Source organism: Streptomyces sp. JLBG701, assembly GCF_058544905.1.
The window spans coordinates 3791536-3847447 of the sequence record NZ_CM178588.1 but is presented as its reverse complement, the minus strand read 5'-3'; the positions used below and the strand labels follow the sequence as shown (position 1 = coordinate 3847447).

Sequence of the window (55912 nt, the reverse complement as noted above, 5' to 3'; positions counted from 1 at the left end):
GGCATGGGCGGGTGCGGGCCGTGGCTCGGGGGGTCCGGCGGACCAAGTCGAAGTTCGGGGCGCGGCTCGAACCCTTCTCCCATGTCGACGTGCAGTTCTTCGCGCGGGGGAGCGAGCTGGTCGGACGGGGGCTGCCGTTGTGTACGCAGAGCGAGACGATCGCTCCGTACGGTGGCGGGATTGTGAGTGATTACGCCCGCTACACCGCCGGGACCGCCATGCTGGAGACCGCCGAGCGGTTCACCGATCATGAGGGCGAGCCCGCCGTGCAGCAGTATCTGCTGCTCGTCGGGGCCCTGCGGACGCTCGCCCGGGGCGAGCACGCGCCGCATCTCGTTCTCGACGCGTTCCTGCTGCGCTCCCTCGCCGTCAACGGCTACGCCCCCAGCTTCAGCGACTGTGCCAAGTGCGGGATGCCCGGACCGAATCGGTTCTTCTCGGTCGGCTCCGGAGGGTCCGTCTGCGTGGACTGCCGGGTGCCCGGGAGCGTCGTACCCTCACCGCAGACCCTGGAACTGCTCGGCGCGCTGCTCACGGGAGACTGGGAGACCGCGGACGCGTGCGAGCCGCGGCATGTGCGGGAGGGGAGCGGGCTGGTGTCCGCCTACCTGCACTGGCACATGGAACGCGGGCTTCGCTCGCTTCGTTACGTGGAGAAGGCCTGAAAAGTCCTGCAGGCCCTCTAAGCCTTGCAAGCCCTGCAAGAAACAAGGAGACGAGAAGCACATGGTCGTACGCGGGATCCTGGGGCGCCAGCGCCGCGAGTACAAGACGCCGGAGCCGCATCCGTCCGGCGCCCGCGCGCCGAAGCTCCCCGGCGAGCTCGTCCCGCGGCATGTGGCGATCGTCATGGACGGGAACGGGCGGTGGGCCAAGGAGCGGGGCCTGCCGCGCACCGAGGGCCACAAGATGGGCGCCGAGCGGGTGCTCGACGTGCTCCAGGGGTCCCTTGAGATCGGCGTGCGGAACATCTCGCTGTACGCGTTCTCCACCGAGAACTGGAAGCGGTCGCCCGACGAGGTGCGCTTCCTGATGAACTTCAACCGGGACTTCATCCGCAAGACCCGCGACCAGCTCGACGAGCTCGGCATCCGGGTGCGCTGGGTGGGCCGTATGCCCAAGCTGTGGAAGTCGGTGGCCAAGGAGCTCCAGGTCGCCCAGGAGCAGACCAAGGACAATGATCAGCTGACGCTGTATTTCTGCATGAACTACGGCGGTCAGGCGGAGATCGCCGACGCCGCGAAGGCGCTGGCCGAGGACGTGAAGGCGGGCCGGCTGGATCCGTCGAAGGTGACGGAGAAGACCCTCCAGAAGTACCTGTACTACCCGGACATGCCGGACGTGGACCTCTTCCTGCGCCCCAGCGGCGAGCAGCGCACCTCCAACTTCCTGCTCTGGCAGAGCGCGTACGCCGAGCTGGTCTTCCAGGACGTGCTGTGGCCGGACTTCGACCGGCGTGACCTGTGGCGCGCGTGCGTGGAGTTCGCGTCGCGGGACCGGCGATTCGGCGGGGCCATCCCGAACGAGGAGCTGCTCGCCATGGAGGGCAAGCAGGAGTAGTCACTTCCGAGCAGGAGTGGTTACGTCCAAGCAGGCGTGGTTACTTCGCTGCCCCCGCGCACTCCGCGCACGTACCGAAGATCTCCACCGTGTGCGCCACGTTGACATAGCCGTGCTCGGCCGCGATGGCGTCCGCCCACTTCTCCACGGCCGGGCCCTCCACCTCCACCGCCTTGCCGCAGACGCGGCAGACCAGGTGGTGGTGGTGTTCGCCGGTCGAGCAGCGGCGGTAGACGGACTCGCCGTCGGAGGTGCGCAGGACGTCGACCTCGCCGGCGTCCGCGAGGGACTGCAGGGTGCGGTACACCGTCGTGAGCCCGACGGAGTCGCCCTTGTGCTTGAGCATGTCGTGGAGATCCTGGGCGCTGCGGAACTCGTCCACCTCGTCGAGAGCCGCCGCCACAGCGGCACGCTGGCGGGTGGATCGTCCCTTAACGGGCTGGCCGGCCGTCGTCACCGTTGCCTCCTCAGCTGTGCGCTTGCCGGGCCATTGTGCCAGCCCGGACTGTGCGCGGTCAGACCTCCGCCTTGTCCGCCGACCCCCTGGTGGCCGGAATCGCGCACTCCATGGGATCCTCGGCGGGCTGCGCGGCGGCCAGTGCCCGGGCCCGGCGCCGGGCCAGCGGGGTGGCCAGCGCGGTGAGGGCGATGAACGCGGCGATGGTCAGCAGAACGATCGTCGCTCCGGGCGGCACATCCTGGTAGTACGACGTGACGGTCCCGCCGATCGTCACGCTCACCCCGATGGCGACGGCGATCGCGAAGGTCGCGGTGAAGCTGCGGGTCATCTGCTGGGCCGCCGCGACCGGGACCACCATCAGCGCGCTCACCAGCAGCAGGCCGACCACACGCATCGCGACCGTGACCGTGACGGCCGCCGTCACCGCCGTGAGCAGGTTCAGGGCGCGCACCGGCAGGCCCGTGACCCGCGCGAACTCCTCGTCCTGGCTCACCGCGAACAGTTGCCTGCGCAGGCCCAGGGTGACCAGGACCACGAAGGCCGCGAGCACGCAGATCGCCGTCACGTCGGACTCCGACACCGTGGACAGGGAGCCGAAGAGGTACGAGTTCAGGTTGGCGTTCGAGCCCGTCGGCGCGAGGTTGATGAACATCACGCCGCCGGCCATACCGCCGTAGAAGAGCATCGCGAGGGCGATGTCGCCGCGGGTCTTGCCGTACCAGCGGATCAGCTCCATCAGGACCGCGCCGAGGACCGAGACGGCCGTGGCCATCCATACCGGGTTTGTCGACAACAGGAAGCCGAGGCCGACTCCCGTCATCGCCACGTGGCCGATGCCGTCGCCCATCAACGCCTGGCGGCGCTGGACCAGGTAGATGCCGACCGCGGGGGCCGTGATGCCGACCAGGACGGCTGCGAGCAGGGCCCGCTGCATGAAGGCGTAGTCGAGGAAGTCCATCAGCTCAGCAGTCCCGTCCGGATCGGTTCGGCGTCGTGAGCCGCGTGCGGGTGTACGTGGTCGTGGCCGGGCAGCGCGTGCTGGCCGAGGGCCTGCGGGGGCGGGCCGTCGTGGGTGACGCAGCCGTCGCGGAGTACGACCGCGCGGTCGATCAGCGGCTCCAGGGCGCCCAGTTCGTGCAGGACGAGGAGGACGGTCGTACCGGCCGCGACCTCTTCGCGGAGGGTGCCCGCCAGCACCTCCTGGCTGACCAGGTCGACGCCCGCCATCGGCTCGTCCATGATCAGGAGTTCGGGTTCGGAGGCGAGCGCGCGGGCGATCAGGACGCGCTGGTGCTGGCCGCCGGAGAGGGCGTTCACCGAGTCCTTGGCGCGGTCGGCCATGCCTACGAGTTCCAGGGCCCGGCGTACGGCCGCGTGGTCGGCCTTGCGGAGCACGCCGAAGCGGGCCCGGGACAGCCGGCCCGAGGCGACGATCTCGGTGACCGTGGCGGGGACGCCGCCGGCGGCGGTGGTGCGCTGCGGGACGTATCCCACGCGCGCCCAGTCCCGGAACCGTGCGCGCGGGGTGCCGAACAGCTCGATCTCGCCGGCGCTCACCGGCACCTGGCCGATGATGCCGCGGATCGCGGTCGACTTGCCGGAGCCGTTGGCCCCGAGCAGCGCGACGACCTCACCGCGTCGGACGGTGAGGTCGATTCCGCGCAGGACGGGGCGCGAGCCCAGCTCCGCGCGGACTCCGCGCAGGGATATGACGGGCTCGCGCATGGCGTCCTCCGTATCGGTCACTTGGTGCCCAGGGCGGTCTGGAGCGCCTTGAGGTTGGCTTCCTGGACCGAGAAGTAGTCCTTGCCCCGGGACTTTTCCGTGATGCCCTCGATCGGGTCGAGGACGTCGGTCTTGAGGTTCGCGTCGGAGGCGATGGTCTTCGCGGTCTTGTCGCTGACGAGCGTCTCGTAGAAGACCGTCGAGACGCCGTCGGCCTTCGCCATCTTCTCAAGTTCTTTCACCCGCGCCGCACTGGGCTCCGACTCGGGGTCGAGGCCGCTGATGGCCTCCTCGGTGAGGCCGTAGCGCTCGGCGAGGTAGCCGAAGGCGGCGTGGGTGGTGATGAAGACCTTGGTCTTGGTGTTCTTCAGCCCGTCCTCGAACTGGGTGTTGAGGGCGTCGAGCTTCTTCACGAGGGCCGCGGTGTTGGTCTTGTAGTCGGCCGCGTTGTCCGGGTCGGCCTTCTCGAAGGCCTTGCCGACACCCTCGGCGACCTGGGCGTACTTCACCGGGTCGAGCCAGATGTGGGGGTCGAGGCCGGACTCTTCCTCGCTGTGCTCGTCGTCGTGCTCTTCGGCGTGGCCGCCGACCTCGCTGCCGTGCTCCTCCAGCTTGGTGAGCGTGGCGGCGTCGATCTTCGTCTTGATCTCGGACTGGGCCACCGCGTCGTCGACGGAGGGCTGGAGGTTCTTGAGGTAGAGCACCGCGTCGGACTCCTGGAGCTGTGCGGTCTGCTTGGCGCTGATCTCCAGGTCGTGCGGTTCCTGGCCGGGCTCGGTCAGGCTGGTGACGCTCACGTGGTCCCCGCCGATCTGCTCGGCGAGGAAGGCCATGGGGTAGAACGACGCGACGACGTCGAACTTGTCCGTGTTGCCCGCGGCAGCGCTGTCGCTGGAGCAGGCGGAGAGGGCAGTGAGACCGAGGGCAGTGGCCGCGGTCACAGCTGCCGTGGGTATGAGGCGACGCCGTACGTTCATGACAGTCATTTTCAACAAATCTGGAAACGATTGTCAACAAGGGTCCGGGAAAGTCCGGAGGCTGGGCCGATTTGGTTGAGGGGGAGCCTCCGCCGGTAACCTGAAGCATTCGCTGGAAGCAGTTCGCTTCGTCGCCCGTCGTCGTTATGAAGAGAGCACCGTGGCCGCCGACAAGATCGACACCATCGTCAGCCTGAGCAAGCGCCGTGGCTTCGTATTCCCCTGTAGTGAGATCTACGGCGGCCAGCGCGCCGCCTGGGACTACGGACCGCTGGGTGTCGAGCTCAAGGAGAACCTCAAGCGCCAGTGGTGGCGCTACATGGTGACGTCGCGCGAGGACGTGGTCGGTATCGACTCGTCCGTCATCCTTGCCCCAGAGGTCTGGGTCGCCTCCGGTCACGTCGCCACCTTCTCCGACCCGCTGACCGAGTGCACCTCCTGCCACAAGCGGTTCCGCGCGGACCACCTGGAGGAGGCCTACGAGGCCAAGCACAAGCGCGCCCCGGAGAACGGCCTGGCGGACGTCAACTGCCCCAACTGTGGCAACAAGGGCCAGTTCACCGAGCCCAAGCAGTTCTCGGGTCTGCTCTCCACCCACCTCGGCCCGACGCAGGACACCGGCTCCATCGCCTACCTGCGTCCCGAGACCGCGCAGGGCATCTTCACCAACTTCGGCCAGGTGCAGACCACTTCGCGCCGCAAGCCGCCGTTCGGCATCGCCCAGATGGGCAAGTCCTTCCGCAACGAGATCACGCCCGGCAACTTCATCTTCCGCACCCGCGAGTTCGAGCAGATGGAGATGGAGTTCTTCGTCAAGCCGGGCGAGGACGAGAAGTGGCAGGAGTACTGGATGGAGCAGCGCTGGAACTGGTACACCGGCCTGGGCCTGCGCGAGGAGAACATGCGGTGGTACGAGCACCCGCAGGAGAAGCTCTCCCACTACTCCAAGCGCACCGCCGACATCGAGTACCGCTTCCAGTTCGGCGGCAACGAGTGGGGTGAGCTGGAGGGCGTGGCCAACCGCACCGACTACGACCTGAAGGCGCACTCGAAGGCCTCGGGCCAGGACCTCTTCTACTTCGACCAGGAGGCGGGCGAGCGCTACACCCCGTACGTCATCGAGCCCGCCGCCGGCGTCGGCCGCGCGATGCTGGCGTTCCTGCTGGACGCGTACACCGAGGACGAGGCGCCCAACGCCAAGGGCAAGATGGAGAAGCGGACGGTGCTGCGCCTCGACCACCGGATCGCCCCGGTGAAGGTGGCGGTCCTTCCGCTGTCGCGCAACCCTGAGCTGTCCCCGAAGGCCAAGGGGCTCGCGGCGGCGCTGCGGCAGAACTGGAACATCGAGTTCGACGACGCGGGCGCCATCGGTCGCCGTTACCGGCGCCAGGACGAGATCGGTACGCCGTACTGCGTGACGGTCGACTTCGACACGCTGGACGACGACGCGGTCACCGTCCGCGAGCGCGACTCGATGAAGCAGGAGCGAGTGTCTCTCGACCAGATCGAGGGCTACCTGGCCGGGCGTCTCGTCGGTTGCTGATGAGCGGCTGCTGACGATCGGCCGCTGGTCACCAAGAGCACACAGAAGCCCCGGTTCCGTAACAGACGTAACGGAACCGGGGTTTCGCCCATCCCGTGCCCATACGGCTCCGAAGGGGAGGTCATGCGCGACCCGCACCGTGCGGGCCGCGGCTACCAACCTTCACGGGGGCACCATGCGCAAGCAAGCAGTCATCGGCGTGGCCACGCTGGCCCTGGCCATCGGCACGGTCGGGTATGTGGCGGCGAACGACGGGGGCGGGCAGAGCGGCTCGGCCATCTCCACCCAGGCCGGCAGCGCGGCCGGACTGCCGCAGGCCGTCGGGGGCGACCGGCTCAACGCCGTCGGGCTCACCACCGACCAGCGGCTCGTCAGCTTCCGCACCGACCGGCCCGACCGCACCCTCTCCCTCGGCAAGGTGAGGGGCCTCACGGGCGACACCAAGCTGGTCGGCATCGACTACCGCGTCCAGAACGGCAAGTTGTACGGCGTCGGCGACCGCGGCGGCGTCTACACGGTCCGCGAGGTCGGCGCCAAGGCGGTCAAGGTCTCGCAGCTGAGCGTCGCCCTTCAGGGCACCAACTTCGGCGTCGACTTCAACCCGGCCGCCAACCGGCTGCGCGTCATCAGTGACACCGGGCAGAACCTCCGCCACAACATCGACGACCCGGCCGGCGCGCCCGCCGCGGGGACGACCGCGGTCGACGGCACCCTGACCAACCCGCCGGTCCCGCCCGCGACGACCGGTACAACGGCTCAGGGCGTGACGGGAGCCGCGTACACGAACAACGACCTGGACGCGACGACGGCCACCACCCTGTTCGACCTCGACACCGCTCAGGACCGCGTCTCCGTCCAGTCCCCGGCCAACGCGGGCAACCTCGCGCCGACCGGCCAGCTGGGCGTCGACGCGCCCTCCAACTCCGGGTTCGACATCTACAGTTCGGCGAACAGCGGTACCAACACCGGGTATGCGGTGACGGGTTCCCGTGCTTTCCGGGTCAACCTGCTGACCGGCAAGGCGACTTCGACCGGTTCCTTCCCGGCTGGGCGGCAGGTGGTCGACCTGGCGATTCCGCTGAAGCAGGGCTGAGCGGGGTCGAGTAGGGCTGAGTGGTCCTCGTACGGGGCGGGTGATTGGCCCTGTATCCGGTACGGCGGCCGCGGCAGGGTGACGGCATGAGCATCGCGTTCCTGCTGACCACCCTTGTCGTGGTCGCCACCCCCGGCACCGGCGTCGTCTACACCCTCGCGGCCGGCCTCTCCCGGGGTCGGCGGGCGAGTGTCGTCGCCGCCCTCGGCTGCACGCTCGGGATCGTCCCGCACATGCTGGCCACGATCACCGGCCTCGCTGCCCTGCTCAACGCCAGTGCCACCGCCTTCCAGGTCCTGAAGTACGCGGGTGTCGCCTACCTCCTCTACATGGCGTTCGCCACGCTGCGGGACCGGGAGGCGATCACCGTGGACGAGGGGGCAGCGCCGCGTTCGGCGGGCGGGGTGATCGTCCGTGCCGTTCTGATCAACATCCTCAACCCGAAACTGACGATCTTCTTCTTCGCGTTCCTTCCCCAGTTCGTGAACCCGGCCGAGCCGCACGCGCTGCCACGGATGCTGGCGCTGAGCGGCGTTTTCATGCTGGTGACGTTTGTCGTCTTCGCTGTGTACGGGGTGCTTGCGGCGTCGGTTCGCAGTCACGTCATCTCGCGCCCGCTTGTCATGACGTGGCTGCGGCGGAGTTTCGCGGGGTCGTTCGTGCTGCTGGGGGCGAAGCTGGCCACGACTGACAGATGACAGCTGACAGATATTGAAATCTGTCAGCTGTCATGCCATGGTTGGTGTCATGACGATGCAAACCCGAACCCTCGGAACCACCGGCCCCCAGGTCTCCGCCCTGGGCCTGGGCTGCATGGGCATGTCCGCGTTGTACGGCGACGCCGACCGGACCGAGTCCATCGCCACCATCCACGCCGCCCTCGACGCGGGCGTGACCCTGCTCGACACCGGCGACTTCTACGCCATGGGCCACAACGAGATGCTGATCGGCGAGGCCCTGCGCGCCGCGCCCGCCGCCCGGCGCGAAAAGGCGCTGGTCAGCGTGAAGTTCGGCGCGCTGCGTGACCCGGAGGGCAGTTGGGTCGGCTACGACGGCCGCCCGGCGGCGGTGAAGAACTTCGCCGCGTACTCCCTCCAGCGCCTCGGCGTCGACCACATCGACGTCTACCGGATCGCCCGGGCCGACCCCGACGTACCGATCGAGGAGACGGTCGGCGCGATCGCCGAGCTCGTCGAGAAGGGGTACGTCCGTCACATCGGCCTGAGCGAGGTCGGCGCCGACACGATCCGCCGGGCCGCCGCCACCGCACCGATCTCCGACCTGCAGATCGAGTACTCCCTCATCTCGCGCGGCATCGAGGCCGAGATCCTGCCGACCACCCGTGAGCTGGGCATCTCCATCACCGCGTACGGGGTGCTGTCCCGGGGGCTGATCTCCGGCCACTTCACCGCCGACCGGCAGCTCGCCGCGAACGACTTCCGGGCGTTCTCGCCCCGCTTCCAAGGGGAGAACCTCCAGCACAACCTGACCCTGGTCGACGCGCTGCGGAAGATCGCCGAGCAGAAGGGCGTCTCCGTCGCGCAGATCGCGATCGCCTGGGTTCTCTCCCGCGGCGAGGACATCGTGCCGCTGGTCGGTGCGCGGACCCGGGAGCGGCTGTCGGAGTCGCTCGGTGCCCTCGACGTCACGCTCGACGAGGCGGACCTGGCCGCGATCGAGCGGGCCGTGCCGGCGGACGCGGCGGCGGGCGACCGTTACCCGGCCGCGCAGATGTCCCACCTGGGCAGCAAGTAGTGACCATCGTGCCGGGTACGGTCTAGGCCATGGCACCCCCGAACGAGACCCTGACCGCCGAGCGCATCCTCGAAGCGACCGAGGAGGTGCTGCGCCGCCACGGCCCGGCCAAGGCCACCGTGGTCGACGTGGCCCGCGCGCTCGGCGTCAGCCATGGCAGTGTCTACCGGCACTTCCGCACGAAGGCGGTGCTGCGGGAGGCGGTCACGAAGCGCTGGCTGGACCGTACGTCCGACGCGTTGGCCGGCATCGTCGCCGAGGACCGCGACCCGGAGACCCGCCTGCGCGACTGGCTCGCCGCGCTGTTCGACGCCAAGCGCCGCAAGGCGGGGGGTGACCCCGAGCTGTTCGCCACGTACACCGTGCTGGCCGGCGAGAACGGCGAGGCGGTCGGCGCCCACCTGACCGACCTGACCGATCAGCTGGCCCGCATCATCGAGGACGGTGCGAGCGCGGGCACCTTCACCGTCACCGACCCGCCAACCGCGGCAGGCGCGGTCTTCAGCGCCACGGCCCGCTTCCACGACCCCGCGTACGCGCCCAGCTGGGAACGCCCGGGGATCGAGGAGGAGTTCGAGGCGGTCGTAGATCTGCTGGTACGGGGGCTGAAGGCTTAAGCGGTGGCTAGGATCCGCCCATGATCGCTGACCTGCAGTGCGTCGTACTGGACTGCTCCGACCCGGTAGAGCTCGCGGAGTTCTACCAGTCGCTGCTCGGCGGGACCCTCAATCAGCCGGACCCGCGGTGGGCGCTCGGCGATGACTGGGCGACCTTGCACACGCCGCCCGGTCTCGTCCTCGCCTTCCAGCGGGCGGCGGACTATCAGCCGCCCGCGTGGCCTGACCCGGCCCGACCCCAGCAGTTCCACCTGGACTTCGGCGTCGCGGACCTGGACCGGGCCCAGGAGCAGGTACTGGCCCGGGGCGCGACGGTCTTGGACGGCGGTTCCGAGGGCAGGAGTTGGCGCATCTTCGCCGACCCGGCGGGGCATCCGTTCTGCCTGGTCCGGCATTGAGGGCGGAACAACCGCCTCAGAACACTGCGCCCAGCTCTACCCCTCGCTCGGATCCACCGTCGCCTGGTGGGCCTCCGCCAAGTGTTCCTCCGCCTTCAGCCAGGGCAGGAACTGGGTCTTCTTGCGCCAGCCGCAGGTGTCGCAGCTGATCAGGCGCTGTGCTCCGGTGCGTTCCACGCGGACGATGTGTTCGCGGCCGTGCTGGTCCCAGCGGCTTACCTTGCTCGTGGTGATCTGCGGCATGACGCCTCCAGCGTCCAGTGAGGTCAAGGAGGAGTGTGCAGCATGACCAACATCAACAGGGGGTACTTCACAGCTAGTTCGCATGCGATTTCGCCGAGTCGTCGAATCGTGACGGGAATCAGCCCACCGTTCGCGGCAAGCGCAGGCTCAGCAGTCCCGTTAGTGCCACCCCCGCCAGTTGCGCCGCGAGTGTCGTCACCAGGGCGTCTCGCATGCCCAAGTGTGGGATCAGGGACAGGAACAGGGTGCCCAGGGTTGCCACGCCCAGGGCCAGGGACGACTGTTGGATGGTGATCATCACGCCGCTGCCTACTCCCGCGCGGGCCGGGGGTATCTCCGAGAGGACGATGCGGAAGAGGACCGGGAGTTGGAGTGCCTGGCCCGCTCCGGCGAGTGCCGCTCCGGGGAGGAGTTCGACGATGCCGAGGTCCGGCCAGGAGTGCCAGGCGGCCAGTGCCATCAGGCCGACGCCCGCCGCCTGGACGGCCGAGCCCGCCGTGACCACGCGGGTGCCGTAGCGGGCCACGAGACGTGGGCCGGCGAGTGAGACGGCGAAGAACACCACCGCCATGGGGGCCAGTGTCAGCCCCGCCGGGACCGGGCCGAGGCCCGCGCCCTGTTGCAGGGCGACCGCGATCACGAACATGAAGCCGCTGAAGCCGATCGAGAACGGCACGATCATCACCAGGCCCCGGCGCAGCGACACCAGCGCGAACAGGCTCGGCGGCACCAGTGGCGTACGGCCCTGGCGGTCCGCCCGGCGCTCCACCGCGTAGAAGCCCGCCGCCACGACCGGGAACGCGGCCAGCGACAGCCAGGTCCACAGTGGCCAGCCCGCCGACCGGCCCTCCGTGAGCGGGGCGAGGAGAGAGAGGAGGGCTGCCGCGAGGAGGATCGTACCGGGGGCGTCCACCGGTTCCGGGTGCTGGGAGCGGGTTTCCGGGACCGCGCGGGCCGCCAGGAACAAGCCCAGCAGCACCACCGGTACGTTCACCAGGAACACCGCGCGCCAGCCCGTACCCGCTATGTCCGCCGCGACCAGGACTCCGCCGAGGATCTGGCCCAGCACCATCGACAGGCCGGCCGTCGCGCCGTACAGGCTCATCGCCTTCGCGCGGCGCGGACCCGCGGTCGCCGACTGGATGGTGGCCAGCACCTGCGGGAGCATCGCGGCGGAAGCCGCGCCCTGGGCGACCCGGGCCGCCACCAGCGTCCAGGCGGTGGGCGCGAGCCCGCACGCCAGCGAGGTGACGCCGAAGGCCGCCATGCCGCCGAGGAACAGGCGTCGTCGGCCGAAGAGGTCGCCGAGGCGGCCGCCCAGGACGAGGAGGACGGCGTACGCGACCCCGTACCCGGCGACGACGAGTTCGAGGACGGACTCGCCGGCCGCGAGGTCGGAACCGATGGTGGGCAGCGCGACGTTGACGATGAAGAAGTCGATGAGGGGCAGGGCCGCGCCGAGCAGCACGGTGAACAGTCCGAGGCCGCCGAGCGAGGGCGGTGCCGTCGGTGTGCGGACGGTGGGTGTCGCGGTGGTTTCGGTCACGGTGACAGACTGCTCCCGCGCTCAGGCAGGTACCAGAGTGTTCTTATCCTGGTAGAAGCAGTACCTGGAAACAGGGTCCGGGCGGCGGCAGGCTTGGAGGTATGACGACCATGGTCCAGGAGACCCCGCAGCGGCGCGATTCGCAGATCCGGCGGCACGAGCTCGCCACCTTCCTGCGCAGCCGCCGTGAGCGGATCACGCCGGAGCAGGTGGGGCTGCCGCGTGGTCGCCGGCGGCGTACGCCCGGGCTGCGGCGCGAGGAGGTCGCCCAGCTCTCCGCCGTCGGCGTCACCTGGTACACCTGGCTCGAACAGGCCCGCGACATCCAGGTCTCCGAGCAGGTCCTCGACGCCCTGGCCCGCACCCTGCTGCTCGACGCGAGCGAGCGCGCCCACCTCTTCCAGCTGGCCGGAGCCGTCGACCCCACGCCCGCCGCGAGCTGCCCGGTCCTCTCGCCGCCGGTGCAGGAGCTGCTGACCGCCCTGGACCCGATCCCGGCGTTCATCCAGAACAGCCGCTACGACATCCTCGCCTACAACCGCACCTACGCCCGCCTCCTGGGCGACCTCGACGCCGTACCGCCCGAGGACCGCAACCTCATGCTCCTCATCTACACGAACCCGCAGTGGCGTTCGGCGGTCGTCCACCTCGACGAGGTCATGCGCGTGATGGCCGCCAAGCTGCGCGCCTCCCTCGCCTCCCATCTCGGCGAACCCGCCTGGAAGATGATGCTCAAGCGGCTGACGGCGGAGTCACCGGAGTTCTGCGAGATCTGGCAGCGCTACGAGGTGATCGGCTCCCGCAGCAAGACCAAGGAGTTCCGCAACCCGTACGTCGGCCCGCTCACCCTCGACCACACCGACCTGTGGCTCGCCCCGGACCTGGACTTCCGCATGGTGACGTACGTCCCCGCCGACGAGGAGACACGCGAACGCCTGGAGAAGCTGTACGCGTTCGCCGTCGCCGAGTCACCCTGACCGTGAACCAGGGCCTGTCCGGCCCTAACCCGCCTGCGCCGGGGCGACCTCGGTTGCTTCCCGGACCTCCGTTGTCTCCAGGCGGCGGGCCGTGCGTTCGGCCGTGCGGCGGGCCCACTGACCCGAGGTCAGGGCGCCCAGTACGAGGACCGCCAGACCGCAGCCGGCGATGATCCACCAGCCGGGCTGGGCCGCCGACACGAAGACGTCCTTGTACGACGACGCGCCCACCCCCGCCGCCAACACCGCGCCGATCACGGCGACGCCCAGCGTCTGCCCGAGCTGGCGGCTGGTCGAGGCGACCGCGGCGGCCACGCCGGCCTGGGCGCGGGGCATGCCGGAGACGGCGGTGTTGGTGATGGGGGCGTTCACGAAGCCGAAGCCGATGCCGAAGAGGACGTACCCGAGGAAGAGCGTGGTGTCGGACGTCTCGGCCTCGAACGCGGCGAACAGGACGCCGCTCACCGTCATCGCCAGGCCCGCGATCACGAGGGAGATACGCGGGCCGCGGTTGCCGACCAGGCGGCCGGAGAGCGGCGCGCACAGGAAGGTCGGGACGGCCATCGGGAGCATCCACAGGCCCGCGTGCAGGGCGTCCAGGCCACGCACGTTCTGCAGATACAGCGTCGAGAGGAAGAGGAAGCCGCCGAGCGACGCGAACGCGCTGATCGCGATCACCGTGGCCCCGCTGAAGGGTGCCGAGCGAAAGAAGCGCAGGTCGATGAGGGGTTCGTCGCGCCGGGGCTCGTACCACAGGAGGCCGATCAGGGCGGCGAGCGCGAGTGCGGCGAGGGGGAGGATCTTGGTGATGCCGGAGGCCGGGGCCTCGATGATCGCGTACGTCAGCGAGCCGAACAGGGCGATCACCAGGATCTGGCCGACCGGGTCGGGGCGGCGGGCCTTGGGGGCGCGGGACTCGGGGATGTAGCGGAGGGTGAGGAGCAGGGCGGCCACGCCCACCGGGATGTTGACCCAGAAGATCGAGCGCCAGCCCACGGAGTCCACGAGCAGCCCGCCGACCAGCGGCCCGGCCGCCATCGAGATGCCGACGACGCCACCCCACACGCCGATCGCGCGGGCGCGCTCACGCGGGTCGGTGAAGGTGTTGGTGATGATCGACATGGCGACCGGGTTCAGCATCGAGCCGCCGACCGCCTGCACCATGCGGAAGGCGACGAGCGCCTCCAGGTTCGGGGCGACGGAGCACAGGGCCGAGCCGATGGTGAAGACGACCAGGCCGGCGATGAAGATCCGCTTGCGGCCGATGCGATCCGCGGTCGAGCCGGCGAGCATCAGCAGGGCGGCGAGTACGAGGGTGTAGGCGTCGATCGTCCACTGGAGGCCGGCGAGGCTGGAGTTGAGGTCCTGCTGCATCGTCGGCAGGGCGACGTTCAGGATCGTGTTGTCGAGGCTCACGATCAGCAGGCTCATACAGCAGATCGCGAGAACCAGCATGCGGCGGCGATGGCTGAGCTCGGGCATGCGGACCATCGTACGCCGATTTCGATAGTGCGGCTAACTAATGACTTCCATCGAATCCGCCACACGGCACAATGGGGGGATGCCCACGCTCACGTCCACCATGAACTCGACCCTGCGGATCGGCCCGCACAACGTCCAGCCGCCCGTCGTCCTGGCCCCCATGGCCGGGATCACCAACGCGCCCTTCCGCACCCTGTGCCGGGAGTTCAGCGGCGGCAAAGGTCTGTTCGTGAGCGAGATGATCACGACCCGGGCGTTGGTCGAGCGCAACGAGAAGACCATGCAGCTGATCCACTTCGACGCGAGCGAGACGCCTCGCTCGATTCAGCTGTACGGGGTCGATCCGGCGACGGTGGGCAAGGCCGTGCGCATGATCGCGGAGGAAGGGCTCGCTGATCACATCGACCTGAACTTCGGCTGCCCTGTTCCGAAGGTGACGCGGAAGGGCGGCGGCTCGGCGCTGCCGTACAAGCGGAACCTGTTGCGGGCGATCCTGCGGGAGGCGGTGTCGGGCGCCGGGGATCTGCCGGTCACGATGAAGATGCGCAAGGGCATCGACGACGACCACATCACGTACCTCGACGCCGGGCGCATCGCTGTGGAGGAGGGCGTTACGGCCATCGCCCTGCACGGGCGCACTGCCGCCCAGCACTACGGCGGTACGGCCGACTGGGATGCCATCGCCCGTCTGAAGGAACACGTTCCGGAGATTCCGGTTCTCGGTAACGGGGACATCTGGTCGGCTCAGGATGCGGTGCGGATGGTGCGGGAGACCGGGTGCGACGGGGTTGTGGTCGGGCGTGGGTGCCTGGGGCGGCCGTGGCTGTTCGCGGACCTCGTGGCGGTGTTCGAGGGGCGCGACTCCGACGTCGCAGCGCCGACTCTTCGCGAGGTCGCGGACATCATGGTCCGCCATGCCACCCTCCTCGGCGAGTGGATCGGCGACGAGGCGCGTGGCGTCATCGACTTCCGTAAGCATGTCGCCTGGTACCTGAAGGGTTTCGCGGTCGGCTCGGAGATGCGTAAGCGGCTGGCGATCACGTCTTCGCTGGAGGAACTCCGGGGAGGCTTGGACGAGTTGGACCTTGACCAGGCTTGGCCTGTGGGTGCGGATGGGCCTCGTGGTCGGACGTCGGGTAACAACAGGGTGGTTCTGCCGGAGGGTTGGCTGAAGGATCCGTACGACTGCGCGGGGATCGGGGAGGACGCGGAGCTGGACACGTCCGGGGGGTGACGCCGGGTTTTTCTCGCCCCCGCCGCCCCTACCCGTCCCATCCCTGGGGGCTGCGCCCCCAGACCCCCGCTGTCGGCCCTGAACGGGCCTCGTCCTCAAACGCCGGACGGGCTGAAAAACTTAGCCCCTCCGGCGTTTGAGGAGCGGGGTCTGGGGCGGAGCTCCAGGGATGGGACGGGTAGGGGGGCGGCGGGGGCGAGGTAACCCGGCGTTGGTCAGTCCGCTGAAGGGTGTGGCGTCGAGCCGTACGCCGTAAGGAAGCGGTCTCGGAAGGCGCTCATTTTCCAGACCGGGGCGTTGTGGGCGGGCTTCAGGCCGTCCGTCCAGTTCCAGGATGCGATCTTGTCCAGCACCTTTGGGTCCTTGGCGACTATCGAGATCGGTACATCTCGGCTGGCCTTCGCGCCGCTCACGCGGGCGATCGGCTGATGGTCGCCGAGGAAGACGAGGACCGTGTCGTCGGTGCCGTAGCGCTCCAGCCACTGGGTGAGGCTGGTGACCGAGTACTGGATGGACTTGCCGTACTCCTGCTTGGACTTGGTGGAGTCGGTGACTATGTCCGCCGGGTTCTTGCCCGCCTTCTGGATGGCGTCGAAGATCGAGCCGTCGCCCAGGTCGTCCCAGTCGACCATCTTCGGGATGGGGGCCCACGGTTGGTGGCTGGAGGTGAGGATGATCTCCGACATCAGCGGCTTGTCGCGCTTCTTGCCGTGGACCTGCCGCTGGAAGGCCTCCAGGGTGTACTGGTCCGGCATCGTCGACCAGCTGAACTTCGGTCCCTGGTAGCCGAGTTGGAAGGCGTTGTAGACCTTGTCGAGGCCGTAGTACTTCTGCTCGGGCCAGCCTTTCTGGATACCCGGCATGACACCGACCGTGTCCCAGGCGCCGGTCTTCTGGAAGGCCTTGGTGAGGCTGAGGTGGTCGCTGGACATGACGGTGCGGTAGCGCTGCTGGTTGTCGATCCACAGGCCCGACATGGTGGTGGAGTGTCCCAGCCAACTGCTCCCGCCGTACGTCGCCGACGTGAGCCAGCCGCTCTTCGCCTGGAAGCCGGCCTTCGCGAGGGCCGCGTCACTCGTCTCCAGGGTCTGGTCCACACCCGGCGCGATCTCCGGATCCTCGATCGCGCTGCGGCCGTAACTCTCGATGAACGTGAAGATGACGTCCTTGCCCCGCAGATCGGGCACCAGCTCGGCCCCCGGCGTCGCCCCGAACGCGTCGGCCTTGGCCTGTTTCGCGAACGCCGCCTCGTCCCGCAACGTGTCCTGCACCCGCCGCGCCTGAATCGTGAGCGCACTCACCGCACGGTCCGACGCGAACGGCACCCCGGCGATCTGGAGCCCGACCGCCGAGCAGGTGATCCACACGGTCCCGGCGACGAGCGTGGCCTTGGTCGCCACCGGGGCGTTACGGGCGAGCAGGTCGCTCAGCCGGACCGTCGACAGGGCCATGACGACGAGCAGGAGGAGGACCAGGACGACCAGACCGACGGTCGCCGCGAGAGCCGTCGTCCCGCCCAGCGAGTCCGCCACGTACGCCTGCGCGTCGTCGAGCAACTCCCAGTCCAGGACGAGGTTGAAGCCCCGGCCTAGGTATTCCTGGAAGCCCATGTCGAGCAGGTTCAGTACGGTCAGCACCCCGAGACTCACCCCGGCCACCACCGCCAGCACCACCCGAGGCCGCCTCGGCAGCCACAACGCCAGCACGGCCCCGACGATCGCCTCCGCCGGCAACCGCGTGAACCGGTTGAGATGCAGCGCGCCGTAGGTGTTCGGCAGCAGCAGCGCGCCGAGGACGAGGACGGCCGCCAGGGCGGTGGTCGTCCACCGGAGGTTGCGGGCGGCGACAGGGTGCCGGGTGCGCCAGCTGCGCCAGTGGGCGAGCCGGGACTTGAGGGCAGATGGAGTGGGGGTGGGGGCGGGTAGTGCCTTGTCTTCGGACGTGGTCATCTCCGCCTCGACAGCGGCGGTCTCGTCCTTCGTGTCCGGCAGTTGACGATTGCGCGTGAAGACAGGCACCCGAAGGTCCTTCCGTGCTGGCCCGTGAAACGGAGCGGCGGGCCACGCTGGGGAGGCTGGGGACCCGCCGTCATGTCGTACGGCCGGTCCCAGGGCAGTGTTCAGCCACTACGCCCCACCGCTCGGCAAACACCGCGCAAACGCCTCGTCAACCAGACGGGACCAGTCAACTCCGGTGCACACCAGCGCCGCTAAGGGGCGCGGGGAACTGCGCGACCAGCCCCCACCGGCCCGGCGCCCAAACGACTACGCCCCGCCCACCGCAGTAAGCAGCGCCAACGGAGCGGACGCCGACCGAGATTCCCGTACACACGCATGCGGATACGGCACCGGCTCTCCATGCGTATCCCGCCCATACCCCGCAAGCACTTCGGGCAGCCGATGCCCGGTAGCAGTCGCCGCATCCACCAGCGCGTGAGCGACCGTACGAGCCTCGTCATGCAGCCCATACCGCGCCAACCCCAGCGTGATCAGCGCGTTGTCATGCGGCCACACCGAACCCCGGTGATACGAGAGGGGGTGATACGCCGCCTGCCCGGACGCCAGCGTCCGCACGCCCCACCCGGAGAAGAAGTCCGGCTCCAGCAGCCGCCGGCCCACCAGCTCGCCGTACTCCTTGTCCAGCAGCCCCGACCAGAGCAGATGCCCGGCGTCCGAGGCCAGCGCGTCGACCTGGTTGCCGTCGCCGTCCAGAGCGAGGGCCGGGAAGGAGTGATCCCGCATCCAGAAGTCCCGCTGGAAACGGTCGCGCAGATCGCCGGCCGCCTGCTCAAGGAGGGCCGCGTAGACCTCGTCGTCCCACACCGTACGGGCGACGTGCGCGGTGCGGCGCAGGGCGTCGTACGCGTACCCCTGGGCCCCCGCCGCCATCACCGGGCCGCTTGCGCGGGTGCCGTCGGCCGAGCAGATGGCGCCGGGGGAGTCCTTCCAGTTCTGGTTGGCGAGGCCGCCCTGGTCGGCTCGGTAGACCAGATAGCCGCGGGAGGTGAGGCCGCCGTGGTCGAGCATCCAGTTGACGGCGGCGCGGGCGTTGGGCTCAAGGCGGCGGGCCAGTGCCGTGTCGCCGGTGTGTTCGACGTACGCCCCGAGGAGGACGAGGAAGAGCGGGGTCGCGTCCACCGAGCCGTAGTAACGGCCGTACGGCACCTGCCCGAAGTGCGCGAGCTCACCGTGCCGCACCTCGTGCACGATCTTGCCGGGCTGGGCGACCGAGTCCGCGCCGACGTCGGTCGCCTGGGTCGCGGCGAGCGCGGGGAGTGTGGCTGCGGCCAGTTGGGGGCGGTACGGGAGCGAGAACAACGAAGTCAGCAGCGCATCCCGACCCAGCAGGGTGAGGAACCATGGAGCCCCCGCCGCCGGGACGCGGACCTCCTCGCCGTCCAGGCCCTTCGCCGGGACCTGGAGCGAGGCGAGGTCCGACAGGCCGCGGGCGCAGGCCGCCGCCAGCTCGGGCCAGCCGGTCGGGAAGGCCACGCCCTCCACGAACTCGCCCTCCAGGGCCAGGAGTTGTTCGTTGAGCGCGGCGGGGGAGCTGGGCACACGCAGGGTCCGCTTGTCGCCGTGCGGGCGGGCCATGACGCGCAGGGCCAGCTCGGCCGTGCCGTGCGGTTCCAGGTCCAGGGTCCAGACGAGGCGGCGGGCGCCCGTGCCCGTCTCCTCTACGCCGTCCGGCGCGGGATCCGCCGTCACTGTGGTGACGGACCGCCACTCGCCTCGCTGGTATCCGAACTCCACGCCGTCGTCGAGGACTTGGCGGGTTCGGGTGGCTCCTATTTTCGTGTACGTGCGGTGGTCCGAGCGCAGTTCGAACTGGTCAGTGAAGTCGGCGTCCACGGTGAGCGCGATGCGGACCGTCGTCGGCACCGGGCGGTTGCTGGTCACCCGGAGCGACTCGACGAACGCCCCGTCGCCGACGGCCTGTTCACGGAAGAGCGTGTAAGCGGGCGGCTCCTGGCGCCCGCCGCGCGGGACGAGCACACAGCGTGCGGTGTCCCCGTCCGCGACCGGCGAGAGCGCCTCGGGCACCGCGCCGTCGACGGTCAACTGCCAGCGGCTCAGGTGCCGGGCGTCCCGCACGAATAATCCGTCCGGGGAACTGCCGCCCCGTACGCCGCTGATGTCGCCGCCGTCGCCGACGGCGGCGAACGTCCCGCCGTGCACGAGCAGATGATGCCGGTCCGTCATCCCCGGTCCCCTCCCTTGATCTCCGTGACGTCGCTTGTGCCGAACGTGAGCTGTTCGTGCATGGGCCGGTCGTGCAGCAGGTCGAGGGCCAGGGCCGCGGTCCAGCCGAAGCCGGTCGCGCCGCATGCCTCGCCGCTGTACGGGTCGACGTACTCCGCGAAACCGGAGGTGTCCGCGATGTCCAGCACCGCTTCCCGGAGCGCGTCGGCGCGGTCCCGCTCGCCGTGTGTCCGCAGCCCGCGCTCCACCAGCCAGCCGGTGTTGAACCAGGCCGGGCCGCGCCAGTAGCGGTGCGGGTCGAAGGCCTCGCCGAGCAGGTCGTAGCTGGGGACGAGCCGGGTGCCCTCCCCGAAGTGCGGTCCCGAGAGCGTGTTCACGAGGGCCGTGGCGATGTCGCGGGGGAGTGTGGGCAGGAGCAGCGGGATCAGCCCGGAGACGCTGCGCTCGGGGATGAGGGCGCCGCCGCGCACGTCACGGCAGAAGAACATCCCCTCGGCCGGGTCCCACAGGCGGTCGATGAGGACGCCCGTGAGCCGCTCCGCGCGCGCGTGCCGGGCCGTGCCGGTCGCGCCCAGTTCGCAGGCGATCCGGGCCAGCGCGTGCTCCGACGCGATGAGCAGGGCGTTGAAGGCGGGGTCCTCCACCGCGAACTCGCTCGTCCCGTCCGCGTAGTCGGCGTCCCGGTAGTCCGTCGCCAGGCGCACGTAACGGCCGTAGTCCAGGTCCGTGGGCCGGTCCTCGGGAGCCCCGTGGTCGAGGTCGGCGCGGCGGAAGGAGCGGGCCGGGGCGGGGGTGATGCGGGAGAGCGGGGCGTCCCAGCAGGGGCTGTTGTCCATACCCTGTTCCCAGGGGTGGACGACGGACGCGAGCCCGCCCCCGCCCAGGTCACGGCGGTGCAGCAGATACCGGTGCCAGGCGGCCAGCCGGGGGTACACCCGGGCGAGGAACCCGCGCGCGCGGGAGAGCCCCGGGTCGGCGCGGTGCACCAGCCAGGCGGCCAGTGCGTGGACCGGTGGCTGCACGATGCCGGACGTCTGTACGGTGCGCGGGGCGCCCGCAGCGCGCCCCGCGGTCGAGGAGCGCCAGAAGTCGGGGCTCGGGAAGTACGCGTCGAGCGGTACGGAGGGATTGAAGACGATGTGCGGGATACGTCCGTCGCCCCACTGGGCGTCGAGCAGCGTCTCCAGCTCCGTCTGCGCCCGCAGCGGCGACAGGTGCCGCAGGCCGATCGCGATGAACGCGGAGTCCCAGGACCACTGGTGCGGGTACAGACCGCGTGAGGGCACCGTGGAGCTGCCGGTCCAGTTGTCTTCGAGCACCCGAGCCGCCCTGACGTGCAGCGAATGTTTCGCCGAATGTGTCGTCGCGCCCGGATCGTATGCAATGCCCCCCGGGCCGGTCACCTCACCATGGGTGGGGAAAGGGGGTGAGGAAATGGTGCGTACGGGATTGAAGTGACCCGTGTCGCGGGCGGTGAGCTGGGTTGTGCGGTCCACTCAGGGCTCCCCGAAGACGTCCTGCCGATCGGTTCGGCTGTAGCTACCGTAGGGTTACGTCTATTTAACACGCAAAACTCAATATGTAATGCAAGCTTGAGAAACACAAGGGGGTGCGCATGGCCGGACGAGGGCAGGCGAGCGCCGGAGATCTGCTCGAACTGGTACGAAGCGGGCGGGCGACCACGCGCGGTGCACTCCAACAGGTGACGGGACTCTCGCGCGCGACCGTCGGACAGCGCCTCGACCGCCTCTTCCGCGCGGGCTGGCTGCGCGAGGGCGCGGGCGGGCCCGTGGACTCCCCGCTGGGCGGCCGTCCCTCCATCACCCTGGAATTCGACGACGACCACGCGGTCGTCCTCGCCGCCGACCTCGACACTCGGCACGCGCGCGCGGCGGTCCTCTCCCTCACCGGCGAGATCCACGCCGAGCACTCCGGCACGCTGGTGATCGAGGACGGCCCCGACGCCGTACTGGGCGAACTCGGCCGCTGGTTCGCCGAGCTCCTGGAGAAGGCCGGACACCGGGCGGAGGAGGTCTGCGGCATCGGCCTCGCGGTGCCGGGCCCGGTCGACAGCGACACCGGCCGCGTAGTGCAGCCGCCGATCATGCCCGGCTGGGACGGCTACGACATAAGGTCCCGCCTGGCCAGATCATTCACCGAGCACACCGGGGCCGGCCAGGTGGTGCCCGTGCTCGTCGACAACGACGCGAACCTCATGGCGTACGGCGAACAGCGCACCGCCTACCCGGACTGCTCCGCGTTCATGCTGGTCAAGGTGTCCACCGGTATCGGCGCCGGGGTCGTGGTCGGCGGCACCATCTACCGGGGCATCGACGGCGGCGCGGGCGACATCGGGCACATCAGGGTGGGCGCCGAGGCGCGGTGCCGTTGCGGTTCCTACGGCTGTCTCGCCGCCGTCGCGAGCGGCGGCGCCGTGGCGCGGCGGCTGGCCGAGGCCGGGATGCCGGCGGCGTCCGGCTCGGATGTGCGGGATCTGCTGGCGGCCGGGCATCCGGAGGCGACGGCGTTCGCGCGGGAGGCCGGGCGCAGTGTGGGGGACGTTTTGGCGACCGTGGTGACGCTGCTGAACCCCGGGGTTCTGATGATCGCGGGAGATTTGGCCGGAACCCCCTTCCTCACGGGCGTACGGGAGTTGCTGTACCAGCGGGCGCTGCCGCGCTCCACGGCCCGCCTGGAGGTGGTCACGTCGCTGCTCGGGGAGCGGGCGGGGCTGGTGGGGGCGGGTGCGCTGGTCGTTGAGTACTTGTACGCGCCCGAGCGGGCCGAGCAGCGGCTGCTCGCGTTGGGCATGTGACGTCCGCGTTTCCGTCCGGATACCCGTCCGCATGGTGAAATCCGGCCGGGTGTGGAAGCGTGATTCTCGCCACCTTTGATAGGGGTGGCGCTCAGGTGAGCGGATCTTGGGCGACTGCACTTCCCAAAGGGTGGCACTGAGTGCCATGCTTTGATCGTTCATCGATCGAACTCAGGCGTGCGGATTGACGCTCATTTGAGCAATGAACCCGTCTTGCGGCCCTTCCTGTGTTCAAGAAGTGAAAACATCCGGCGGCGACCGCTTGCCAAGCTTTGACTTTCGATCCACTGGCGGACGAGTGGTTACAGACGCATGACGTGCAAGTGGACGTACCCAGGCGCCTTCGATCTGGGTATGTTCCTGGCCGTCAGGGCAGCCGTCGAGTCCTCGAGGAGTCGAGACCCGTGTCGGAAAACAAAGAATCTCACGTAGCGAAGTTCGTTTACGACTTCACCGAGGGCAACAAGGACCTCAAGGATCTCCTCGGCGGCAAGGGCGCGAACCTCGCCGAGATGACGAACCTGGGTCTCCCGGTCCCTCCGGGCTTCACGATCACCACCGAGGCCTGCAAGACCTACCTCGACAGCGGCGAGGAGCCCGCGGCACTCCGTGACGAGGTGAGTGCGCACCTCGACGCCCTCGAAACGGCGATGGGCAAGAAGCTCGGCCAGGCCGACAACCCCCTCCTCGTATCGGTCCGTTCCGGTGCGAAGTTCTCGATGCCGGGCATGATGGACACGGTCCTCAACATCGGCCTCTCCGACAAGTCGGTCCAGGGCCTCGCCAAGCAGGCCGGCGACGAGCGCTTCGCCTGGGACTCCTACCGCCGGCTGATCCAGATGTTCGGCAAGACCGTCCTCGGCGTCGAGGGCGAGCTCTTCGAGGACGCGCTGGAGGCGGCGAAGGCGGCCAAGAAGGTCAACGTCGACACGGACCTCGAAGCGGCCGACCTCAAGAAGCTCGTCACCAAGTTCAAGAAGATCGTCAAGACCGAGGCCGGCCGGGACTTCCCGCAGGACCCGCGCGAGCAGATGGACCTCGCCATTCACGCGGTCTTCGACTCCTGGAACACCGACCGGGCCAAGCTCTACCGCCGCCAGGAGCGCATTCCCGGCGACCTGGGCACGGCCGTCAACGTCTGCTCGATGGTCTTCGGAAACCTGGGCCCCGACTCGGGCACGGGTGTGGCGTTCACGAGGGACCCGGCCTCCGGCCACCAGGGTGTGTACGGCGACTACCTGCAGAACGCCCAGGGCGAGGACGTGGTGGCGGGCATCCGCAACACCGTCCCGCTCGCGGAGCTGGAGGAGATCGACAAGAAGTCGTATGACCAGCTTATGCAGATCATGCAGACCCTGGAGAACCACTACAAGGATCTCTGCGACATCGAGTTCACCATCGAGCGCGGGCAGCTGTGGATGCTCCAGACCCGCGTCGGCAAGCGGACGGCGGGCGCGGCCTTCCGTATCGCCACGCAGCTCGTGGACCAGGGCCTGATCGACGAGGCGGAAGCCCTCCAGCGCGTGACCGGCGCCCAGCTGGCCCAGCTGATGTTCCCCCGCTTCGACGAGCACGCGAAGGCCGAGCAGGTCGGCCGGGGCATCGCGGCCTCGCCGGGTGCGGCGGTCGGCAAGGCGGTCTTCGACTCGTACACCGCTGTGAAGTGGTCGCGTTCGGGCGAGAAGGTGATCCTGGTCCGCCGCGAGACGAACCCGGACGACCTCGACGGCATGATCGCGGCGGAGGGCATCCTGACCTCGCGCGGCGGCAAGACCTCGCACGCGGCCGTTGTCGCCCGTGGCATGGGCAAGACCTGTGTCTGTGGCGCCGAGGAACTCGAGGTCGACACCAAGCGGCGCCGGATGACGGTCCCCGGCGGACACGTGGTGGAGGAGGGCGACGTCATCTCCATCGACGGCTCCTCCGGCAAGGTGTACCTGGGCGAGGTCCCGGTCGTGCCCTCCCCGGTCGTCGAGTACTTCGAGGGCCGGATGCACGCGGGCGCCCACGACGCCGACGAACTGGTCGAGGCCGTACACCGGATCATGGCGTTCGCGGACAGGAAGCGTCGTCTCCGTGTCCGGGCCAACGCGGACAACGCCGAGGACGCGCTGCGGGCGCGTCGCTTCGGCGCTCAGGGGATCGGCCTCTGCCGCACGGAGCACATGTTCCTGGGCGACCGGCGTGAGCTGGTCGAGCGCCTCATCCTGGCCGACACGGAGGCCGAGCGCGAGGAGTCCCTGAAGGAACTGCTGCCGCTGCAGAAGCAGGACTTCGTCGAGCTGTTCTCGGCGATGGACGGTCTCCCGGTGACCGTCCGCCTGCTCGACCCGCCGCTGCACGAGTTCCTGCCCGACATCACCGAGCTCTCGGTCCGTGTCGCGCTCGCGGAGTCCCGCCAGGAGCCGCACGAGAACGAGCTGCGCCTGCTGCAGGCGGTCCACCGGCTGCACGAGCAGAACCCGATGCTGGGCCTGCGCGGCGTACGCCTGGGCCTGGTCATCCCCGGCCTGTTCACGATGCAGGTACGGGCGATCGCCGAGGCGGCCGCCGAGCGCAAGGGCGCCAAGGGCGACCCGCGCGCCGAGATCATGATCCCGCTCGTCGGCACGGTCCAGGAGCTGGAGATCGTCCGCGAGGAGGCCGACCAGGTCATCGCGGAGGTCGAGGCGGCGACGGGTACGGAGCTGAAGCTGGCGATCGGCACGATGATCGAGCTGCCGCGCGCCGCCCTGACCGCCGGTCAGATCGCCGAGGCGGCGGAGTTCTTCTCCTTCGGCACGAACGACCTCACCCAGACGGTGTGGGGCTTCAGCCGGGACGACGTGGAGGCCTCGTTCTTCACGGCCTACCTGGAGAAGGGCATCTTCGGCGTCTCCCCCTTCGAGACGATCGACCGCGACGGCGTCGGCTCCCTGGTCAAACTGGCCGCCGAGGCGGGCCGCAAGACCCGCCCCGACCTCAAACTCGGCGTCTGCGGCGAACACGGCGGCGACCCCGAGTCGGTCCACTTCTTCCACGAGGTCGGCCTGGATTACGTCTCCTGCTCCCCGTTCCGAATCCCGGTGGCGCGTCTTGAGGCGGGGCGTGCGGCTTCGCAGTCGACGGGAAGCGACCACCGGTAGATCACCTGGCCGGCCGGTCTCTGCCGCCGGTCACAGACCCCGGAGCCGTCGTCCGTCCCCGACCCTCACCACCGATGGACGGCGGCTCCGGCGCACCGAGAGAGGACGGCACCCTGTGCGGGGGTGCCGTCCTTTCGCGTGGCCTACTCGCCGAGCTCGGTGAAGAGGGTCAGCTGTGCCTCGAAACGCGGGACGTTCCTCTTCCTTGCGCCACCGGCATCCTGTTGGCGCCCCGCTGCGGCTGGGGCGGCACCCCTGGTGGGGCACCGCCCCTCGCGCGTCCTCACTCGCAGGCCACGCCGTCCCCGTCCCGGTCCAGGTGGGAGCCGTAACCGGGGTCACCCCTGTACACAGGTGCGGCGCCGGCGGCGCGGGCCTCGGTGCAGTTGCTGTAGTAGACGCTGCCGGAGCCGCCGGAATCGCTGCCGCTGCCGCTGTCGTCGGAGTTGGAGCCTGTGTCCTCGGCGGGTTCGGCGGTGACGGTCTTGGTGACCTTGACGGTCTTTGTGGCGGTCACCGTCGGTGCCGCTTCCGGCTCTGCCGTTTCCGTCGTCGTGGCGGTCACCGTGACCGTCGGGACGGGCTTGGCGGACACCGGTCTTGCGGCGTCCGTCGTCGTGTCCTCGCCGCCGGTGCCTATGCCGACGCCGATGAAGAACACCAGCCCGAGCGCGGGCAGGACGTACCGCTTCCGGGCCCATCTGGGAGTGGGTCCGGAAGCGGGTTGCGGCGGCATGGGCGGAGTTGTGTACGGGTTGGTCATGTCGTCCCCCTGAGGCGTTACGCGAGGGGATGACCGTATTGCTGTGCTTGTAGTTGTGAAGGGGAAGTGTTCATTTCGTGACCGTCATGCAAGTGCTACGACCTGAACGGCCCCGTCACCTCGTAAGTGATCCCGCCCGACGAACTCCCGCTCGTCCCCCGCTGGCTGGAGAAGTACAGGCGGGTGCCGTCGGGGGAGAAGGCCGGGCCCGTGATCTCCGAGGACGACTGGCTGTCGATGCGGAGGAAGGGAGCGATCACGTCGTCCGGGGTGATGACGCAGATCTCCATGTTGCCGCCGTCCTCCGCCACGAAGAGGTCGCCGGAGGAGGAGCCGGTGATGTTGTCGACGCCGGTGAGGGGGGCGGTGCCGGAGGTGACGAGGGAGTCGTCGTACGCCAACTCGTAGGTGTTCGCCGTCAGGTTGAGCTGCCAGACCCTGTTGTCGCCCTTCGTCGTGAACCAGACCGTGTCGTTGGCGTAGTGGCAACCCTCGCCGCCGTTGAAGGACTTGGAGCCGGAGACCTGGGTGCGGGTGGTGGTGGGGGAGCCGTCCGGGTCTGGGATGGTCGTCCAGGAGTACGTTCCTGACGTGGCCGTTCCCGCCACCAGCACCTGGAGCGTGCCTGCGGACAGGTCTCCCCAAGTCGTCGGTACGAAGCGGTAGAAGCGTCCGTTCGTCTCGTCCTCGGTCAAGTAGACGACCTGCCGTACCGGGTCGGCCGCCGCAGCCTCGTGCTTGAAGCGGCCCATCGCCGGGCGCTGGACCGCCGCGTTCACGCCCCACGGGTCGGTCTCGTAGACGTAGCCGAGGGACACCTCCTCGCAGGACAGCCAGGTGTTCCACGGGGTCCTGCCGCCCGCGCAGTTCTGGCGGGTGCCGGACAGGATGCGGTACGCCGACGTGACCGTCCCCGCCGACGAGAACTTCACCGAGCTCACGCCGCCCGACGGGTTGATCTCCGAGTTGGAGACATAGATCCAGCCGCTGCCGTCGGCGTAACAGGCGCCGCCGTCAGGGGCGTTGTGCCAGGTGTACGACGTTCCGCTGACCGTCTGGCCCGAGCGGGCGATCACTCGGCTCGTGAAGCCGCTCGGGAGTCTGACGCCGTTCGCGTCCGGTGAGCCGAGCGCACCGTAGGGGCCTGTGCCGGGTTGGGCGGGGGCGGCGTACGCGGCGCCGCGCCACAGGGTGCCGCCGAGGACGGCCGAGGTGCCGCCGATGGCGGCCGCACGCAGGAGGGTGCGACGTTCCACTGTCGCTCCAGGGGTGTGCAGTGACAGCCCCGTCGCCGGTCGGCGGCGGGGTCGTGCGGTCAGGGACCCTAGTGGCGTGGAGTGGACATGTCATGGACGGTGGGTGACGGAGTGCCGCCTTTCGGTGGCTGGGATGCGGGGCCGACATGCGATCCGCAGGCCCCGGGCCCCGGCGTACGCTGGACAAAACCGTCCCCGGGACTTCGTGAGGGAGCCGTCATGGCGGGCTGGAGTGCGCGCGACATCCCCGACCAGAGCGGACGCGTCGCCGTCGTGACGGGGGCCAACAGCGGGATCGGGTACGTCACCGCGCGGGAACTGGCCCGCAAGGGGGCGCGAGTTGTCCTCGCCTGTCGGAGCGAGGCTCGGGGGAATCAGGCGGCCGACCGGCTCGTCGCCGAAGTGCCCGGCGCCACCGCCCAGTTCGCTCGGCTCGACCTCGGAGACCTGGGCTCCGTAAGGGAGTTCGCGGACAGCTTTCCGTACGATCGACTCGACCTCCTCGTCAACAACGCCGGGGTGATGGCGCTGCCGTACGGGATCACGGCGGACGGGTTCGAGACGCAGTTCGGCGTCAATCACCTGGGGCACTTCGCCCTCACCGGACTGCTGGCGCCCATGCTGCTCGCCGCGCCGCCGGGAGCGCGGGTCGTGACCGTCTCCAGCTTTATGCACGCCCTCGCCAACATCGACATCGACGACCTCAACAGCGAACACCGGTACCGGCGTTGGACCGCGTACGCCCGCTCCAAGACCGCCAACCTGCTCTTCACGCACGAGCTGGCGCGCAGGCTCGCGGCGACCGGCGCGGACGTCGTGGCCGCCGCGGCGCACCCGGGGTACGCCGACACCAACCTCACGACCGCGGCCCCGGCGATGACGGGACGCCGGGGCACCGAGCGGCTCATGGAGTTCGCCAACCGGGTCGTCGCGCAGCCGACAGAGGCCGGCGCCCTGCCCGCGCTGTACGCGGCGACCGCGCCCGACGTACGCCCCGACTCCTTCACCGGCCCGTCCTTCGCGATGTGGCGCGGCGCCCCCGCACCGTCCTGGCGCGCATCCTGGACTCTCAACGATGCGATGGGGGAACGGCTCTGGGCCGCCTCCGAACAGCTCACGGGGATTACGTACGAGGCCCTGAAGGTCTGACGACCGTCACGGGGCTGTGGCATGTGTCGTGCTCCTTGCCGTATGGGCGGCGGCTCTGTGTTGCGGGCCTCTGTGCCCGGTGCGACGGTGTTCGAGGGGGCGATGCCGACGGCCTGGGACGGCCCGCAGGCAACGGCACTACGCGTCGACACACGACTGAACCGCGCTCCCTCATGCTCGGAGCCGGACCGGCCGTGAATCGGCGCGCGTCCAAGGAAAGGGGGGAGTGCACAGAAACAGGAAGCGGGAAATTCAATGGCGAACGGACCCATGGACAGGCGCGCCTTCGGCGAGCAGCCCGATCGGCCCAATGGCCCCTTCACGGGCCAGACCTCGGAGTACACCGGTCGGTACGTGGTACTGCTCGACCCGAGCGACCAGGAGAGCGGACTGAACGCACTGCGTTCCTCCGCCGACATCGCGTCCGTCGAAAGAGTCCGAGGAACCGAGGCCGCCAACGTTGCCGAACTCCTTGAGCGCCCCGACGTCTCGGTGCTCTTCGAGGAACTCGGCGCCGCCGTCGTCGAGGTGCGGCCCGAGCAGCGCCACGCGCTGGTGACCACGGCCGAGCGGGAATCCTCGATCATCGCGGCGGAGCCGGAGCGTATGGTCTACGCCTCGCCGATCACCGCCCCGCAGCAGGCGCCGACCGAGTTCTTCCCGGCCTACCGCAGCGACGAGGAAGTGGTGGCCCGCCACACCACCGCCGAAATCGCCGCTGCCCATGGCCCGGCCTGGGACGAGCAGAACTGGACCTGGGGCCTGCAGGCGATCCGGGCCAACCTGTCCAGCCTGACCGGACGCGACGTGAAGATCGCCGTCCTCGACACCGGCGTGGACACCGACCACCCGGACTTCGCCGGTCGCATCGAGGCGACGGTCTCCTTCGTGCCCGGCGAGACCGTCGAGGACGGCAACGGCCACGGCACGCACTGCATCGGCACCGCCGCCGGTCCGGCCCACCCCCAGCAGGGCGGCCCCCGCTACGGTGTGGCCTGCGAGGCCCGGATCCTCGCGGCGAAGGTGCTCGACAACACGGGCATCGGCACCGACGGCCAGATCCTTGCGGGCATGGCCTGGGCAGTCGCCCGCGGCGCGCGGGTGATCTCCATGTCGCTCGGCGCTCGGGTCCGGCCGGGTGAGCTCTTCCCGCAGACGTACGAGCAGCTGGCCCAGCGCGTGCTCAAGCGCGGGACGCTGATCGTCGCTGCCGCGGGCAACGACAGCAACCGGCCCCCGACCATCGTGCCCGTCAGCCGGCCCGCCAACTGCCCCTCGATCCTCGCGGTGGCCGCGCTCGACAAGGCACTGACGACGCCGTTCTTCTCCAACGGCGGCATCAACGGCCAGGGTGGCGAGGTCAACATCGCCGCGCCCGGCTGGCAAGTGATCTCGGCCGCCCCTGGCGGCGGGTCCCAGCTCATGAGCGGCACCAGCATGGCCACGCCGCACGTAGCGGGCGTCATCGCACTGCTCGCCCAGGCGAACCCCAACGCTTCCGCCGCCGAACTCAAGGCCAGTCTGCTGGCCGGTGCGTTCCCGCTGACGCAGCCCCTGAGGGACGTCGGCGAGGGTCTGCTCCAGGCGCCGTGAGCGAGTCGTCCCAGTCCGAGCCGGTCGGGGTCATCCTCGCGGTCGACCCCGACCGGTTCGCGGAAGTGGTCGAGGCCCTGCAGCGGGCCGGGCTGACGGTGACGGGCGAGCAGCCGATCCTCGGCACGCTCTCCGGCACCGTCGCGGAGGACCGGATACCGGCCTTGGAGGCGGTCGACGGTGTCGATTCCGTCGACCGGGAGCGCACCATCCAGCTCCCGCCGCCCGACTCCCCGATCCAGTGATCCCGAGAAGGACGCCCCGGCCCCGAGCCCGGGGCGTCTTTCTCCCGGAGCCCGATCCTGTGCGTCACAGTGAGCCGCCGCTGTCGACCACCAGATCTGTGCCGACGACGGACGCCGCGTCGTCGGAGGCCAGGCAGAGGACGGCGGCCACTTCCTCCGTGGACGAGATGCGGTCCAGCGGGAGCGTGGCCTGTGCGCGGTGGGCGAGGTCGGTCTCCGTCTCGCCAGGGCGCAGTGACATGGGTGTGTCGACCGCGCCGGGGCTGACCGCGTTGCTGCGGACGCCGTCGCGGATGTGGTCGAGGGCGGCGCCCCTGGTGAGGACCGAGACGGCGGCCTTGGTGGCGGAGTACACCCACCTGCGAGAGCCTACGAAGCCCGCACCTCGTACGTCGCGACGCTCACCGTCTCGTCGTCCAAGCACTGCCCGCTCTCCAGGTCGAAGCGCTGCTTCAGGAGCGGTGAAGCCACGAACGGGCGGCCCTGGTGGGTGCCCGTCAGGCCGCGGGAGAGGACCGCCGCGCCGCCGAACGGGTCGCGGTTGTCGATCGCGTACAGGGTGCCGGAACGGTCGCGGAACAGGGCGACCTGGCGGTCGTCCGGCAGCAGGGCGGCCACGCCCCGGCCGGGCAGCAGCTGGTTCAGGTCGCAGACCGTGAACCACCCGTCTTCCAGCCGGAGTTGGATCTTCAGGTCCGTGGTCTCGGGTGCCAGGGTCATCGCTGGGCGCTTCCTTCCAGGGGACGCTGGCCGATGGTCAGCAGTGGCAGGTCGGGCTTGATCTGGTCGCGCTCGGGGACGAAGCCGACGACCGGGTCCGGGGTGTCCGGGGCGTTGACGAAGGACACGAACCGGGCGAGCTTCTCGGGGTCGTTGATGGTCGTCGCCCACTCGTCGCGGTAGTGCGAAACGTGGTCCGCCATCAGGGACTCCAGCTCCTCGCAGATGCCGAGGGAGTCCTCCACCACCACGTCACGGACGTGGTCCAGGCCGCCCGGGAGCCGCTCCAGCCAGGTCGAGGTGCGCTCAAGGCGGTCGGCGGTGCGGATGTAGAACATCAGGAAACGGTCGATCAGGCGGACCAGTTCGGCGTCGCTCAGGTCCTGGGCGAGCAGGTCGGCGTGGCGCGGGGTGGCGCCGCCGTTGCCGCCGACGTACAGGTTCCAGCCGGCCGCGGTGGCGATGATGCCGAAGTCCTTGGACTGGGCTTCCGCGCACTCGCGGGCGCAGCCCGACACGGCCGACTTGAGCTTGTGGGGGGAGCGCAGGCCTCGGTAGCGCAGCTCCAGGTCGATCGCCATGCGGACGGAGTCCTGGACGCCGTAGCGGCACCAGGTCTGGCCGACGCAGGACTTCACCGTGCGCAGCGCCTTGCCGTACGCGTGGCCGGACTCGAAGCCCGCGTCCACCAACCTCGCCCAGATCAGCGGTAGTTGTTCCACCCGCGCGCCGAACATGTCGATCCGCTGGCCACCCGTGATCTTCGTGTAGAGGCCGAAGTCGCGGGCGATCTCGCCGATCACGATCAGGCCCTCGGGAGTGATCTCACCGCCGGGGATGCGCGGGACGACCGAGTACGAGCCGTTCTTCTGGAGGTTGGCGAGGAAGTGGTCGTTGGAGTCCTGGAGGGAGGCCTGCTCGCCGTCCAGGACGTAGCCGCTCGCGCCGATCGTCGGGGCGAGGGAGGCGATGATCGAGGCGACCGCCGGCTTGCAGATCTCGCAGCCGTCGCCGCCCTTGGCGCCGTCCCGGCCGTAGCGGTCGAGCAGGTCCTGGTAGGTGTTTATGCGCAGGGCGAGGACGATCTCGTAGAGCTCCTCGCGGGTCTGCGAGAAGCAGCCGCACAGGCCCTTGTCGACCTCGACGCCGCTGGCCTCCAGCTCGGCGGTGACGAGCTGGCCGAGGACCTTGACGCAACTGCCGCACGTCGTACCGGCCTTGGTGCACTTCTTCACCTCGGGCACGGTGGTGCAGTTGTGCTCGGTGACCGCGCCGCGGATCGTGCCCTTGCGGACGTTGTTGCAGGAGCAGATGATCGCGTCGTCCGGCAGCGCGGTCGGGCCGAGCTGGACGGACTCGCCGGCCCCTGCGGGCAGGACGAGCGACTCGGGGGAGACCGGCGGGACCGAGCCGGTGAACGCCTTCAGCGTGCCGTACGCCTCCGCGTCGCCGACCAGGATGCCGCCGAGCAGCGTGCCGTCGCGGCCGATGACCAGCTTCTTGTACAGGCCCGAGCGGGAGTCGGAGTAGACGACGTCGAGACAGTCCTCGGTGGCTCCGTGCGCGTCGCCGAAGGACGCCACGTCCACGCCGAGCAGCTTCAGCTTGGTGGAGAGGTCGGCGCCGGTGAAGGACGCCTCGTCGGCGGCGATGGTCGCGGCGGCCGTCTCGGCCTGCTCGTAGCCGGGGGCCACCAGGCCGTACACGCGGCCGTCCGAGGCCAGCGCGCACTCGCCGATCGCGAAGACGTGCGGGTCGGCGACGGTACGGCACTGGTCGTCGACGCTGATGCCGCCGCGCTCGCCGACCGTCAGTCCGCAGTCGCGGGCCAGCTGGTCGCGGGGGCGGACACCGGCGCTGAACACCACCAGGTCGGTGGCGAGTTCGGAGCCGTCGGACAGCTTCATGCCGGTGACCGCGCCGGCCTCGTCGACCACGATCTCTTGCGTGCCCACACCCGTGTGGACGGACAGGCCCATGTCCTCGATGGTGCGCAGCAGCGCGGCGCCGCCGCCCTCGTCGACCTGCACCGGCATCAGGCGCGGCGCGAACTCGACGATGTGGCTGGTGAGTCCGAGGCCCTTCAGCGCGCCCGCGGCCTCCAGACCGAGCAGACCGCCGCCGACCACGGCACCGGTGGTGCGGGTCTTCGCGTACTCCTCGATCGCGAGGAGGTCCTCGATCGTGCGATAGACGAAGCAGCCCTCGGCGTCCTTGTTGGGGACGGGCGGCACGAAGGGGTACGAGCCGGTGGCGAGGACGAGGGTGTCGTACTCGAAGACCTGGCCGGACCTGGCCGTGACCTTCTTCGTCTCGCGGTCGATCGTCTCGGCCGGGTCGCCGACATACAGCTCGATGCCGTGGTCGTTGATGAACTCCATGTCGGTCATGGAGAGTTCCTCGGGTGTCTTGCCCGAGAAGTACGAGGTGAGCTGGACGCGGTCGTAGGCCGGGCGCGGCTCCTCGCACAGGACGACCACGCGGTGCGTGGCGGTCATGCCGCGCTCGGCGAGCGCTTCGAGGAAGCGCTGGCCGACCATGCCATGGCCGACGAGCACGATCGTGGGGGTGGCCCCCAGGGTGGCGGTCATGAGGAGCCTCCATCGTTGGTGAGCAGGTGAAGCAGCGGGGCACCGGCGGCGGGGAGCGGCTCTGCTCCCTCCCAGGCGCGGGCGAGTGCGCCGACGGTGCCCAGTTCGCCGACGAGAACCCCGCCGACCAGGCGGTCGTCGCGGACGACGACTCTGCGGTACGTGCCGCGGGTGGCGTCGGCGAGCTGGATCACGTCGTCGCCGGGGCGCGCCTCGGGCTCGCCGAAGGCGGCGAGGTCCAAGGACGCCTGTCCGGCGAGCGTGAGGCGGGTCAGGGCCCGGGTGCCGGTGTAGCGGGCGGTGGCGTCGCCCGCGTCACCGGCCAGCAACTCGGCCAGGACGTCGGCCTGTTCGAGCGCGGGGGTGGCGAGCCCGTAGACGTTGCCGTCGTGCTGGGCGCAGTCGCCGAGGGCTCGGATGTGCGGGTCGGACGTACGCAGTTCGTCGTCGACGATGACGCCCTTGCGGACGGCGAGTCCGGTGATCTGCGCGAGGCCCACGCGCGGGTGGACCCCGCAGGCGAGGACGACGAGGTCCGCGTCGAGGGCGTAGCCGTCGGCCATCTCGACCGAGCGGACCGCGCCACCCACGCAGCGCACATCGCGCACCCGGCACTCGGTGTGCACCTCGACGCCGAGGTCCTTGAGGTGCCGCAGCACCAACTTGGAGGCCCCCGGGTCGAGTTGGCGCTCCATGAGCCGTTCGCTCTGCTGGGCGAGGACGACCTGCGCGCCGCGCATGGCGAGCGCGCGGGCCGCGGACACGCCGAGGAGCCCGCCGCCGATGACGACCGCCCGCACTCCCGGCCGTACGGCCTTGGAGAGCCCGAGGCAGTCGTCCATCGTGCGGAACGCGTGGACGCCTTCGGGGAGTTCGCTCTGCCCGGTGGTGAACAGGCCGCGCAGCGGCGGCAGTACCGGGTTCGACCCCGTGGCCAGCACCAGCGTGTCGTATGCGATCACCGAGCCGTCCGCGCACGTCACACGCCGCGCGGCGCGGTCGATGCCGGTGACCCGGGCACGCGTCAGCTCCGCCGGGGCCGGGAGGGCGATCACCTCGGGCGCGTAGCGGCCGGCCAGCACCTCGGCCAGCAGCACCCGGTTGTAGGGGCTGTGCTCCTCCTCGCCCACGACCAGCGCGGACACGCCGAGCTCACCGAGCCGCCGGGCGAGCCGCACGCCCGCGAGGCCGGCGCCGATCACCACCACACGCGTATTCGAGGTCATGCCTAGGAGCGTGCGGTGCCGGTGTTACCCGGCCGCATCACGTCTGTTTCCCGGGGGGAACGCTGCCCTCAGCGGGGGCCGGGCGGAGGTGTGAGGGTTTCGCGAGCGGGCGGGGGGAGCGCTGTGAGGTCGGGGCGCGATCGGCCGAAAACACGGTTTCCGTGCAGGGGCCATCGTCTACGGACCTGATCACCGGCTCCGTCCTGAAGGGTCAGCCCCGGTCTTCGAAATAGTGGCCCTCCTCCAGGTCCGCGATGAGCCCGACCTGCCCGGGATGCCAGTCCAGCCACTTCTGGGTCAGGGCGCTGGAGGCCGGTACGTCCAGGGAGAAGAAGCCGCCGAGCCAGCCGAAGTGGGTCAGAGCCTCCTCGCGGGGAACGGCGGTCACCGGCAGGTTCAGGTGGCGGCCGATGACCTCGGCGATGTCGCGGGTCGGTACGCCCTCCTCGCCGACCCCGTGCAGCCGTGTGCCCGCGGGCGCCGACTCCAGGGCCAGCCGGAACAGGTGCGCGGCGTCGAGGCGGTGGACGGTGGCCCAGCGGTTGGAGCCGTCGCCCGGGTAGGCGGCGACGCCCTTCTCGCGGGCGATGTCGATGAGGCGCGGGACGAAACCGTGGTCACCGCGGCCGTGCACCGACGGGGGCAGCCGTACCACCGAGGCGCGCACTCCCCGCTCGGCCATCGCCATCGCCGCGACCTCGGAGGCCAACCGGTGCGCCATGGGCAGGCTGGGATCTGCCACGCTCTCCTCCGTCGCGACGCCGCCCGGCAGGAGGGCAGTGCCGGAGGCCATGACGAAGGGTCGGCCGGACTCCGCCAGCACCTCGCCGAACGTCTCGACGGCCCGTAGATCCGTCCGGGCGGCGGCCGGGAAGTCGACGAAGTCGTGGATGAACGCGGTGTGCACCACCCCGTCCGACGCGGTGGCCCCAGCGCGCAGACTGTCGAGATCGTCGAGGTCACCCCGGTGCACCTCGGCCCCGGCCTCCTTCAACGACACGGCGGACCGGTCCGACCGGGCGAGCCCGAGGACCTCGTGCCCCGCGCCGAGCAGCTCACGAACGACGGCGGACCCGATGAAGCCGGTCGCGCCGGTGACGAAGACACGCATGGTGCACTCCTTCTAGGACTTCTGCGGCACTCACTTCTGGTGAGTGAGTCCACGGTGCGTGCCGGGAGGGCTCCGGGTCCAAGACCTGTTTCGTAGTCAGCAATACGTATCAGGCATCACCACAGGTCACGCCCACATTTCGCGGGTGAGTGGGCCAGCGGTTCCGATACAGTTGAGGCATGCCGGAATCAGCCTCTTCGTCGCCCCCGGCGGACCTCGATCTCCGCCTCGTCCGGTACTTCACGGTCGTAGCCGAGCAGCGGCACTTCGGCCGGGCCGCCGAGGCCCTCCGGATCGCCCAGCCGTCCCTGAGCCGGCAGATTCGCCGCCTCGAACAGCAGCTGGGCGCCCGGCTCCTGGACCGCACCCCGCAGGGCAGCACGCTCACCGAGGCCGGGGAGGTCTTCCTGCCCCAGGCCAAGGCGCTGCTGCGGTCTGCCGGCCGGGCCGCGGCCGCCACCCGGGCCGCCGCGCAGCCCCGCCGCATCACCATCGGGTTCACCGCGAACCTCATCGTCACCGAGGCCGTACGCGAGCTGCGCCACCGCAACCCGGACGCCGACGTACGCACCCTGCACCTGGGCTGGACCGAACAGCGCGCCGCCCTGCTCGACCACCGGGTGGACGCGGCGGTGGCCCGGCTGCCGTTCCCGACCGACGGGCTGCACGTCACGGTCCTCTACGACGAACCCCGGGCGCTGCTGGTCCCCCGCGACCACCGCCTGGCCGGCAAGGAGTCCGTCACCCTCGACGACATTGCGGACGAACCCATGCCCCGGGTACCCGACGCGGCCTGGAACAACTTCTGGCGCGTCGACCCGCGCCCGGACGGCCGCCCGGCACCCGACGGTCCCCTCGTCAAGGATGTGGAGGACAAGCTCGAACTCGTCGCCGCCGGGGAGGCCGTGGCCATCGTCCCCTCGGGCGGCCTGCGGGTCGCCAACCTCCGCCCGGACCTCACCACGGTCCCGCTGGAGGGCGTCGAGCCGTGCCACGTCGTACTGGCGACCCGCGCCGACGACGACAACCGCCTGCTCGCGGCCTTCCTCAAGTGCGCGCAGACCCACCTGACCAGTCCGGACGTGCCGAGCTGAGGCGCCGTGTCTCAGCTGCTCACCGGCTGCCGGTGAGATGCGCGAAGACGACGACGTTGCCCTGATAGCCGGTCGTACGGGAGTAACCGCCACCGCACGTGATCACCCGCAGCTCGGGCCGCTTGGCCGCCCCGTACACCTTCTCGTCGGGGAAGCGCTCGGCCTCGTACACCTCGACCGCGTCGACGGTGAACAGCGCCTCGCCGCCGTCGCGCCGGTCCACCTCGATGGTGCTGCCCTTCTTCAGGGCGCCGAGGCCGTAGAAGACGGCGGGGCCGTCGGCGTTGTCGACGTGGCCGGCGACGATGGCGGTGCCCGTCTCGCCGGGGGTGGTGCCGGCCTCGTACCAGCCGGCGAGGTTCTTCTTCGCGGCGGGCGGGACGTCGAGGCTGCCGGTGGGGGTGAGGCCGAGGCCCATCAGGGGTGCGTTCACGTGGATGGCGGGGATGCGGATGCGGTCCGGCGGGGAGGGCGGGAGCGCGGGCGCGGCGGCGACGTCCGTGCGGGCGCCCGTGTGCGCCTCGGCGGCGGACGGCTGCGGCGGGGCGTGCGTCTCCACGCCGCCGCGCAGCAGCCACGCGCCGGAGCACAGGGCGCCGACGGTGACGGTCGCTATGGCGATGTTCGCCGTGCTTACGTTGCTGAATCTGCGCACGCGAGCCTCCTGGGCCTCCTAGGGCTTCCTGGGGGAACCCTGTTTCCCCCTCCGGGCCGCGAGGGGCGTCGGACCCGGAGGGGGAAGGGACTTGCGGTACCGGCGGACGGACAGCGGAGGGTGTCCGTCAGATCCCGTCGCCTCTCGCCCGGCGATGCAGGAGCCAGGTACCGCCCGCGGCGGCGACGGCGAGAGCCGCCACGCCGGCCGCGGTCTGCACGGGGTCGGGGCCCAGAGCGCCGCCGACCCCCGCCTTGACACTTCCTCGCGGGCGCACCTGTTCGCGCATGGAGGTCAGCGTGACCATCAGGTCTCCGGTGACCTTCCGCCCGCCCTCGGCGCACGTCGCGACGATCTCGTACGTCCCCGGCTGCGCGCTCGGCGGCACCCTGAACTGCCCGATCGCGTCGCCCTCGTGGGTACTGGGCGCCAACGTGAACGAGCCGGCGCCGACCGCGCTGGCGTCCCCCTGCGCACTCCCGTCGTCCCCGCACGCCGCCGTGTTCACGGAGACGGTTCCGCCCGGCACGACCGAGGACGGATACACCTCCAGGCTGCCGCCCACCGCACCGTACGCGGGCGCGGCGACCAGCCCCGCGGCGGCGACGGCCAGCGCGGTACCGGTCAGCGAACGGGCGGTACGTCGCATGGTGCTCCTTCGAGCTTTGGTGGGGGAACGGTTCTGCTCTTCCGAGGTAAGTGGCACAAGGGCGCACGCGCTTCCTGAGGGTGCGTCAGAAATAGGGTGAATGGGTGTCGTCGTAAGGCCGCCGGGGCGGGGTGATGACGCTGTTTCGGCAGGTCATCGGGGGGATGTGGGCGGGTCGGGGAAAAGAACCCGAAGGGGGTGGGGTGAGGGTGTGAACGGGTGACCGCGTCCACGGAGTCGCGGCTTGACCTCAAGGAAGGTTGAGGTACCAGTCTGGGCCGCATGAAGACAGAGACCGCTCCCTTGAAGCCCTTGAACGTCACCGTCGTCATCGGCAGCAACCGCCACGGCCGCTTCGGCCCCGTCGTCGCGAGCTGGCTCCTCGACCATGTCCGGGACCGCGACGACCTCGCGGTGGAGGTGGTGGACGTGGCCGACACCGCCCTGCCCACGTCCCTGGCCCGGACCCCGGAGACGACGGCCGAACTGTCGGGCATCACCCCGAAACTCGCGGGCGCGGACGCGTTCGTCGTCCTGACCCCCGAGTACAACCACTCGTTCCCGGCGGGCCTGAAGAACCTGATCGACTGGCACTACACGGAATGGCGCGCCAAGCCCGTAGCCCTCGTCTCCTACGGCGGCCTCGCCGGCGGCCTGCGCGCGACGGAACACCTCCGCCAGGTCTTCGCCGAACTCCACGCCGTCACCGTCCGCGACACCGTCTCCTTCCACAACGCGGGCGCGTCCTTCGACGACGAGGGGCGACTGAAGGACCCGACGGGGCCGGACGCGGCGGCGAAGGTGATGCTGGACCAACTGGTGTGGTGGGGGTGGGCGTTGAAGGAGGCGAAGGGGGTGCGGGCGTACGGAGGCTGAATGCGGGGTGACCGGGGGCGGGGGCTTTCGCGTGGGCTTTGTGGCGCGCCCCGGGCCGGTTGTCGGCCGTTCGGATCCAAACCGGGCTTGTGATGCGGGCGGGCCTGGGGCTGGTCAGTGCGGCGGCGCTGGTGCTCTCCGGCGGGGCGCCGGCGCAGGCGGGAGCGGGGGCGGGGGCGGGGGCGAACGGCTGTAACCACCGGACATGTATCAGCGTCGAAGGATCAGGGCTCCGCGTCGAGCGGGTGTCGGCGTCCACGACCTGGAACGGCGACTTCACCGGCCACTTCCACATCCGGGGCGGTGGCATCGACCAGAACAGCGCCACCCAGTTCTGGGGCTACCACCAGCGGTTCACCATCCCTGTCCACTTCTAGGGAACGCCCGATATCTGGTGCCGGAAGGATGCCCCTTCCGACCTCCGCCCTCCGACCTAGTCCCGCCGCCGGATGCGACCGAGCACCGCACGCCATAACCTCCCCGCATGACGGAAGTTGCCGCACACCCCACCGGACCCCGCAGCCCGGAGCAGCGTAAGCACGCCGCGCTGGAACGCCTCGAACGCGACATCGACGTATGGGTCGCCACGGCCGACGAGACCGGCGAACCGTGTCTCATTCCGCTGGCCTTCTGGTGGGACGGCGAGGCGGTGTGGCTGGCCACGCGTGACACCAACCCGACCGGCCGCAACCTGTGCGCCTCGGGCCGCGTCCGGCTCTCCTTCGGTCACACCCGGGACGTGGTCCTGGTACACGGCACCGCGAACATGCTCACCCGGGAGGAACTACCGGCCGAGGTGGGCGACGCGTTCACGGCCAAGGCGGGCGGCTGGGACCCTCGCGAGGACCACCCCTCGTACGTCTGGTTCCGGGTCACTCCGGAGGTGCTGCAGGCGTGGGGGACGGTCGCCGAGATGGCGGGCAGGACCCTGATGCGCGACGGGAAGTGGCTGGTCTAGGGCGTGTGGAGCGGCCGCCCCGGTCCGATCAATGATCACCTCGGTGATCACCGAAGCGGCCGCATCACTCACCACGCAGGCCTCAGCCCACGTTCACCGCACTCCAAGCCGCCGCCACCGCGTTGTACTCCGCGCTCCCGGCCCCGTACAGATCCGTGGCCGCACTCAACGTCGCAGTCCGCGCACCGGCGTAATTCGTCGACGACGTCATGTAGACCGTCAGCGCCCGGTACCAGATCGCCCCCAGCTTGTCCCGCCCGATCCCCGTCACCGAAGTGCTGTTGCACGTAGGCGAGTTGTAGCTGACGCCGTTCACCGTCTTCGCCCCGCTGCCCTCGGCCAACAGGTACGCGAAGTGGTTGGCGACACCGGACGAGTAGTGGACGTCGAGGTTGCCGACCGTCGAGCTCCAGCAGTCCGCCGAGTTGCCGTCCTTGCTCGGCTGGTCCATGAAACGCAGGGCGGCCTTGCCGAAGCCGGAGCGGACGATCTTCTCGCCGATCAGGTAGTCGCCGATGTCGGAGGAGTTGGCGGCGTAGAACTCCACCAGTGTGCCGAAGATGTCGGACGTCGCTTCGTTCAAGCCGCCCGGCTCACCCGAGTACGTGAGGTCCGCCGTCGAGGACGTCACGCCGTGGGACATCTCGTGGCCGGCCACGTCCAGGGAGACCAGCGGGCCGAGTTGGGTGCCGTCACCGTCGCCGTAGGTCATGCAGAAGCAACTGTCGTCCCAGAAGGCGTTGTTGTAGTTGCTTCCGTAGTGCACACGGTTGTACGAACCCTTGCCGTCGCCCGCGATGCCGCTCCGGCCGTGGACGTTCTTGTAGTAGTCCCAGGTGACGTTCGTGCCGTACTGCGCGTCCACCGCGGCCGTGGAGCGGTCCGAAGTCGCCCCGGTGCCCCAGTGGTTGTCCGTGTCGGTGAAGACCGTCGACGGCGCCCGGCTGAGGCAGATCCCCAGGATGCACAGGTCCGTCTTGTTCGCCGCGTCGCCCGTGTACGTGCTTCCGCGCGTCGGGTCGGTGAGCTGGTACGTCGATCCGGACAGCGTCGTCTCCAGCGGAACCGTGCCGCCGTACAGCGACTGCCCGTCGCCCGTGGCCGTCTCGATGCTGTCCCAGGCGTCGATCTGCGCGCCGGTGCGGGCGTCGGTCAACACCGTTCGCGCGACGGGGTTGCCGAGCGAGTCCTGGGCCACCGCGTTCGTCCGCCAGGCCAGCTCGGGTGTGCCGTGCAGGGCGTCAACGACCAGCTCGGGCTTGGCGGTTATCTTCCTCAGCGTCTCGCCGAGGTTCACGGCACGCAGGGCGTTCACCGCGAGGTTCGCGGCCTTCGGGGCCGACAGCGACGGTGTCACGCTCGTCAGGGATATGGACTTCCTCGTCGCGCGCGAGGCGCTGCGGTACGTGCCGTCGGAGGTCAGGTGGACCACGAAGTCGCCGCCCAGGACCGGGAGCTGACGGTACGTCCGGTCGTAGCGCACATGCTGCGTGCCGTCCTTGTCGACGACCACGTCACGCACCGTCGTGTCCTGGGAGGCGGTCAGGCCCAGGGCCGTCGCGTGCTCCAGCAACGCGGACGCCGCGTCGGCGATCGCGCCCGTGACGGTCGGTCTGTCGGCCGCGTCGGCGGTCGGGGTGAGTGTGGCGGCGAGCAGGGTGGCGGTGGTGGCGGCGACACCGGCCGCGGCGAGACGGGAACCTCGAATGTGCCGTATCCGACTCATCGGTCTCCTCGGGGAAGCGCCTCACGGCGCGTGGGGGGACGTGGGGGTACAGGGGGGTTCATGGGGGGTGACGTGGAGGTGGTGTTGATTGCTCCCTGAGTTTTATGGGGTCATGACACGGCGTGTCCATAGCGCCTCCGTGCCGGTATGTGAGGGGTAAGAATCGTTTCTGCAAAGGCCACGGCAACGCATCTGTGCAGGAGAAAGCGTGCGATTCCCCTTTTTCGTCTACGGCACTCTCCGCCCCGGAGAGCCCAACCACGACCTCTTCCTTCGCGGCCGTACGCGCTCGGAGGAACCGGGACGCCTCACGGGCGCGGTGCTGTACGACGGCCCCGGCTATCCGTACGCCGTCGAGGAACCCGGCGGTGTCGTGGCCGGCGAACTCGTCACCGCGCACCCCGAGGCGTACGACGAACTCCTCGCCGCCCTCGACGAGTTGGAGGAGTGCGCGACACCCGGCGACCCACGCAACCTCTACGAGCGCGTCGAACGGGACGTCACGACGGACGCCGACGGCACCGCCGTACGCGCCTGGGTCTACCTCGCCGCCCCCTCCGTCGCCGCGAGCCTCCGCGCCCACGGCAAGCTCATCGAGGGCGGCGACTGGCGCACCCGAGGCTGATCCGGGCCGGCGCCGAGCGGCCGGTTCCCGGGCTCGGCCATGCGGGTTACCGGGCCGTGAGGCACCCCCGTCCCGCCCGCCGCCCACACCTACCCTCCGGCCATGACGGACACCGACACCGACATCACCAGGCGGCGCGCCCTAGCGATCGGCGGGGTGACCGCCGGGGCCGCCGTGGGCCTCGGCCTCAGCTCCTGCTCCGACATCTGCGTCCTCAACGGCAGTGTCACGGAGGGACCGTACTACCTCGACGGCGCCCTCTACCGCCAACCCCGGCGGCAACGCCCCCTCGGAGAGCGAGGACACCAGTACAAGCTGGCCCTGTACAGCCAACACACCGGCTACCGCACCAAGTTGGACGACGACATGGTGTACCCCGGCGGCGGCGCGAAGGACGGCCTCACGACCGTCACGGGCGACACGGACAAGGGCTTCACCGCGGCCCTGACGGTCGGTATCGACCCGGACGCGGAGAACACGGGTGCGGGCAGCGGAGGAGGCGGAAGCGAACCGCCGAGCGGCCCCCCACCGAGCGGCATGCCCAGCGGTACGCCAGCGACGTAATCGCCGGTGAGGGCAGCACCGGGAAGGGGTGCGGGGAACTGCGCGACCAGCCACGACGCCGCAGCAGACGACCGACGACAAATCGCGGCACTTCCACCGGCCCGCCTAGCCGGAAATCCTCACCAGCACAAAGGCAGGGGCTTCGGGCAGCACAACCCGGAGCCCTTCTCCGTCCCACGCCACTTCGGAAGCCTGGGCCCGCCCCGCCGGGTAAAGCACCTCCACCCGTACGCCCTCCCCACCCACCAAGTGCCGCACAGGGACCGCCCGTTCAGCCTCCCCACTCCTCCGCCACACAGCCACATACGTCGCCCCGGCCACCGGCGCCCGCAGCCCCAGCGCCACCCACTCGTCCATCCAGCCGGGAAGGCCCAGCGGCCAGAAGGGCAGCGCCGTACTCAGATCTCCGCGTATCGCCTTGTACGTCGCCAAAGCCTCCCGCACCAACCCAAGTTGATGCCCCGTCATCCGATCCAGATGCCCGGAGAGATGGACCCGCCCGAGCATCGCCGAGCCCAGCGTGAAGGCGATCCCCGCGTCCGTGAACTCCGGTTGCGGGTACGCCCACACGGCCCCCTGCTCCGGCGGCACAACGGTCGGCGCGGCGGCCGCGATCGGCGGATAGCGCACCGGATCCTGCTGGTCAGACGTGGACTGCAGCTGGGCGATGGCCAGAGACGCACCGTCCATCCGCATACCCCCCGAGGCACAGTTCTCGATCACCAGCCCTGGATGCCGGTCCAGAACTGACGCCAGCCACGCCCGCCACGCACGGGTGTGCGCGTGCAGCCCCGGCGCCGAGGTGGTGATGTTGTAGTCCAGCTTGAGATACCCCACGCCCCAGTCGCCGACGATCCGATCGACCGTCTTGTCGAGGTGAGCCCGCGCGGCGGCATGCGTCAAGTCCAGCTGGTGGCGCCCCTGTTCGGTGACCCGGCCGCCATCCTCGTGGCGCAGGAAGGCCCCCTCCGGCAACTCCCCGGCGACGGGACTGCGCACCCCCACCACCTCCGGCTCCAGCCACAGCCCCGGCACCATCCCACGCTCCCGGATCCGCTCCAGGACCGCCTGGAGACCGCCGTCCGGGAAGCGCCGGGCGGACGCCTGCCACGCCCCGACGCTGTCCCACCAGCCGCCGTCCTCGTCGTCGTACCAGCCGGCGTCGACGCAGAAGTACTCCGCGCCCGCGGAGGCCGCCGCGTCGATCAGCGGCAGCAGCTTCGCGGTTGTGGGGTCGCCCATCAGCGTGTTCATGTAGTCGTTGAAGACGACGGGGAGCCGCTCGTGGTCCGGGTGCGGGCGGCGGATCCCGCGGCGGTACGACGTCAGCGCGCCGACCGCTCCCTCGAAACCGTCGCCCAGCGCCAGCGCCGCGTACTCCGACGCGAACTCCTCTCCCGGACCCAGGAGTTGACGCCAGCCGTGGTCGTCGTACGTCGGCCCGCCCAGCCCGACATACGTGCGGCGGGCCGGTGCCTCGCCCGCGGCCCAGCCCCACCCGGCCGGCGACTCGATCTGCCAGAGCCAACACCGGCCGTCCGTACGGTCGGTGAGCGCGCCCATCGCGAGATGGCCGTCCGTCGGCCAACTACCGTGCCCCGTCAGGCGTACGGCGGCCCGCGCGTCGTGCTCGTGGACGTCCCGGTTGATGTCCGGCACGGAGTCCCGCAGCGGCTCGGAGTACCAACGGCACTCGGCCAGCCAGTCGTTGCGGGCCCGCTGCACGTCGAGCACATCGGGGGAGGGCAGCCCGCCGAGCAGGAGGCTGCCGATCGCGCGAACGGTGACCGGATCCGTGCCGTCGTTGCGCAGCCGGACGCGGGAGCGCAGGACGGGGACGCCGTCGGGGGAGGAGTACTCGGCGAAGACGCTCAACCCGCTGTCGGGGTCACGGAGTTCGACGGTCAGGTGGTGCCATCCGTCGCCGTAGGTGGCGTGGTGCGCCCGATAACGCAGGCGCGCCCCGAGCGCCGTACCCCGGAAACGCGGCCCGGACCAGCCGGTGCCCGCGCCCAGCAGGGTCACGTCGACCAGCGGGAGGGCGGGGGTCGCGACCGGCTGATCCGGGTCGCCGGGGCGGGCCAGGCGCAGCAGTCGGGGCGTGTCGTCGCCGGGGTCGAAGTCGAAGTCGGCGGTCAGGGCGGAGTGGCCCCAGCGGTAGCCGTGGTCAGGCGTCATGACGTCCTCATCCCCCGCCAAACGTGGTGTCAACGCCTCTTGTTGTCACAAGCGTCACACCTGTCACTTTCGGTCGCAAAGACTGAGACTTAAAACAGTCTGGGTAATGTCTGGAACATGCAAAGGCGGAAAGCGGAACCCCACGCCGATTCCCGACAACTGCCCCTTCTACGACTCGCGGACCTTTCGAGTCTCGTTCGTGCCCCGGCCGCACTCAGCGTCCCTGGTGACGTCCTCGTCGGTGCCACCGCGGCAGGGCGTCCGCTCGGGCCGCGTACGGCCGGTGTGATGGCCTCCTCCGTCTGCCTCTACTGGGCCGGAATGGCCCTCAACGACTATGCCGACGCCACCGTCGACGCGGTGGAGCGCCCCGAGCGGCCGGTGCCCTCCGGCCGGGTCCCGCGCCGCACAGCCCTGACCGTCGCCACCGCGCTGACCGCCGCCGGAATCGGCCTCGCGGCCCTGTCCGGCGGCCGGCGCGGCCTCGCCGCCGCACTTCCGCTGACCGCGGCGGTGTGGGCGTACGACCTGAAACTGAAGTCGACCCCGGCCGGTCCGGCGGCGATGGCCGCGGCGCGGACGCTGGACGTGCTGGCGGGCGCGCTGGCCGGCGGGGGCGGCGTTTCCTCGGGTCAACCCGGCGGCGCAGGACCGGTGTTGCGGCGCGCGTCTGTGCCCGCCCTGCTCACCGGAGTGCACACCTACACCCTCACCGCGCTCAGCCGCCACGAGATCTCCGGGGCCCCGGCGCGGCTGCCCGCCACGACACTCGCCGTCTCCGCCGCCACGGCACTGGCGACGGTCCTCCCGGCCCGGCGGGCAACAAGGGGCGAGGTGGCCCGTACCGCCGTCGCCTCCGCCGGAGCCCTCGCCTACCTGGGCACCTACGGCCGGGCCCAGGCGCGCGCCGTGCGCGACCCGAGCGGCGGCACCGTACGGCGGGCGGTGGGGGCCGGGATTCTCGCCCTCGTCCCGTTGCAGACGGCGCTCACCGCACGCGGCGGGGCGCCGGGTGCCGGCGCGGTGCTGGGGGCCCTGCACCCGGTGGCGCTGCGGCTCGCGAGACGGGTGTCGCCGACATGAGCGGGCCCGGGGCGACGGGCACGGGCGGTCTGCGGTTCGGGTACGGCACCAACGGGTTCACCCAGCACCGGCCGGCCGATGTGCTCGACGTGCTCGCGGACCTCGGTTACGACGGCGTGGCGCTCACGCTCGACCACGGGCACCTCGACCCGTACGCGGACGACCTGGACCGCCAAGTCGAGCGTCTCGGCAAGCAGTTGGAGCGGCTCGGCCTGACCATCACCATCGAGACAGGCGCGCCGTACTTCCTCGACCCCTGGGCCAAACACCGGCCCACCCTCATGTCGTCGCAGCCCGAGCGCCGCGTCGACCTGCTGCGGCGCGCCCTGCGCATCGCCACCGAACTGGGCTCGCCCACCGTCCACTTGTGCAGCGGACCGGCGCCGGACGGCGTCCCCGAGGCGGAGGCGTGGCGGCGGCTCGCCGCGGGTGTCGGGGCGGTGCTGGAGACGGCGGAGACCTACGGGGTCGCGCTGGCCTTCGAACCCGAGCCGTACATGTTCGTCGACACCGTCGAGCGTTGCCTGCGACTGCGTCAACTCGTGGGCGGACACGAGCTGTTCGGCATCACCCTGGACATCGGACACGCCCACTGCGTGGAGGAGCGGCCCCTCCTGGAGTGCCTGCGGCTGGCCGCTCCGTACCTGCTCAACGTGCAGATCGAGGACATGGTGCGCGGAGTCCACCGGCACCTCGAATTCGGGGCGGGCGAGATCGACTTCCCGCCGGTACTGGCCGCACTGCACGACCTCGGGCACCAGGGGCTGGTGTCCGTCGAGATCCAGGGCGGTGCCCTGGACGCTCCCGAAGTGGCCCGCCGTTCCCTGGAGTTCCTGCGCACCGCCGAGGCCGCGTTACTGGCCTCCTGAGCCCCGTCCCGAGGTTTTCCGACTCTCCTCCACCCCACCGAGGCAGGTCAGTCATGCCCTCAACACCCCCCTCCTCGCCCCCCGATGCCCCCATCCCCCTCACACCTGAAGCCCGCGCCTGGCTCGACACGGCTCTCGCCCGCGTCTCCGCCGACCCCACCGCCCTCCACGCCCTCTTCCCCGCGGTCCGCCGCCACTGCGGACGCGCACCCCTCCCCGACGGCACGACCGTCGACGAAGCAGCCCGCGCCCGCCTCCTCACCGCCCTCCCCCTGCGCGGCCCCGCCCTCGCCGAGCTGGTGGGAGCGCTCCATCGACACGGCGATCCCGCCGAACAGCGGGCGATCCTAAGGGCGTTGCCCCGCCTCGACCGAGAGGACGACGGCCGTTTCCTGACCCTTGTGCAGGAGACCCTGCGCGGCAACGACACCACCCTCATCGAGGCGGCCCTCGGCCCGTACGCCGCCACCCACCTGTCGGACCACGAGTACCGCCAGGCCGTCCTGAAGTGTGTCTTCTACGAGATCCCGCTCGCCCGGGTCGCCGGGCTCGACCACCGCGCCGACGCCGAACTCGCCCGCATGCTCACCGACTTCGCCCGCGAGCGGACGGCGGCCTCACGCCCCGTACCCGAGGACATCGCCCCTCTGGTGCGCCCCTTCACCCCCACCCACGGAGCCGTGTGACCATGCGCATCATCGACCCCCACATCCACATGACCTCCCGCACCACCGACGACTACGAGGCGATGTACGCGGCCGGCGTACGCGCGATCGTCGAGCCGGCGTTCTGGCTGGGCCAGCCCCGCACCTCGCCCGCCTCCTTCCACGACTACTTCGACTCGCTGCTGGGCTGGGAGCCTTACCGGGCCGCCCAGTTCGGCATCCAGCACTTCTGCACGATCGCCCTCAACCCGAAGGAGGCCAACGACCCCCGCTGCCTCCCCGTCCTCGACGACCTGCCCCGCTATCTCGCCAAGGACCGGGTCGTCGCCGTCGGCGAGATCGGCTACGACTCGATGACCAAGGAGGAGGACGAGGCCCTCGCCCGCCAGCTCCAACTCGCCGTCGAACACGGCCTGCCCGCCCTCGTCCACACCCCGCACCGCGACAAGGCGGCCGGCACCCGCCGCACCCTGGACGTCGTACGGGAGTCGGGCATCGCCCCCGAACTCGTCGTCCTGGACCACCTCAACGAGCTCACCGTCGCCATGGTCCTCGACAGCGGCTGCTGGGCCGGGTTCTCCGTCTACCCCAAGACGAAGATGAGCGAGGACCGCATGGTCCGCATCCTTCAGGAGCACGGCACGGACCGCGTCCTCGTCAACTCGGCCGCCGACTGGGGCCGTTCGGACCCGCTGAAGACCCGGAAGACGGGCGACGCGATGCTGGCCGCCGGGTTCGGCGACGACGACGTCGACCGCGTGTTGTGGCGCAATCCCGTCGCCTTCTACGGCCAGAGCGGCCGCCTCGACCTGGACGAGCCCAAGCCCGACGAGGCATCCACCTTCGAGGGAAACTCCGTCAAACGCGGGGGAGAGTGACCGGCCCGTGCGCTTCCTCCACCCCGACGGGACACCCGTCCACCTCGCGTACTGCAGCAACGTCCACCAGGCCGAGGACCTCACCGGAGTCGTCGCCCAGCTCGCCACGTACGCCGAACCGGTCCGGGATCGGCTCGGCGTCGCCCGGCTCGGCATCGGCCTGTGGCTGGCCCGCCCCGCCGTCACCGAACTCGCCGCCGACGCGGGGGCGTTGGCCCGGCTGAAGGGCGAACTCGCGGCACGCGGCCTGGAGACCGTCACCCTCAACGCCTTCCCCTACGAGGGTTTCCACCGCGAAGTCGTCAAGAAGGACGTCTACCTCCCCGACTGGGCCGACGAGGCCCGCCTCGCCTACACCCTCGACTGCGCCCGCGTCCTCGCCGCCCTCCTCCCCGACGACGCCCGACGGGGCAGCGTCTCCACCCTGCCGCTCGCCTGGCGCACCCCGTGGCCGAGGGAGCGCGCCGACGCGGCCCGCCGCGCCCTGGACCGCCTCGCGGAGGGCCTCGACCGGTTGGAACACGACACCGGCCGCCGCGTCCGGGTCGGCTTCGAACCCGAGCCGGGATGCGTCGTCGAGACCACCGAACAGGCCGTACGGGAGTTCGCGGACGTCGACCGCGAACGCCTCGGCATCTGCCTGGACGCCTGCCACCTCGCCGTCCAGTTCGAGGAACCGGGCGAGGCGCTGCGCAGGCTCTCCGACGACGGGCTGCCGGTCGTCAAGCTCCAGGCGTCCTGCGCGGTCGAGGCCCGCGACCCGGCGGACCCGGCCGCCCGCGCGGCCCTGCGCGAGCTGGCCGAGGCGCGCTTCCTGCACCAGACCCGGACGACGACCGACCAGGGTGCCGTACAGGGCGTCGACGACCTCCCCGAGGCTCTGACCGGCGGACTCCCCGACGACACCGGCACCCCCTGGCGGACCCACTTCCACGCCCCGCTGCACGCCGAGCCCGAGCCACCCCTGCGCACCACCGCCGGACAGCTCACCACCGTCCTCGCCGGCCTCCTCGGCGGTCCGACCGCGGCCTGCGACCACATCGAGGTCGAGACCTACACCTGGTCGGTGCTACCCGGTCCGCCCGCCGACCTCTGTGCCGGCATCGCCGCCGAACTCGCCTGGGCCCGGGACCGGTTGACGTCTCTCGGCCTCAAGGAGGACCACTCATGACCGAAACCCCGAACGCCAACCGGCTGGTCGTCCTCGACATCGCCGGCCTCACCCCCGACCTGCTCAAGCACATGCCCGCCCTCGCCGCCCTCGGCGACCGGGGCTTCCGCGCCCACCTCGGCACCACCCTGCCCGCCGTCACCTGCACCGCCCAGTCCACCTTCCTCACCGGCGAACTCCCCTCCGGACACGGCGCGGTGGCCAACGGCTGGTACTTCCGCGACCTCGGCGACGTCCTGCTGTGGCGGCAGCACAACGCCCTCGTCGGCGGCGAGAAGATCTGGGACGCGGCCCGCAAGACCCGCCCCGACTTCACGGTCGCCAACATCTGCTGGTGGTACGCCATGGGGGCGGACGTCGACTGGACGGTCACCCCCCGCCCGGTCTACTACTCCGACGGCCGCAAGGAACCCGACTGCTACACCTGGCCGCCGTCCCTGCACGCCGAACTCACCGACCGCCTCGGCCCGTTCCCCCTCTTCACCTACTGGGGCCCGAACGCGGGCATGCCCTCCACCCAGTGGATCCTCGGCGCCGCCCGCCAGATCTTCGACGAACACCGCCCCGACCTCACCCTCGTCTACATCCCGCAGATGGACTACGAACCCCAGCGCTCCGGCCCCGGCTCACCGGCGACCGCCCGCCAGGCCCGCCAACTCGACGACGCCCTGCGCCCGTTGATCGCCCACTTCCTCGACGCGGGCGCCACCGTGGTGGCCCTCAGCGAGTACGGCATCACTCCCGTCTCCCGCCCTGTCGACATCAACCGCGCCCTGCGCCGCGCCGGACTCCTCGAAGTCCACACCCAGGACGGCATGGAGTACCTCGACACCTGGACCTCGCGCGCCTTCGCCGTCGCCGACCACCAGGTGGCCCACGTCTACGTCCGCGACCCGGCGGACGTGGCCCAGGTCGCCAAGATCCTCGGCGAACTCGACGGCGTCGACCAGATCCTGGACGCCGAGGGCAAGGCGACGTACGGCGTCGACCACGAGCGCTCCGGTGAACTGGTGGCCGTCGCCGCGCCGGACGCCTGGTTCACGTACTACTACTGGCTCGACGACGACCGCGCCCCCGACTTCGCCCGCCAGGTCGAGATCCACCGCAAGCCCGGCTACGACCCCGCCGAGCTGCTCTACGACGAGACGGTCCCGGCGGTGAAGCTGAAGGCGATCGGCCAGGTGGCCCGCAAGAAGCTCGGCTTCCGGTACCGCATCAGCACGGTCCCGCTGGACCCCTCGGGCGTGCGGGGCAGCCACGGCCGGCTGCCGGCCGACCCGGACCACGGCCCCGTATTCCTGTGCTCTCAACCGGAGCTGGAGACACCGGAGTTGGCGGCGACGGATGTGAAGGCGCTGTTGCTGCGGCTGGCAGGGGTGACGGAGTGACCCTCCCGACCGCGCCCCCGCCCCTCCCCATCGACTCGTCCCTCCTCGACGCCACCCCCGAACACGACCGCCTGCGCACGGAGGAGCCGGTACGGCGGGTGACTCTGCGCGAGGGAAACCATCCCTGGCTGATCACACGGTACGAGGACGCCCGGGCCGTGCTGGCCGATCCCCGGTTCAGCGCCGACTCGGCCCGGGAGGGCTTCCCGGGACTGCGCGAGAAGACGCCGCCGCGTTCCCCCGGCCACTTCCACGTGATGGATCCGCCCGACCACACCCGGCTGCGCCGGATGCTGATCCCCGAGTTCTCCTTCCGCCGTATCGAGGGGCTGCGCGGCGCGCTCCAGCGGATCTGCGAGCGGCTGATCGACGACATGACCGCGGACGGCGCCACCGGCACCGACCTCGTCGAGGCGTACGCCCTGCCCCTGCCGACCCTCGCCATCTGCGAGCTGCTCGGGGTGCCGTACGAGGATCACGCCTTCTTCCAGGCGAGGTACCGCGTCGTGACCAGCCTCGTCGCCGACCCGGCCGAGGCGGCGGCCGCCCGGGCCGACCTGTACGGCTACCTGGGCGACCTGCTCGTCAGGCGCGCCCGCGAGCCCGCCGACGACCTGATGTCACGGCTGGCCACGGAGCGGGTGGCCACCGGCGAGCTCACCTCCGCCGAGGCCGTCGGCATGGTCTCCCTGCTGCTCGCGGCGGGCCACGACACCACCGCCAACATGATCCCGCTGGCCGTGCTCGCGCTGGTGCGGGAGCCGGCTCGACTGGCCGCCCTGCACAGTGATCCCGCCCGCTGGCCGGACGCGGTGGAGGAACTGCTGCGCCGGCTGACCGTGGTCCGCAGCGGGCTGCGCCGGATCGCCACGGAGGACGTAAGCGTCGGCGGGGTCCTCATCAGGGCGGGCGAGGGCGTGATCGTCGCGCTGCACACCGCGAACCATGACCCGGAGGCGTTCGGTTCCCCGGGCGCCCCCGACTCCCGCCCGCACCTCGCCTTCGGCCACGGCCCGCACCAGTGCATCGGCCAGTCCCTGGCCCGCGTGGAACTCCAGGCGGGCCTGTCCACCCTCTTCCGCCGAATCCCCGACCTGCGGCTCGCCGCACCTCTTGAGGGCCTCGCCCTCTCCACCAGCGCCGTCCACGGCGTCCGTACCCTCCCCGTCACCTGGTAAGGAGCCCCACCTCATGACCGCGACGAACACCACCACTCTCAGCGAGACCGTCCTGAAGAACACCCGCCCGGAGATCAACGCCTGGCTCGCCGCCTTCGTCGAATGCCACGGCGGCTTCGTCGGCTCCGTCCACCTGTCCGAGCCCGCCGAGGACGGCGAGATCGTGCTCGTCGCCGCGTACAACCTGCCGCCCTCCGTGGTGAACGGCGCCGCAGTCGTCGTCATCGGCAAGGGCATGGCCGGAGTCACCGCCGAGCGCAGGGCCCCGATCGGCATCGCCGACCTCCAGACCGACACCTCGGGCGTGGCCCGCCCGCCGGCCCGTGTCTCCCAGGCCAAGGGCTCGGTCACCCTGCCGGTCTTCGCCCCGGACGACCCCGCCAGGCTGCTGGCCGTGGTCGGGCTGGGCTTCTCCGAGCCCCGGGAGTTCTCGGACGAGGAGATAGCGGCGTACGGCGCCGACGCGACGACGGTTCTGGCCGCCGCCTAGATCGACACGGCGGCCCGGCTCAACCGCCTACCGCCTCCACCCGCACCGCACACGCCTTGAACTCCGGCATGCGCGAAGTCGGGTCGAGAGCAGGGTTGGTGAGCGTGTTGGCGCGCCCCTCGCCGTACCAGTGGAAGGGCATGAAGACGGTGTCCGGGCGGATCGTGTTCGTGATCCGCGCGGGCGCCACCGCCCGTCCGCGCCGGGACACGACCGACAAGGGGTCGCCCTCCTTGGCACCGAGCCGCTCGGCCAGCCGCGGATGCAGCTCCACGAACGGCCCCGGCGCGGCGGCGTTCAGCTCGTCCACGCGCCGGGTCTGGGCGCCCGACTGGTACTGCGCCACGACCCGCCCGGTGGTGAGCAGGAGGGGATAGTCGTCGTCGGGTTCCTCGGCGATCGGCCGGTGCGAGACGGCCACGAAACGCGCCCGCCCGTCCGCCGTGGCGAACCGGTCGAGGAAGAGCCGGGGCGTGCCGGGGTGGACATCCCTCTCCAGCCTCTCCCCTTCCTGTTCCTGCTTCTCAACGGCCGGGCACGGCCAGAACACCCCGTTCTCCTCCGCCAGTCGGCGGTAGGTGATCCCGGAGTAGTCCGCAGGCCCGCCCGCGCTAGCCCGGCGCAGCTCCTCGAAGACCTCCTCGGGGTCGGTCGGGAAGCCCTTCTCCACACCCAGCCGGTCGGCCAGTTCGTGCATGACCTCAAGGTCGCTGCGGACGCCGTCCGGAGGCGTGATCGCCTGCCGCCGCAGCAGCACCCGCCCCTCCAGGTTGGTCGTCGTCCCCGTCTCCTCGGCCCACTGGGTGACCGGCAGCACGACATCCGCGAGGGCGGCCGTCTCCGACAGCACCACGTCACAAACGGCAAGGAAATCAAGGGACTTGACGCGTTCCTCGATGTGCGCGGCACGCGGCGCCGACACCACCGGGTTGGAACCCATCAGCAGCAGCGACTTGATGTCCGTACCCAGCGCGTCGAGCAACTCGTAGGCGCTGCGCCCGGGTCCGGGAAGCGAGTCCGGGTCCACGCCCCACACCTCGGCCACGTGCCGCCGCGCCGCCGGGTCGTCCAGCTTGCGGTAGCCGGGCAACTGGTCGGCCTTCTGGCCGTGTTCGCGCCCGCCCTGTCCGTTGCCCTGCCCGGTCAGACAGCCGTAGCCGCTGAGCGGCCGTCCCGCCCGGCCCGTGGCCAGGCACAGGTTGATCCAGGCGCCCACCGTGTCCGTGCCCTTGGACTGCTGCTCGGGTCCGCGTGCGGTGAGCACCATGGCGTTCTCGGGCTCGCAGAACAGCCGTACGGCCTCGCGGAGTTCGGGCACAGACACGCCGGTGATCCGCTCCACGTACTCCGGCCAGTGAGCCATCGCCGCGGCCCGCGCGTCCTCCCAGCCGGCGGTGCGCTCATTGACGTAGGCCTGGTCGATGCGTCCCTCGGCGACGACCAGGTGCAGCAGGCCGAGTGCCAGCGCGAGGTCGGTGCCCGGGCGGGGTGCCAGGTGGAGGTCGGCGTGCTCGGCGGTCTTGGTGCGGCGCGGGTCTACGACGATCAACGTGCCGCCGTTCTCGCGGAGTTCGTTGAAGAACCGCATGGAGGGCGGCATGGTCTCCGCGAGGTTCGATCCGACGAGGATCACGCAGCCCGTCTTCGGGATGTCCTCCAGCGGGAACGGCAGCCCCCGGTCGAGTCCGAACGCCTTCATGCCCCCGGCCGCCGCGGACGACATGCAGAAGCGGCCGTTGTAGTCGATCTGCGAGGTGCCGAGCACCACGCGCGCGAACTTGCCGAGCGTATACGCCTTTTCGTTGGTCAGCCCGCCCCCGCCGAAGACCCCGCACGCGTCCGGACCATGTTCCGCACGCGTACGGGACAGCTCCTCGGCGATCCGGTCCAGTGCCTCGTCCCAGGAGGCGGGCACCAGCGTGCCCTCGGAGCGCACCAACGGGGAGGTCAGCCGCACCCGGGACGAGAGCACCGCCGGCGCCGTACGGCCCTTGCCGCACAGCGCACCCCGGTTCACCGGGAAATCCGCGCGCTCACTCACCTCGACCGTCCCGCCCGGGACGGGGGTGAGGTTCATCCCGCACTGCAGGGCGCAGTAGGGGCAGTGCGTGGGCGTGGCGGGGGTCTTCATACCGCCCAGCGTGCTTCGGCCGTGTTACGTGCCATGGCGGCTCCGTGTTACGCGGGCGGGACGGCGACCTCCCCGCCGCCGCCCGACCGACGTGAGGCGCACAGCACCGCACCCCCGAGTCGCCGCCGGGCGGGACGGAAGTTGCCCGTGTGACGAAGAACGCCACATGTGGCTCGTTCCGTACCGTGCCTGGCCGATCACACGCTGTTGAGACTTCAAGAGCCCCCGTCCTACTCTCAGGCCCCGCACGACTCCGTACGCCCCAGCAAGACTCCGTACGACTCCGCACGGCGTTCGACATACCGGGCATGCCCGCCGCTCATCCCGG

50 protein-coding genes and 1 pseudogene (1 of these 51 cut by a window edge) are annotated in these 55912 nt (G+C 70.5%); 29 read left to right on the top strand and 22 right to left on the bottom strand.

Going from position 1 to position 55912, the window contains the following annotated elements:
• A protein-coding gene (gene recO, locus AC5DRG_RS17665) for a DNA repair protein RecO (RefSeq protein WP_491811489.1) crosses the window boundary here: on the top strand, window positions 1-665 show its 3' portion. Its footprint begins 85 nt before the window's first position; the window shows 665 of its 750 coding nt (coding positions 86-750); its start codon lies beyond the left edge, outside the window; the stop codon is at window positions 663-665.
• Window positions 666-726: 61 nt separating this feature from the next.
• Complete coding sequence (locus AC5DRG_RS17660) at window positions 727-1560, top strand: isoprenyl transferase (protein ID WP_491811487.1); 834 nt, start codon at window positions 727-729, stop codon at window positions 1558-1560.
• A gap of 40 nt (window positions 1561-1600) precedes the next feature.
• Here the strand turns inward: AC5DRG_RS17660 and AC5DRG_RS17655 are convergent, their stop codons facing one another.
• The 4 genes from AC5DRG_RS17655 to AC5DRG_RS17640 are packed head-to-tail and all read right to left on the bottom strand — an operon-like array spanning window position 1601 to window position 4722.
• Entirely contained in the window at window positions 1601-2017 is a 417-nt protein-coding gene (locus AC5DRG_RS17655; protein ID WP_491811485.1) for a Fur family transcriptional regulator, read from the bottom strand.
• Between the two features lie 58 nt (window positions 2018-2075).
• A complete protein-coding gene (locus AC5DRG_RS17650; protein ID WP_491811483.1) occupies window positions 2076-2978 on the bottom strand; it encodes a metal ABC transporter permease in 903 nt (300 codons plus the stop codon).
• Window positions 2978-3745 (bottom strand): metal ABC transporter ATP-binding protein, encoded by a 768-nt coding sequence (locus AC5DRG_RS17645; protein ID WP_491811481.1) that lies wholly within the window; start codon window positions 3743-3745, stop codon window positions 2978-2980. The genes AC5DRG_RS17650 and AC5DRG_RS17645 overlap by 1 nt, the downstream gene beginning before the upstream one ends.
• 17 nt (window positions 3746-3762) lie before the next feature.
• Window positions 3763-4722, bottom strand: coding sequence for a metal ABC transporter substrate-binding protein (locus AC5DRG_RS17640; protein WP_491811479.1), 960 nt, complete (start codon window positions 4720-4722; stop codon window positions 3763-3765).
• Between the two features lie 160 nt (window positions 4723-4882).
• Between AC5DRG_RS17640 and AC5DRG_RS17635 the strand changes: the two genes are divergently transcribed.
• The 6 genes from AC5DRG_RS17635 to AC5DRG_RS17610 all read left to right on the top strand — a co-directional run bounded on the left by AC5DRG_RS17635 (window position 4883) and on the right by AC5DRG_RS17610 (window position 10128).
• Complete coding sequence (locus tag AC5DRG_RS17635) at window positions 4883-6265, top strand: glycine--tRNA ligase (protein ID WP_491811477.1); 1383 nt, start codon at window positions 4883-4885, stop codon at window positions 6263-6265.
• A 175-nt stretch (window positions 6266-6440) separates the two neighbouring features.
• Window positions 6441-7358 (top strand): DUF4394 domain-containing protein, encoded by a 918-nt coding sequence (locus AC5DRG_RS17630; RefSeq protein WP_491811475.1) that lies wholly within the window; start codon window positions 6441-6443, stop codon window positions 7356-7358.
• Window positions 7359-7444: 86 nt separating this feature from the next.
• Entirely contained in the window at window positions 7445-8056 is a 612-nt protein-coding gene (locus AC5DRG_RS17625) for a LysE family translocator (protein WP_491811474.1), read from the top strand.
• Between the two features lie 49 nt (window positions 8057-8105).
• Entirely contained in the window at window positions 8106-9113 is a 1008-nt protein-coding gene (locus tag AC5DRG_RS17620; protein WP_491811473.1) for an aldo/keto reductase, read from the top strand.
• 29 nt (window positions 9114-9142) lie between these two features.
• On the top strand, window positions 9143-9730 hold the full coding sequence (locus tag AC5DRG_RS17615; RefSeq protein WP_491811472.1) for a TetR/AcrR family transcriptional regulator: 588 nt from the start codon (window positions 9143-9145) through the stop codon (window positions 9728-9730).
• Between the two features lie 20 nt (window positions 9731-9750).
• A complete protein-coding gene (locus AC5DRG_RS17610; protein WP_491811471.1) occupies window positions 9751-10128 on the top strand; it encodes a VOC family protein in 378 nt (125 codons plus the stop codon).
• A gap of 36 nt (window positions 10129-10164) precedes the next feature.
• Here AC5DRG_RS17610 and AC5DRG_RS17605 read toward each other — a convergent pair whose 3' ends face one another.
• Window positions 10165-10371, bottom strand: coding sequence for a hypothetical protein (locus tag AC5DRG_RS17605; protein WP_491811470.1), 207 nt, complete (start codon window positions 10369-10371; stop codon window positions 10165-10167).
• A 118-nt stretch (window positions 10372-10489) separates the two neighbouring features.
• Window positions 10490-11917: an MFS transporter gene (locus AC5DRG_RS17600; protein ID WP_491811469.1), complete on the bottom strand. Its 1428-nt coding sequence runs from the start codon at window positions 11915-11917 to the stop codon at window positions 10490-10492.
• 101 nt (window positions 11918-12018) lie between these two features.
• On the opposite strand from AC5DRG_RS17600, the gene AC5DRG_RS17595 reads away from it, so the two are divergent.
• The gene (locus AC5DRG_RS17595) at window positions 12019-12894 is read left to right on the top strand and encodes a helix-turn-helix transcriptional regulator (protein WP_491811468.1); all 876 of its coding nucleotides are present in this window, start codon (window positions 12019-12021) and stop codon (window positions 12892-12894) included.
• 24 nt (window positions 12895-12918) lie between these two features.
• Here the strand turns inward: AC5DRG_RS17595 and AC5DRG_RS17590 are convergent, their stop codons facing one another.
• Window positions 12919-14376, bottom strand: a complete 1458-nt coding sequence (locus tag AC5DRG_RS17590) for an MFS transporter (RefSeq protein ID WP_491811467.1) — start codon at window positions 14374-14376, stop codon at window positions 12919-12921.
• 100 nt (window positions 14377-14476) lie between these two features.
• Between AC5DRG_RS17590 and dusB the strand changes: the two genes are divergently transcribed.
• Complete coding sequence (dusB, locus tag AC5DRG_RS17585) at window positions 14477-15610, top strand: tRNA dihydrouridine synthase DusB (RefSeq protein WP_491813065.1); 1134 nt, start codon at window positions 14477-14479, stop codon at window positions 15608-15610.
• Window positions 15611-15825: 215 nt separating this feature from the next.
• Here the strand turns inward: dusB and AC5DRG_RS17580 are convergent, their stop codons facing one another.
• The 3 genes from AC5DRG_RS17580 to AC5DRG_RS17570 all read right to left on the bottom strand — a co-directional run bounded on the left by AC5DRG_RS17580 (window position 15826) and on the right by AC5DRG_RS17570 (window position 21308).
• Complete coding sequence (locus AC5DRG_RS17580) at window positions 15826-17628, bottom strand: alkaline phosphatase family protein (RefSeq protein ID WP_491811466.1); 1803 nt, start codon at window positions 17626-17628, stop codon at window positions 15826-15828.
• A 246-nt stretch (window positions 17629-17874) separates the two neighbouring features.
• Window positions 17875-19812: an amylo-alpha-1,6-glucosidase gene (locus AC5DRG_RS17575; protein ID WP_491811465.1), complete on the bottom strand. Its 1938-nt coding sequence runs from the start codon at window positions 19810-19812 to the stop codon at window positions 17875-17877.
• Window positions 19809-21308, bottom strand: a complete 1500-nt coding sequence (locus AC5DRG_RS17570) for an MGH1-like glycoside hydrolase domain-containing protein (RefSeq protein ID WP_491811464.1) — start codon at window positions 21306-21308, stop codon at window positions 19809-19811. Before AC5DRG_RS17570 ends, AC5DRG_RS17575 begins: the two co-directional genes overlap by 4 nt.
• 119 nt (window positions 21309-21427) lie before the next feature.
• On the opposite strand from AC5DRG_RS17570, the gene AC5DRG_RS17565 reads away from it, so the two are divergent.
• Window positions 21428-22627, top strand: coding sequence for an ROK family protein (locus AC5DRG_RS17565; RefSeq protein WP_491811463.1), 1200 nt, complete (start codon window positions 21428-21430; stop codon window positions 22625-22627).
• Window positions 22628-23031: 404 nt separating this feature from the next.
• The gene (gene ppdK, locus AC5DRG_RS17560) at window positions 23032-25752 is read left to right on the top strand and encodes a pyruvate, phosphate dikinase (RefSeq protein ID WP_491811462.1); all 2721 of its coding nucleotides are present in this window, start codon (window positions 23032-23034) and stop codon (window positions 25750-25752) included.
• A 283-nt stretch (window positions 25753-26035) separates the two neighbouring features.
• Here ppdK and AC5DRG_RS17555 read toward each other — a convergent pair whose 3' ends face one another.
• Both AC5DRG_RS17555 and AC5DRG_RS17550 read right to left on the bottom strand, forming a co-directional pair.
• Window positions 26036-26515: an excalibur calcium-binding domain-containing protein gene (locus AC5DRG_RS17555; protein ID WP_491811461.1), complete on the bottom strand. Its 480-nt coding sequence runs from the start codon at window positions 26513-26515 to the stop codon at window positions 26036-26038.
• A gap of 95 nt (window positions 26516-26610) precedes the next feature.
• Window positions 26611-27771: an alkaline phosphatase PhoX gene (locus tag AC5DRG_RS17550; protein ID WP_491811460.1), complete on the bottom strand. Its 1161-nt coding sequence runs from the start codon at window positions 27769-27771 to the stop codon at window positions 26611-26613.
• Between the two features lie 219 nt (window positions 27772-27990).
• Between AC5DRG_RS17550 and AC5DRG_RS17545 the strand changes: the two genes are divergently transcribed.
• The 3 genes from AC5DRG_RS17545 to AC5DRG_RS17535 all read left to right on the top strand — a co-directional run bounded on the left by AC5DRG_RS17545 (window position 27991) and on the right by AC5DRG_RS17535 (window position 30758).
• A complete protein-coding gene (locus AC5DRG_RS17545; protein ID WP_491811459.1) occupies window positions 27991-28920 on the top strand; it encodes an oxidoreductase in 930 nt (309 codons plus the stop codon).
• 255 nt (window positions 28921-29175) lie between these two features.
• The gene (locus tag AC5DRG_RS17540) at window positions 29176-30513 is read left to right on the top strand and encodes a S8 family peptidase (RefSeq protein ID WP_491811458.1); all 1338 of its coding nucleotides are present in this window, start codon (window positions 29176-29178) and stop codon (window positions 30511-30513) included.
• Entirely contained in the window at window positions 30510-30758 is a 249-nt protein-coding gene (locus AC5DRG_RS17535; protein WP_491811457.1) for a hypothetical protein, read from the top strand. The genes AC5DRG_RS17540 and AC5DRG_RS17535 overlap by 4 nt, the downstream gene beginning before the upstream one ends.
• A gap of 64 nt (window positions 30759-30822) precedes the next feature.
• Here AC5DRG_RS17535 and AC5DRG_RS17530 read toward each other — a convergent pair.
• From AC5DRG_RS17530 to AC5DRG_RS17510, 5 genes and pseudogenes are all read right to left on the bottom strand, one after another.
• Window positions 30823-31110: pseudogene (locus AC5DRG_RS17530) on the bottom strand (SDR family oxidoreductase); the annotation flags it as partial.
• 17 nt (window positions 31111-31127) lie between these two features.
• Window positions 31128-31478 carry a nitrite reductase small subunit NirD gene (gene nirD, locus AC5DRG_RS17525; protein ID WP_491811456.1) on the bottom strand — a complete coding sequence of 117 codons (351 nt, stop codon included), beginning with the start codon at window positions 31476-31478 and terminating at the stop codon, window positions 31128-31130.
• A complete protein-coding gene (gene nirB / locus AC5DRG_RS17520) occupies window positions 31475-34069 on the bottom strand; it encodes a nitrite reductase large subunit NirB (RefSeq protein ID WP_491811455.1) in 2595 nt (864 codons plus the stop codon). Before nirB ends, nirD begins: the two co-directional genes overlap by 4 nt.
• The gene (locus AC5DRG_RS17515; RefSeq protein WP_491811454.1) at window positions 34066-35295 is read right to left on the bottom strand and encodes an NAD(P)/FAD-dependent oxidoreductase; all 1230 of its coding nucleotides are present in this window, start codon (window positions 35293-35295) and stop codon (window positions 34066-34068) included. The genes nirB and AC5DRG_RS17515 overlap by 4 nt, the downstream gene beginning before the upstream one ends.
• Window positions 35296-35506: 211 nt before the next feature.
• A complete protein-coding gene (locus AC5DRG_RS17510; protein ID WP_491811453.1) occupies window positions 35507-36406 on the bottom strand; it encodes an SDR family oxidoreductase in 900 nt (299 codons plus the stop codon).
• A 179-nt stretch (window positions 36407-36585) separates the two neighbouring features.
• Here AC5DRG_RS17510 and AC5DRG_RS17505 point away from each other — a divergent pair, with 179 nt between their 5' ends.
• The gene (locus tag AC5DRG_RS17505) at window positions 36586-37500 is read left to right on the top strand and encodes a LysR family transcriptional regulator (RefSeq protein WP_491811452.1); all 915 of its coding nucleotides are present in this window, start codon (window positions 36586-36588) and stop codon (window positions 37498-37500) included.
• Between the two features lie 19 nt (window positions 37501-37519).
• Here the strand turns inward: AC5DRG_RS17505 and AC5DRG_RS17500 are convergent, their stop codons facing one another.
• Together AC5DRG_RS17500 and AC5DRG_RS17495 are read right to left on the bottom strand one after the other, a co-directional pair.
• On the bottom strand, window positions 37520-38155 hold the full coding sequence (locus tag AC5DRG_RS17500; protein WP_491811451.1) for a class F sortase: 636 nt from the start codon (window positions 38153-38155) through the stop codon (window positions 37520-37522).
• 127 nt (window positions 38156-38282) lie between these two features.
• Complete coding sequence (locus AC5DRG_RS17495; protein ID WP_491811450.1) at window positions 38283-38804, bottom strand: hypothetical protein; 522 nt, start codon at window positions 38802-38804, stop codon at window positions 38283-38285.
• Window positions 38805-39086: 282 nt separating this feature from the next.
• Here AC5DRG_RS17495 and AC5DRG_RS17490 point away from each other — a divergent pair, with 282 nt between their 5' ends.
• From AC5DRG_RS17490 to AC5DRG_RS17480, 3 genes are all read left to right on the top strand, one after another.
• Complete coding sequence (locus tag AC5DRG_RS17490) at window positions 39087-39680, top strand: NADPH-dependent FMN reductase (RefSeq protein WP_491811449.1); 594 nt, start codon at window positions 39087-39089, stop codon at window positions 39678-39680.
• A gap of 245 nt (window positions 39681-39925) precedes the next feature.
• The gene (locus AC5DRG_RS17485) at window positions 39926-40057 is read left to right on the top strand and encodes a hypothetical protein (RefSeq protein WP_491811448.1); all 132 of its coding nucleotides are present in this window, start codon (window positions 39926-39928) and stop codon (window positions 40055-40057) included.
• A gap of 107 nt (window positions 40058-40164) precedes the next feature.
• Window positions 40165-40638 (top strand): pyridoxamine 5'-phosphate oxidase family protein, encoded by a 474-nt coding sequence (locus AC5DRG_RS17480; RefSeq protein ID WP_491811447.1) that lies wholly within the window; start codon window positions 40165-40167, stop codon window positions 40636-40638.
• A gap of 82 nt (window positions 40639-40720) precedes the next feature.
• On the opposite strand, the gene AC5DRG_RS17475 is transcribed toward AC5DRG_RS17480, so the two are convergent.
• Window positions 40721-42364, bottom strand: a complete 1644-nt coding sequence (locus AC5DRG_RS17475) for a M4 family metallopeptidase (RefSeq protein WP_491811446.1) — start codon at window positions 42362-42364, stop codon at window positions 40721-40723.
• Between the two features lie 208 nt (window positions 42365-42572).
• Here AC5DRG_RS17475 and AC5DRG_RS17470 point away from each other — a divergent pair, with 208 nt between their 5' ends.
• Entirely contained in the window at window positions 42573-42989 is a 417-nt protein-coding gene (locus AC5DRG_RS17470; RefSeq protein ID WP_491811445.1) for a gamma-glutamylcyclotransferase family protein, read from the top strand.
• 102 nt (window positions 42990-43091) lie between these two features.
• Window positions 43092-43553: a hypothetical protein gene (locus AC5DRG_RS17465; RefSeq protein WP_491811444.1), complete on the top strand. Its 462-nt coding sequence runs from the start codon at window positions 43092-43094 to the stop codon at window positions 43551-43553.
• A gap of 105 nt (window positions 43554-43658) precedes the next feature.
• On the opposite strand, the gene AC5DRG_RS17460 is transcribed toward AC5DRG_RS17465, so the two are convergent.
• Window positions 43659-45731 (bottom strand): alpha-galactosidase, encoded by a 2073-nt coding sequence (locus AC5DRG_RS17460; RefSeq protein WP_491811443.1) that lies wholly within the window; start codon window positions 45729-45731, stop codon window positions 43659-43661.
• Between the two features lie 117 nt (window positions 45732-45848).
• Between AC5DRG_RS17460 and AC5DRG_RS17455 the strand changes: the two genes are divergently transcribed.
• The 8 genes from AC5DRG_RS17455 to AC5DRG_RS17420 are packed head-to-tail and all read left to right on the top strand — an operon-like array spanning window position 45849 to window position 53453.
• Complete coding sequence (locus AC5DRG_RS17455) at window positions 45849-46814, top strand: SCO3242 family prenyltransferase (protein WP_491811442.1); 966 nt, start codon at window positions 45849-45851, stop codon at window positions 46812-46814.
• A complete protein-coding gene (locus tag AC5DRG_RS17450) occupies window positions 46811-47683 on the top strand; it encodes a sugar phosphate isomerase/epimerase family protein (RefSeq protein WP_491811441.1) in 873 nt (290 codons plus the stop codon). Before AC5DRG_RS17455 ends, AC5DRG_RS17450 begins: the two co-directional genes overlap by 4 nt.
• A 53-nt stretch (window positions 47684-47736) precedes the next feature.
• Complete coding sequence (locus tag AC5DRG_RS17445; RefSeq protein ID WP_491811440.1) at window positions 47737-48369, top strand: EboA domain-containing protein; 633 nt, start codon at window positions 47737-47739, stop codon at window positions 48367-48369.
• A gap of 2 nt (window positions 48370-48371) precedes the next feature.
• Window positions 48372-49226: a TatD family hydrolase gene (locus AC5DRG_RS17440; RefSeq protein WP_491811439.1), complete on the top strand. Its 855-nt coding sequence runs from the start codon at window positions 48372-48374 to the stop codon at window positions 49224-49226.
• A gap of 7 nt (window positions 49227-49233) precedes the next feature.
• The gene (gene eboE / locus AC5DRG_RS17435) at window positions 49234-50397 is read left to right on the top strand and encodes a metabolite traffic protein EboE (RefSeq protein WP_491811438.1); all 1164 of its coding nucleotides are present in this window, start codon (window positions 49234-49236) and stop codon (window positions 50395-50397) included.
• Window positions 50394-51785, top strand: coding sequence for an alkaline phosphatase family protein (locus tag AC5DRG_RS17430; RefSeq protein WP_491811437.1), 1392 nt, complete (start codon window positions 50394-50396; stop codon window positions 51783-51785). Before eboE ends, AC5DRG_RS17430 begins: the two co-directional genes overlap by 4 nt.
• Window positions 51782-52963 (top strand): cytochrome P450, encoded by a 1182-nt coding sequence (locus AC5DRG_RS17425; protein ID WP_491811436.1) that lies wholly within the window; start codon window positions 51782-51784, stop codon window positions 52961-52963. The genes AC5DRG_RS17430 and AC5DRG_RS17425 overlap by 4 nt, the downstream gene beginning before the upstream one ends.
• A gap of 13 nt (window positions 52964-52976) precedes the next feature.
• Window positions 52977-53453, top strand: a complete 477-nt coding sequence (locus AC5DRG_RS17420) for a GAF domain-containing protein (RefSeq protein WP_491811435.1) — start codon at window positions 52977-52979, stop codon at window positions 53451-53453.
• Window positions 53454-53472: 19 nt separating this feature from the next.
• On the opposite strand, the gene AC5DRG_RS17415 is transcribed toward AC5DRG_RS17420, so the two are convergent.
• Window positions 53473-55584 carry a molybdopterin oxidoreductase family protein gene (locus AC5DRG_RS17415; protein WP_491811434.1) on the bottom strand — a complete coding sequence of 704 codons (2112 nt, stop codon included), beginning with the start codon at window positions 55582-55584 and terminating at the stop codon, window positions 53473-53475.
• Between the last annotated feature and the right edge of the window lie 328 nt (window positions 55585-55912).

Excerpts from the sequence above, each read along its gene's own strand:
- AC5DRG_RS17660 (WP_491811487.1), top strand. The coding sequence starts at position 727 with ATGGTCGTACGCGGGATCCTGGGGCGCCAGCGCCGCGAGTACAAGACG.
- AC5DRG_RS17650 (WP_491811483.1), bottom strand. The coding sequence starts at position 2,978 with ATGGACTTCCTCGACTACGCCTTCATGCAGCGGGCCCTGCTCGCAGCC.
- AC5DRG_RS17645 (WP_491811481.1), bottom strand. The coding sequence starts at position 3,745 with ATGCGCGAGCCCGTCATATCCCTGCGCGGAGTCCGCGCGGAGCTGGGC.
- AC5DRG_RS17640 (WP_491811479.1), bottom strand. The coding sequence starts at position 4,722 with ATGAACGTACGGCGTCGCCTCATACCCACGGCAGCTGTGACCGCGGCC.
- AC5DRG_RS17630 (WP_491811475.1), top strand. The coding sequence starts at position 6,441 with ATGCGCAAGCAAGCAGTCATCGGCGTGGCCACGCTGGCCCTGGCCATC.
- AC5DRG_RS17625 (WP_491811474.1), top strand. The coding sequence starts at position 7,445 with ATGAGCATCGCGTTCCTGCTGACCACCCTTGTCGTGGTCGCCACCCCC.
- AC5DRG_RS17620 (WP_491811473.1), top strand. The coding sequence starts at position 8,106 with ATGACGATGCAAACCCGAACCCTCGGAACCACCGGCCCCCAGGTCTCC.
- AC5DRG_RS17615 (WP_491811472.1), top strand. The coding sequence starts at position 9,143 with ATGGCACCCCCGAACGAGACCCTGACCGCCGAGCGCATCCTCGAAGCG.
- AC5DRG_RS17610 (WP_491811471.1), top strand. The coding sequence starts at position 9,751 with ATGATCGCTGACCTGCAGTGCGTCGTACTGGACTGCTCCGACCCGGTA.
- AC5DRG_RS17605 (WP_491811470.1), bottom strand. The coding sequence starts at position 10,371 with ATGCCGCAGATCACCACGAGCAAGGTAAGCCGCTGGGACCAGCACGGC.
- AC5DRG_RS17595 (WP_491811468.1), top strand. The coding sequence starts at position 12,019 with ATGACGACCATGGTCCAGGAGACCCCGCAGCGGCGCGATTCGCAGATC.
- AC5DRG_RS17590 (WP_491811467.1), bottom strand. The coding sequence starts at position 14,376 with ATGCCCGAGCTCAGCCATCGCCGCCGCATGCTGGTTCTCGCGATCTGC.
- dusB (WP_491813065.1), top strand. The coding sequence starts at position 14,477 with ATGAACTCGACCCTGCGGATCGGCCCGCACAACGTCCAGCCGCCCGTC.
- AC5DRG_RS17575 (WP_491811465.1), bottom strand. The coding sequence starts at position 19,812 with ATGACGGACCGGCATCATCTGCTCGTGCACGGCGGGACGTTCGCCGCC.
- AC5DRG_RS17565 (WP_491811463.1), top strand. The coding sequence starts at position 21,428 with ATGGCCGGACGAGGGCAGGCGAGCGCCGGAGATCTGCTCGAACTGGTA.
- AC5DRG_RS17555 (WP_491811461.1), bottom strand. The coding sequence starts at position 26,515 with ATGACCAACCCGTACACAACTCCGCCCATGCCGCCGCAACCCGCTTCC.
- AC5DRG_RS17545 (WP_491811459.1), top strand. The coding sequence starts at position 27,991 with ATGGCGGGCTGGAGTGCGCGCGACATCCCCGACCAGAGCGGACGCGTC.
- AC5DRG_RS17540 (WP_491811458.1), top strand. The coding sequence starts at position 29,176 with ATGGCGAACGGACCCATGGACAGGCGCGCCTTCGGCGAGCAGCCCGAT.
- nirD (WP_491811456.1), bottom strand. The coding sequence starts at position 31,478 with ATGACCCTGGCACCCGAGACCACGGACCTGAAGATCCAACTCCGGCTG.
- nirB (WP_491811455.1), bottom strand. The coding sequence starts at position 34,069 with ATGACCGCCACCCTGGGGGCCACCCCCACGATCGTGCTCGTCGGCCAT.
- AC5DRG_RS17515 (WP_491811454.1), bottom strand. The coding sequence starts at position 35,295 with ATGACCTCGAATACGCGTGTGGTGGTGATCGGCGCCGGCCTCGCGGGC.
- AC5DRG_RS17510 (WP_491811453.1), bottom strand. The coding sequence starts at position 36,406 with ATGCGTGTCTTCGTCACCGGCGCGACCGGCTTCATCGGGTCCGCCGTC.
- AC5DRG_RS17505 (WP_491811452.1), top strand. The coding sequence starts at position 36,586 with ATGCCGGAATCAGCCTCTTCGTCGCCCCCGGCGGACCTCGATCTCCGC.
- AC5DRG_RS17495 (WP_491811450.1), bottom strand. The coding sequence starts at position 38,804 with ATGCGACGTACCGCCCGTTCGCTGACCGGTACCGCGCTGGCCGTCGCC.
- AC5DRG_RS17490 (WP_491811449.1), top strand. The coding sequence starts at position 39,087 with ATGAAGACAGAGACCGCTCCCTTGAAGCCCTTGAACGTCACCGTCGTC.
- AC5DRG_RS17480 (WP_491811447.1), top strand. The coding sequence starts at position 40,165 with ATGACGGAAGTTGCCGCACACCCCACCGGACCCCGCAGCCCGGAGCAG.
- AC5DRG_RS17475 (WP_491811446.1), bottom strand. The coding sequence starts at position 42,364 with ATGAGTCGGATACGGCACATTCGAGGTTCCCGTCTCGCCGCGGCCGGT.
- AC5DRG_RS17465 (WP_491811444.1), top strand. The coding sequence starts at position 43,092 with ATGACGGACACCGACACCGACATCACCAGGCGGCGCGCCCTAGCGATC.
- AC5DRG_RS17460 (WP_491811443.1), bottom strand. The coding sequence starts at position 45,731 with ATGACGCCTGACCACGGCTACCGCTGGGGCCACTCCGCCCTGACCGCC.
- AC5DRG_RS17455 (WP_491811442.1), top strand. The coding sequence starts at position 45,849 with ATGCAAAGGCGGAAAGCGGAACCCCACGCCGATTCCCGACAACTGCCC.
- AC5DRG_RS17450 (WP_491811441.1), top strand. The coding sequence starts at position 46,811 with ATGAGCGGGCCCGGGGCGACGGGCACGGGCGGTCTGCGGTTCGGGTAC.
- AC5DRG_RS17445 (WP_491811440.1), top strand. The coding sequence starts at position 47,737 with ATGCCCTCAACACCCCCCTCCTCGCCCCCCGATGCCCCCATCCCCCTC.
- AC5DRG_RS17440 (WP_491811439.1), top strand. The coding sequence starts at position 48,372 with ATGCGCATCATCGACCCCCACATCCACATGACCTCCCGCACCACCGAC.
- AC5DRG_RS17430 (WP_491811437.1), top strand. The coding sequence starts at position 50,394 with ATGACCGAAACCCCGAACGCCAACCGGCTGGTCGTCCTCGACATCGCC.
- AC5DRG_RS17420 (WP_491811435.1), top strand. The coding sequence starts at position 52,977 with ATGACCGCGACGAACACCACCACTCTCAGCGAGACCGTCCTGAAGAAC.
- AC5DRG_RS17415 (WP_491811434.1), bottom strand. The coding sequence starts at position 55,584 with ATGAAGACCCCCGCCACGCCCACGCACTGCCCCTACTGCGCCCTGCAG.